The following is a 57,671-nucleotide window of genomic DNA, read 5'->3' on the forward strand; positions in this document are numbered from 1 at the left end:
GCTGTACATGATCGATCAGCACGCCGCGCAGGAGCGCATTTTTTACGAATACTTCCGCGTGAAAATCGGCGACGTGGACAAGGACGTGCAGCAGCTGCTCGTGCCGATTCTGCTTGAAGTGACCAAGGAGGAGGAAATCCTCATCAACGACCGGCAGAGCGATTTTGAAAACATCGGGATTTTCCTCGAGCCGTTCGGCGGCCAGACGTTCCGGGTGCACGCGCATCCGACCTGGTTCCCGGCCGGCGACGAAGAAAGCGTCATCCGCGAATGCATCGAAGAAGTGAAAAACAACAAACGCATCAGCGTGCATGAGCTCCGCGAGGAGGCGGCGATTCTGATGTCGTGCAAGGCGGCGATCAAGGCGAACCGCTACCTGGCGAAGGACGAAATCCAGGCGCTCGTCGACCGGCTGCGCACGTGCGAGAGCCCGTACACGTGCCCGCACGGCCGCCCGATCATCATTCACTTTTCCGACTACGACATGGAAAAAATGTTCAAGCGCATCATGTAGCTGCATAGAAAGGGAGAGAGCGCCGTGATTATCACCACCGCCAAAAAGTCGGACTCATTCGTCCGCGCGGAAGCCGAGGCAAAGGCGCGGGCGTGGAACGCGCCGTACGTACCGCGGGAGAAGCGATCGATCCAGCACTGGCAGCGGGAAACCGGGGAGGACATCTACATTGTGGCAGCGGGCGGCGATACGTACTATCCGGCGACGGAAGCCGCCGAGCCGCTCGCCTTTCATCCGTCGATGGCGTGGCTGCGCGGCCTGCAGGTGCACCGCGGGGGAAGCGACCCGCTGCTGGAGGCGGCAGACGTGCAGGAAGGTGATACGGTGCTTGATGCGACGCTCGGCTTCGGCGCCGACAGCATCATGCTTGCTCTCGGCGCGGGAGTAAGCGGAACGGTGCTCGGCATCGAAAAACAGCCGGTCGTGGCGTCGCTCGTCCGCAAAGGGCTCCGGCTTTCAGGAGACTATCCCGGCTGGTTTACGGACGCGATGCGGCGGATCACGGTCGTTCGGGGCGACAGCCTCCGCCTGCTGCGGCTGCTTCCCGACAGCTCCGTGGACGTCGTATACCTGGATCCGATGTTTGCGGAAGCGGTGGACACCAGCCCGGCGATCGACCGGCTGCGCCCGGTGGCGGCGACCGACCCGCTGACAGATAAATGGATTGAGGAGGCGCTTCGGGTGGCCCGTCGCAGGATAGTCGTCAAGGACCATGCGGACAGCCCGCATTTTAAGCAGTATCAGTTAACCCCGACCGGGCGGCGGAGCGCCGCGGTCCGGTACGGATGGAAGGAGGCATACACGTGAAGCAACCGGTACTCGCCGTTGTCGGCCCGACGGCGGTCGGCAAAACGCGGCTCGGCATCGAACTCGCCCATAAATACAACGGCGAAATCATCAGCGGCGATTCGATGCAGGTGTACGAAGGCCTGACCATCGGCACGGCCAAGCCGACGCTCGAGGAACGCCGCGAGGCCCCGCACCATCTCGTGGACATGCTGTCGCCGGACACGCCGTATTCGGCGGCGGACTTTAAGGCAAAGGCCGAGCCGATCATTGAACGGCTGCACGGGGAGGGCAAGCTGCCGATTATCGTCGGCGGCACCGGCATGTACATCCGGGCGCTCCTGCACGACTATTCGTTTTATGACGCGAAAAAGCAGGAGGACGTGCGCGAGAAGTGGGAGCTGTACGCGCACCAGTACGGAAGCGACGCGCTGCATGCGAACCTTGCGAGCCGCGACCCGGAGCGGGCGGCTGCGATTCATCCGAACAACGTGCGCAAGGTGGTGCGGGCACTCGAAATTCTCGAAACGTCGGAGGAAGGTCCAACTTTATCCAAAAAAATGCAAAAAAAGCATTCGCCCTACGCCTCATTCATGATAGGATTAACAATGAACCGTCCGTATTTGTATGAGCGGATCGAGCGCCGGGTCGACCGCATGATGGCTGACGGCCTCGAGCACGAAGCGCGCTGGCTGTACGAACGCTTCGGCGAGGAAGTACAGGCCGCCCAGGCGATCGGCTACAAGGAATGGTTCCCGTATTTCCGCGGGGACGAAAGCGTCGACTGGGTCGCCGAGCGGATGAAGCGCAACTCCAGGAGATACGCCAAGCGGCAGCTCACTTGGTTCCGCAACAAAGAGGACGCACACTGGTATGATATTACCGATCGCTCCCGGCCTTTTGCCGACGAAGCGTTTGCTTCGATTCTGCGGCAGTTCGAGCGCGAGCATCGCTAATACATAAATCACTTACTAAGCCCCGCAGTGGAAGGAGATTCAATCATGAAACAATCAGTCAATATCCAGGATCAGTTTTTGAACGTGGTACGCAAGGAAAAAATTCAGGTGACCGTCTTTCTGACGAACGGCTTTCAGCTGCGCGGCCTGATCAAAGCCTTTGACAACTTCACCGTCGTCCTCGACAGCGACGGCAAGCAGCAGCTCGTCTACAAGCACGCCATCAGCACCTTCGTCCCGCAGCGGACCGTCTCCCTGCAGACCGAAAGCGAGAGCGAGGAATAAAAAAAGAGCTTCCTAAAAAGGAAGCTCCCGAGATCGCCCGTTCCTGTGGAAGCAGGGGCGGGTGGTTTTTGTTAAATTTGGTTGTATGTTTCGCCAGTTGATTAAACATGATAGTAATAATAACAAAAAAGAGGTATGAAAATGAAGTACGATCTTGCGCGAGAAATGGCTAAGCATTATCAAAAGTTGTATATAATTGAAAATTATATTAGAGAAGAAAAACAGAAAAACCTTTATTTTCATGAGTATATTTCTTTATTGAACGAAATAGAGTTTAGTAAAGATTTTAAACAAAAATTATATAAATTAGTGAAAGTTAGAAATAAAATTTGCCATATGGAGATCTTGGATATAGAAGAAAAAAAACTACTGGATTTATGTTATAAAGAAATAACAAAAAAAGAACAAAAGTCTAATAAAACTTATACAATTTAGTCGATTCTGGGATTGTATTATAATCTTTCAAAAATCTTAAGCTCAGAAACTTCATTATATGGAGAAAGCGAAAAACGTATTGTTGAGCGTATCTGATCTATAGGATATCCACATGCCTCTAAAACATGACTAGGTTTACTAGAACTACAGGCCGAGCCAGTAGATAAAGCTATATCATTTGCAAGATTTTTTACTAGTACTTCATTATTTACACCTTTAAATTGAACACTCAGTAGACCCGGAATTTTATTAGAAATATCGTTATTAAAGATAATTTGTTCACCAAATTGAGTTGATAATATATTTTTAAGTTCATTTTCTAATTTTAGTAGATTATCAATATTATCCTTTAGTTTATTATTAGCTATTTCTGCAGCTTTTCCTAAGCCAACAATATTATGAACTGAATGCGTGCCACTTCTATAATCTTTTTCCTGACCTCCACCATGCAAAAGTGGAGTTAATTTAATTGGAAGGCCTAGAGCGTCTTTCCTAATAATTACAAATCCGCTTCCTTTTGGGCCATGTAGTTTGTGTGCGGAACCTGATAAAAAATTAATACCTGGTTCGAAATTTATATTTGTCTCTAACTTTCCTATAACTTGTGTTGCATCTGTATGGAAAAAAACATTATGACTATCACATATCTCTGCTATTTCACTAATCGGGTTCAGAGAACCAATCTCATTGTTTCCCCAAATGATGGATACAAGAAGTGGAGGATTTTTAGACAATATTTCTTTGAAATTCTGAATATCTATTCTTCCAAAACTATCTACATCTAAATAAGTAATTTCGAAACCTTTAGCTTCCAAATACTTACATGTTTCAAGTATAGCTGGGTGTTCAACTTTTGTAGTAATTATATGATTATTTTGTTCTTGATAAAAATCTGCTATTCCTTTTAAAATCATGTTATTACTTTCAGTAGCTCCACTAGTGAAGAAGACTTCATCTTTTTGACAGCCTATTAGTAAAGCCACCATTTCTCTTGAATACTCGATTGCTGAATGGGCATTTTCAGCTATAGAATAATATTTACTTGAAGGGTTTCCAAATTCTTCTGTTAAATAAGTAAGCATAGTATCTTTTACTTCAGGAAGGATATTAGTTGTTGAGCTATTATCTAAATAGAGCATATTATCATCCTTTTTCCATACTCAACATATTAATAATGAATTTTTCATAATTACCAGCATGTTTATATTCGCTTTCTAGAAGGTCTATTCCTCTTTCTAAGTGAGAGTTGAACAAATTAGGAAAAAATTCTTCATCACTGATTTCACGTTTAGCATGCTGAGTTAATAAGATCTTAAATACTTCATCGTATTCTCCAGTTAATGTATTTCTATTAAATTCGAGCCCATTAGCGTCTTGGGGATTAATTTCAGGAAGAGTAGGAAGTTTAACAGAGAGCGAAATTGCTAATCTACTTAAAATATTTGGATTAAGATTAGTAGTTGATTGAAGGTATTTTAGTTTCTCTTCTGTGTACTTAGAGGTACGTAGCCTAAAGTTCATGCTTTCAGCTCCGATTCTTTAAACTTAAAATATTCTTTATGAACATCAATATTTTGATTAGTAGTGTTGAACTCAAGAGTGTATTCATGTGATAAGTGGCTTTTCAATAAATTATAATGTTTTTCTTCAATCTCAGTATCAGTTGATAATATTAATACTTGTTCACCACTTAAAGGTATAAGTTCAGTTAATACGGTATACTTATGCGTTTTATCTAAACGACTTAGTAGAGTATCATATATAAAGGGTAAACGACTTCCAGAACATTTGAACATAGCCCAAATAATAGAAAGTAAAAGTATTTGTTTTTCTCCAGCAGACAGGTTTTCTTTAGCAAGAATATCATTGTTGTTATCGCGCAAAGTAACTTCGTAAGTTACATGGTCGATATGCAATGAAGATATATACTTTTGTTTACGCATCAATTTGTTTAGCATTCTAGTAGCTTCAAATTGCACCTGTTGTAATTTTTTCTGTTGTTGTATGCTTCTGAATTCCTTACTAATTTCAATAATGTCATTAGATAAAGAAAAAGTATTTTTTTTCTTATTAAATTGTGAAATTTCATGTTTTTTGTCAGAAATATTATTTTGATTCAAAGTTAGTTCATTTTGAGATTCTTCGAGTTCTTGCTCAAGTTGATGTACTTCTTGTTCAAGACCAATAATTTCCCGATTAGTATTTTCAATATCTTGTATAATTTTATTGAACTCTTCCGAAGAATTATCGTTTTTATTGATCTGATCTCTCAATTTTTTTGACTGTTCTAATTGGTTTTGGTTGGATTTAATTAAATTTAAATATTTTTGAAAATCTTCTTTTTGAAGTTGATTGCATAATGATTCAAGAAGGCTCCTTTGAGAAAAAGAAGCTTTTTGTATTAAGTCTACATTATTTGATTTGAATTCATCTAAAATAGCATTTCTAAATTGGTGATTGTTGATTTCAGTCTTTTCGAAGGGAAGAGTACTAATTATTTCTTCGGTAGTATTTAGGTCAAGTCTTTCAGATAACTGTAAATAAAACTCGTGAGTTTCTTCCTCAGAAATTTGTTGTTTGGCTTCGAATAATAAGTCTTTATTTAAATAAAAAGGAAGCAAGGTAGTAATAAAATCTTTTACTGTTTCAGAATTGTTTTTACGCTGGTTCTCAATTTCATTTACTTGATTAATTAAAGTATCTCTTTCTTTTTTGGCAAGGCCTCCGTTAAGATCAAAATCTTTTTTTAAACTCATCGAATGATGCTCAAAGTCGGCAAGTGATTTTTTTTTATTAGAAAGTGTTTCATTTAAATTCAGAATTGTATTCTTAATATTTTCTTCTTTTTGATATAAATCCATTAATTCTTTTTCTGTAGTGGAAATGCTCTTTTGGTCAATGTCTTTTTTTACATACTGTTTTAAATCGGATTCTAATTGTTCGAATAAATTAAGCCCGAACAACTCAATAGAAGCATTTTTAAGATAGTCAGACAATAAATCCTCGTTAATGACCTTAGATATTTCTTCTCCGTCAAAAAGACACAAATCAAATAGTTGGGGAGGCATAGTTTCTCTTAGTTTAGTTTGGTATAACTCTTTTTCAAATTCATTTAAGTGACGTTCATTTTTTATAATATCTAATTCTTCTTTTATTTTTCCATTGTTAACTTTCCAACTACGATATAATTGATAGTTATTTAATTCATAGTTTTCAATTTCATTATATTCAAGGATAATTCTAAACCGTTGTTCATTTTTGTTTCTTAGATCTTTGTTTAGAAAGCTCCATATTTTGTCATAGTAAGCTTGGTTTTCTGTTTTATAACCATAGTTGAAAGGTCCAAATAAACCAATTTTAATTGAATTAAGTAATGTGGTTTTTCCTGCGCCATTTTCCCCTCCTATTAATACTACATTCTTCTCTGAAGAATTTACCGAAAGATCGAATGTATGGATATTACGGTAAGGGCCTATATTTTCCAAAGTTACTTTATTTAACAACATAATATTTAACCTCTCAATTATAAATGTAGATAATCTTGGTTTAATGTTTTTTCTAGTTCGTTCATCAATCCATTTCTCATTTTAAAACCTGCATGTTTTTTTTCAGAAAGGATTAATTTTTTTAGAAGGTTAAAGTCAATATTTTTTTCTTGAGCTAACAATTCTAAATCCGATACTTGCTCATTGTCTAAAAGAGGACGATCATCTAATTCCCAGTCAAGTTCTCTACCCATAACTTTCCGGTAAATTTCGGGTAGTGCATCTTCAAAGTTTCCAGCCTCTAGCCAAAATCTTCTTATTACGCGTAGTTCTTCTTCGCGTATCAACTCGAAATTAGGATCTTCAGGATGACGTATATCTCTTTGAGTTATAAGCAGATTTTCGAGTATTTCCTTCCTTGCTTCCATTGTAAATGGCCCTAATCCCAGTTGTTCCAAATTTCCATCTTCATTCCTTACCAATAGCTTTAAATCTCCTGCACTTGCCAGATTTATTTGTTCTTCTTTTATATAGGTTTTCAAATTTTCTTTAGATACTATTGTGTATTCTTTTAAGTTAATTAAATCTTTTTTTCGGCTGCCTTTTTTCGGAATAACAACGTAATTTTCTCCGTTTATTTCTTCAATATGAACTTCTTTAAAGTACATTTGCCCGTTCATTCTATATTTCATTCTTCTTTCTCGATCGTCACGAATCTCAGCTAACCAATTACGAAATTCTAATAATGGACGCATCCAATCTTCGCCGCTTTCAATAAAACCATTTAAGGCTTTATCTTCATTAACGACTGTACACACCCAACAGCCAAAACGACTGTTCCCACAGGAACCAGCATTTTCTTTTACACTTGTATCTACGACTAAAGGGCATTCCCCGCTATTTGAGTCTTGATACAATTTGTTTAATTCATGATTATTATCTCCCCAAGGAGACTCAACAGTTAATAAATAATCCCAAACATCATCTACATTAAAATCACGTACGGGTGCATACACATAAGCGTTTGAAAGAGAAGAATGTCGCATCAAAGTTTTTCCTTCTACGCTGTGCGATTTCATAACGTTAGCCCTAGTAGCACTTTCGTTATCACGAACGCCTAAAACCATAATCACTTCACCAAATTTAGATACTTTATCTTTAATAAAAGTATTGGCTGGATCAATTTTTAAACGATCTGTACACCATCTAAATTTTTGATTAGGTAGAGGGTACCCTTTACCTATTATATTAGCCCAATAGGATTGCTCAGGTTCAGGTTTAACTTTATGCGTTTCTATAGGTAATCCTATCTGCAAAGCTTTATTTTGAATGTTTATTAAAGTAGTATTAATTGATTGAATAATTAGAGGCGTCTCTACTAATGTATCAGAGGATATAACATAAACTTTCTTGTGTAATTCTTCTTTTGGTAATTCTGAGAGGGCTTCAAATACTAGTTGAATGACGGTAGTTGAATCTTTACCCCCACTATAGCCAACTACCCATGGACGCTCATCTGATTTATAGACTTTTTTAATCTGTTCTTTAGATTCTTCAACTTTAGGAAATTGTTTATTTAATAAATTATTAATGGTTTGCATTATTTAATCTCGCTTTCCTTAAATTTATCCTCTAATTTAGTTTCATTTTCTGTTAAAGGAAGAAGTAATTTTTGTTTTATTAAATTTGCTGTAAGTTGAATAGTGTAGTTGTTTTTTTGAATTCTACCGTTTGCGTTAAAAGCTCTACCTTCCCAGTCTTTTGAGTTAGATCTATTCCAATCAATAGAAGATAAATTCTTTAAAATTTCTTTCCATCTATCAGGATAATAATCATAAACGTATTTTCCTACGATTCCTATAGCTTCAAGGAACAAGCCATGGCCAACAATATAATTCATTCTAAGTTCACGAGGATTAAGCTCTTTATTTAATACCATTTTCCATTCCAAAATAATGTCACATAAAAATGCCCAAAAATCTTTCAAGAACTTTTCTTCATCTTCAGTTATTATGTCACCTTTAGTTTTGTTAACTAGCCTCAAATTAGTATTAAAAATATGATTTAAAGCTACTATTTTCGGAGAATTTTTAGACAATGACACACGTTCGTGATCAGTATACCGAGCCAATAATGGATTGTGAGCCACAATTTCTTTAGTAATGATAGCCAATTTGTCGCGATGATCGTAAAGAATTCCAATAGAAGAAGTAGTATTGACCGCATGTCTATTAAGATCCGAGAAAATTTGCTGTGAATTTTTTAAACCAGAATCTTTGAAAAACACTACTGAAATCGTTTCATTACCTAATTCAGGTGCAATTTTTAACGCTTCTTCGATAGCAGCTCTTCGGTGTTGTCCATCGTTAATAAGAAATTTTGTGTCTAAAGATATAATTAGTTTGCCGATATTCTCGAACCCAGGTTCATGACTAAACGGTTGAAACTCTACCTGACCGTCTAATGAAGCAGTAAGTGAAGAGAAAACATAATTGTCTTGATTTTCGACTATATAATTAGTCATTTCAGGAATTCTATTTTTATTTAAAATCCTTTGAGCACGATGTTGTGGAGGGATTTCTTCTTCATCAAATAAAAATATTTTAGGAATTAAACGTAGGGGGGACATGACTACGAAATATTCTTCTCCAGCTTGTTGGCCTTTAAGCGCTGGAAAACTATAATTAAAACCAGTTTCCATATACAAACACCTCAATTACGTACGTAATATTTATCATCATTTTAACGAATAAATGTTCTGCTTACAACTATTTAAATAGTCAAAACAAAAATTTTTATTCTGAAAATACCAATCAAAAGTCCTGTGAAGAATACCTTTTATGTTAAAATAATTACAAACTAGTAAAAATATCACTATTAAAGAAGGTGATCTATTTGGAAAACATGTATGATTGTTTGATTCCTGAATTAAGTCGTTTAAAGCAATCTTCTTTAGAAGCTGTGGAAAACGTAGATAATTTTAATGCATTTAAAAAGTATATGCACATTGAAAGACCATTTGAAGAAAAATTAAAAACGATACTTAGAGATTTAAGAGGCGAGAAAAGACCTCAACTTGTGCTAGTTTGTGGCAGCGTCGGCGATGGAAAATCGCATTTAATTTCTTACTTAAAAGAAACAGAACCTGAACTGTTTGAAAATGTTGACATTCATAATGATGCCACTGAAAGTTTTTCTCCAAGTGAAACTTCAATTGATACATTAAATACCGAAATGAGAAGATTTAATGATATTTCGATACAAGAGGGTTTAGATTCTCAATATAATCATATGATAGTTGCCATTAATTTGGGGACTTTAAACAATTTTTTAAATTCTGATTACCATAAAAACTATAAAGCTCTTTATGAATTTGTTAATGAGAATAATATATTAGAAGAGGAAACCATAAGCGAGAAAAGTTTAGAAAATTGGCCATTTCATTTTATTAACCTAAGCGAGTACCATTTATTCGAATTGAAATCCGGAGGAGTTGATTCTTCCTTACAAAAAAACATGTTAAGTAGAATTACTAAGGAAGGTAATAATAATCCTTTTTACAGAACTTATGAATTAAACTGTCAGAATAAGTGTCCAGTAAAAGAAATATGCCCAGTTAAAAAAAATTACGAACTATTAAGTAGAGAAGACTCTCAAAATACTATTATAAAACAGTTAGCAGAACTTAATATTAAATATAAATCTATAATATCACCAAGAACTTACATGGATTTTATTTATCATATTATGGTAGATGAAAAGTTAGATTTTCCTAATAAAACAAAAATAATTGTTGACCGTCTTAAAAATTATAATCCTAAAGATTATCTGTATGCGTTATTGCCCAATCGTTTTTACGAATATGGAAAAGATACTGAAATTTTTAAAGATGTCAAGCACATTCAACCAGGAATAAAAAGAAATGAAAAGACTGATCGACTTTTAATTTCTTTCTTCAACACTGAAAATATAGATAAATTCTTTTATGAATATATAGATGAAGATTTAATTCAAAAATTAGATTTATCTTCTATCTTTAAGAGTGTAGAAGATGATTTGTTGAAAAAGGAATTGTATGTAAGTTTACTTAGAATAAATAAATTTTTTCCTAATTCTAGTTTAAAAGAAATTGATGATAAAGATTGGAATTACGAGACTTTTCTTAAATATTTATATGCTTGGAATAGAAATGACCAGCCGAATATTAGAAGTTTATATAAATCAATTGAACGTAGTATTTATTTATGGAACGGTGACGCGGGTGAAAATAAAATCAATTTATTTATTGGAGCTAATCAATGGAAATATAGTGTAATTCAATTTTTAACAGTTGACCCGGTAGTGAGAAACCAAGAATTAATTGACGATGAAACTCTTGAACAGTTTTCTACTCATATTAATCTTGTATTTGAAGTTGAAAATACTAAAAATCAATATTCGATTGATATTGATTACCATTTGTTCGACTTGATAATGAAAATTCAAGAAGGTTATCGCCCTAATGCTCAAGACAAAAATAACTTTGTAGGCTTCGTAGATTTTATTAATAGAATCATCAAAGATGGTTCGCAAAATAAAGTTCTGGAATTCAAAAATAAATCTAATAGTAAATCGGAAGTATATCAGCTTTCTTTAGATCAGTTTGGTTATTATTCATTTAAGGAGAATTCTTAATGAAAGTTGCATTCAACAGAAAAACTCTTGAGAAGGAGTTCGGCGTTAGTGAAGATGAAAATAAAAAAGTGAGAATTACTCACACTTCAGGAGGAAAGTTGTTGCCTTATACAGCTACCAATAAAAATATAATAAATGATTATAATGCTGTTGTAGGTGATCTTTCCCGAAACCTAAGTGGAAAAACTTACAAAGAATTTTATAAAGATGATTTGTTTGAAAAAGTTAAAATTAACGTTGAAGAAACTGACAAATTACCTCAGCTACATGATGTTATAAATGAAATGTTTTTTGATGAGAATCAAGAATTTGTTTTATCTCATCCTTTATTATTTAATTACTTAAAAAAAGGAAGTAATAACGAAAAAAAAGTCGCAGATTTCTTATCAGATGTTCTTTGTACTGAAAAAGTAAAAGAAGCCATAAAACAAGAGTACGAAAAAAAGCCCGATAACATACTATTATCTCTTCTCTATGATTCTTTGCCTTCTTTAGCTAAAAATAATAAAGAGAAGAAAAATCGTTATTTAACTTTCTTTCCAAGTATAGAAGAATATTTTGAAAAAGATTTATTGTTTTTAATAAAAAAAAATTTGTTGGTGGACCATTTCTTTCAATTAATAAATTATTATTATTTTTTCTATGTTACTCAATTGATTCTTGAGATTGATAGCATGTTTAATTATAAAAAAAAGAAAATTCAGCCAGTATATTTTAATGTAGAGTGGGAAACACGTTCTAAGAAAAGAGATAGTTACAAGCAAGGTTGGAAAATGATCACGGCTAAGCTCCCGGATTTGTTTGCACATATAAATTGTTTAACAATGATAAATCATATAGAAAGCGATCATGAAGCCTATTTTAGTTATAAGTCATTAAAGATTTTCATAGAGGAAGAACTAATTCAAGAGGAAAAAGAATATCTAAAACAGCAATTAGATACGTTAAATACAGATTATCAAAGCTATCTTAAAGATGTAGATTGGTCTGCAAAAAAACCAATTTATTTAAACGAAAACGAGGAGCCAGCTCTTAAAAGTGTTCGTGAACTTCATCATAGTATAGCTTATCAATTTAAAAATAGTAACAGAAACAAACCTTCTAAATTGTTTTTTCAAGGTTATGAAGATTTTTGTCAAAAATTTTTCTTAAAGAAAAGTGGCCCGCTAGGTTTTACTTTAAATTTAGATCAAGAAAATATAATTTTCTTAACCAAGCTTTGCATTAAATCAAATCAAAAAATATCTTTAAATGAATTATTCCATAGAATGGAAGAGCGCGGTGTTTATTTTGACCGTGAAACTAGACACCATGTAGTTCAATTTTACGATCGCTTAAATTTATTAGAAAAAAAGTCGGATAGTGGTGATGCTCAATATGTCAAATATATTTTATGAGTTTATGGCGGAGAAAATTATAGATTATTTAAACATAACTAACGTAAGACCAGGGGATAAATACCATGTTCAGTTTGAAAAAAAAGAAGAAGTAGAATCATTGTTACATGCTTTATGTGCGAAAGCAAAAAACAGAGGGTTGTACAATTCGTTTGAATGGATAGACTATAAAAGTTTTTCATTAACTTTCGAAAGCTGTGAGGTAATTGTTGCTGGGACAAATGAAGGTGTAACGAAAGATTTTTTAACGAAGCTTCGTAACATGGTTGGCACAAATGATGATAATTTTGCAAATAAATCTATCATTTTTATTCACAATACTACTTTAGACAGTATTGTGAGAGGATCAGTTGGCTTTCAAGATAATGGTATGCCTTTATCAATTGAATTGATTCACGAATATATAAAAATGGAATTAGAAAATTCTGATTTAAATCATGAGACAAAGACAGTATTAGAATTTAAATTAGAAAATAAAGAAAAAAAATACCAAACAAATGCAAATTCTTCTATTTTTGAATATGAAGATATATTATCTACTTTGGATCACAATTTAACAAAAAATGATTATATTACTCTAGGTTTGTTTTTCGATAATAGCATAAAAGAATCTGACCAAGCTGAGCATATAAAAAAGAGATTGAAAGACAATCAGAATTTTCATCAAATGATTGAAGAATCGTTTAATTACGGTAACCCAGAGTCAGACCTTGATAAAGAATTTGATGAACCGGGATTAGAAAAAATATTAAAAAATGATTGGAAAGATATCACATATCAGGAGATCAAAAAATCTCACGATAATGTTAATGATATAAGACCACCTGTCTATATTGAAAAAAATTTAAATGAAACAAATGAAGGCTTAGTTTTTTGGGATAGGCCTGAAGGAGATACTAAAGCTAAGTACAGGAAGCGTCATATTATTATTTTTAATGACTCAAACGAACCTAAAGTATCAATGGAATTTCAATTCGATAAATATTTAAAAAAAGAATTTCTAACCAATTCAATAAATAATTCGGCTGAGGTTTCTGGGAAAAGAATTTTAATGGAACATACTTATAAAAATAACGAACCTAATTTTTTGCGTTTTCAATATAAAGCGGATAGTGCGACTTATGATTTCAAAGTAGTTATATTGCCTTTTTCTGAGAATTTCCTCGCCAATATCAAAACGGAGTATGAGATAAATGTTAATAAAAAAGAAGGTAGTATAAAAATATTGTCTTCTAATGAAGATATTGTTTTAAATAAAGACGGAGAAAATGTAATTGAAGTCGATCCTGAAAAAGAAGATTATATCGAAGCTAGTATATCAGATGAAATTAAAATCAATGAAGCCAAAGAGTACGTTCAAAATCAAGGTGGGGAAATATCTTTATTAATAAAGATAGAAGATTTTAAATTACCATTAAATTTAGTTTCTGAGGTTCCAAGTCTTAAGAATATAGACGGGATTAATATATACAAGTTAAAACGTGAAAAAGAAAGAGATTTTCAATTTGTTTCAGAGAATAGAATTGTTTTTGGAACGCAAGAATTTAATATTCTTAATAAAGATTTACTGAAAAACCTTAAACTAGAATATCAATTTATTCAAGAATCTGCTTTAGCCATAGAAGTTAACAATCAAACTAATATTTCAAAAGAAATAAACGTGCCAAAAGATTTAAAAGAAGTATACAGTAACTATCTAAATTATTTTAAAAAGAGAAATACAATCCCTACTTTAGCTAATTGGACGAATGAACTTTTGGATTTAGCAGAAAAATATATTTCTGTATATAAATCTTTAATTATGGAGATAAATGATGGAGAAACTTTATCACCAATTCAGAAAGAATTACTTTATATTGGCTCAGTTACTGTCAATGATAGCATAAAGTTTTTAAAATACTCTCCTTTACACCCATTGAATGTGATGTATCAATATTCTTTAATAAATAAAATAGGAGAAGAAGAAATTTCTGCCCCAATATTAAAGCGTTTAGATTCAAAAAATTTAAATCCTTACATTTATTTTAATAATGAAATTTTTAAATCAGTAAAGCAATTTCATTCTCCTGAATGGAATTATTACCAACACTACAGAAACTCAAGACAAAACATTTCTACTAATTTTGTACCTAAATTAGTAAAAGACAAGTTAGTTGAATTTACGAAGCATTATAATTTTTTATTTTCCATTAATGAACAAGCCCCTATCAAATTAAATTTAGTTAACTTAGGTGACTGCAAAGAAGTTCTTCAAGGGCTGATAGAATACTACTTAACACAGATCAAACATGAAGTTTCTTTACAAGACCTTCTTCCTATTGATCTAATGATATATGGCCAAATAGATTCCATTAACGCATTTGAAGAATTATCTTTTTATTCTAAATTAGAAGATGTTGAAAGGGATTTCGATTTAAAACTCAAAAATTCAAAATACAGCGAAATAGAAGTTCTCAATGCTTTTCGCCAGAAAATTCACTTTTATAAAAAACCACTTAATATCGATAAATATGAATACGCACATATTACTTTCTACGAACTAGATCAAACAGTAGATGAAACTTCAGATCAAATGAATAAAATTGAAACAGGATTAACTCTAGAAGGTATGTTTTCATCTTTATCTTCCTCTTTTGTAGGAAATTCATACAGAAGTGGGTTCGGTACAAAGTTCATAAAAAATGCTAATGAACTTATTCAATTTTCAATTTTATTAAACAGCTTGTCTTTTGCTTCAGGAAAGCAAAATCCTTATGAATATGGAAAAACTATAGTAACTGCATTTTCAGGTGAAAATGAGAATAAATTAGAAAAAATTTATAATGCTTCTAATTGGGTAACTTTCGTAGAACCTAAATTTGATTTAAGTTTTTTAAATAAAAATGAAGATCAAAATTTGTTAGTACTACATTATAGTGATCAATATTCTCCTTCAAACGATTATGACGCAATAACAGTTACAAAAAAAACTAAAGAATTTCAAATGCTCATAGAAGAATTTTTAAGTGAACACATTTCAACAATTAGTAACGACATGACTAAAAATGTTATAAACCTTTTTAATAGCTTAAATGGTGATTGGCTTTTACAAATGATCGGTTCAAAAACAGAACACCCAAGAGAAAAAATGAGCATATTATCAGCTGTTAAATTCAGTTTAGCTTTTTTCGCACATAAAGATATTACTTGGATTCCTTTATCTTTGGAAGAAATATTAAGAGTTTCTGGAGCAGTTGGACTTTCTCAAAAAGATGGATTATTTTCAGCTAAAAACCTTGGAATAAGTGGGGCTCAAAGTGATGACATCTTGTTAGTAGGTATAGAACATGACTTAGAGAAACCAACAGTTCATTTTTATCCAATTGAAGTAAAAATTGGAAGGAACAGAAGTGATGTTTTAGAAAAAGCTGAAAAGCAAGTTAAAAAAACTAGTGAAACGATAAATGAATTTTTATATGAAGGTAATTTCAAAAGTGCTGTTTATCGTGACTTTCTCATTCATTTGACTTTAGTCAATGCTAAAAAAATGAAATTATATGATATTTGGCCCGAATATAATTGGGATAAATTACTTAATGAAGAGACAAGATCACATCTTTTGACAGACGATTATAAAATCTCATCTGCTAATCTTAAAAAGCATATAGGAGTAGGGGGAGTTATATCATTTGGAAAAGATATTATTTTCCGCAAATCAAATTTGAATGAAGATGATATTTTAAACGTTGAATTACCAGAAAAAGAATGCTACGAATTTTTAGTAGAAAATGAAAACGAACTTTATTCACAAATTCATTTTTCCAAAGGCGACATATCAGAAGATGATATTTTGGCAAATGTTTATAAAGATGAAAGTTCGAATATAAATGAAGATAAGTATTTTAAAAATGATAAAGAGAAATCATATAACGATGGTGGAAATAAATTAGTTGAACAAAAAAATAATAAAAACGAAGAAAAAAAACCAATGAATATATTATTTGGTGAATCATTAAACAATAGAAAATCTTTATATTGGTATCCTACTACTACAAGCAAAATTATGCATACTAATACTGGAATCATAGGAACTATGGGTACTGGAAAAACCCAATTTACGAAATCATTAGTGAAGCAAATTCACGACAATACTGATTTGAATGTCAATAAGACTCCTATAGGAATATTAATTTTTGATTATAAAGGTGATTACGTTAAAGAGGATTTTGTAAAAGCTACCAATGCTAAAATTTACGACCCTTATCATTTGCCCTTTAATCCTTTGACTTTGTATCAGGGAAACAGTTTTAAACCACTATTACCATTGCACACTGCCAACACTATAAAAGAAACAATAGCCAATTCTTTTAATCTAGGAGTAAAACAAAAGCAGTTTTTAAGTGATCTTATATTGGAAGCTTATGAATCTAGAGGTATAAATAAAGCTAATAAAAATACATGGAAAATAACTGCCCCTACACTTCACGATGTTTATAGAAAATTTAATGAGCATGAAGAGGCCAAAGAAGATAGTTTATATGCTGCTTTGAAACAAATAGATGATTTTGAGTTATTTTCTCCTTATAATGATGAAACTATATCTTTATTTGACATGATAGATGGCGTCACAGTAATTAATCTAGCCGGTTATGATCCTAGCATTCAAAACTTAATAGTAGGGATAACTTTAGATAGCTTTTATTCACAAATGTTAACCAAGGGGCATAGTGTCATCGATGGTGATTTTCGTGAAATAACTAAAATGATATTAGTAGATGAAGCCGATAATTTTCTAAGTAAAGATTTTCAGGCATTAAAAAAAATTATGAAGGAAGGACGCGAGTTCGGAGTTGGTACGATTTTATCTACACAATTTATGAGCCATTTCGCTACATCCGACAATGATTATTCTCAATATATATTAACTTGGATTGTTCATCGAGTTTCAGAACTTAAGAAAAAAGAAGTTCAAAGTGTTTTTAATACTGAAAGTCAAAAAGAGATTGAACAAATCTCTAATAAAATCAGAAGTCTAAATAAACATCAAAGTATCGTTACATCCGTGTCAGATAATAAATATGAATTAATGGAAGATAAAGCCTTCTGGCAGCTTGTTAATGAAAGTCTCACAAACAATAAAAGTTAGAGTTAATCGGTAAGTTTAAAATAAATTTTAAAGATAAGTGTAATTAATTATGACTAACAGGATCCCTTTTGTTGGGTGTTTTCGCCAAGCTAATCATGGCTAAATCATCGATTGGGATGCTGTTTTTGTTTTGAGTAAAATATATTGTTTATAAATCTATAAAGCAAAAGAACTACAAGTTGAAGCAAAGTTTGTGAGAAAAATGTAATTCCCAATATAGTAATGTTGTTTCTAAAGTATTGTTGAAAGAGTCGCATTTAAAATGGACAATATAGCCGGCTAAAAACATACAAAATCGTCGCCTTAAATTTCGACAAGCTTCATAATTAAATTGAATCCATACGGGAGGAGATTTAGTTCATGAAGCTGGAGGGAGAGCGACGAAAAGTGAAAGAATACCTGGAACGTGGGATGTCCCATACGGACATTGCACAGATGTTGGGGATGCATCGACATACGGTGAAATCTCTAAGTGAAAGAGAAAGAAATCATGTACAAAAACGCACGAAGAAAGGGTCAAAATTAGATCCCTATAAAGAGTACCTATTAAGGCGAGTACTTGAAGACCATGTATTTAATTGTGAAAAGCTTTATCAAGAAATTCGAAAACAGGGATATTCAGGCGGAAAAACGATCCTTAAAGAATTTGTACAGCCATATCGCAAGGCCTTTAAAGAAAGTCATACCAGACGGTATGAGACTGAACCAGGAGAGCAAATACAGGTGGACTGGAAAGAAGCTGGCCTTTATCAAGTTGATGGAGATATTATACCGTTAATGATATTTGTGGCTACTTTGTCTTATTCACGGATGAGTTATGTTTGTTTTGCGGAAAGGCAGGACCGAGAGCATCTGCTTCACTGTCTAGTTAATGCCTTCGAATACTTTGGAGGTGTTCCGGAAAAGGTTCTGTTCGACAATATGAAGACGATAATAAACCGAAGAAGTGGTTCTGAAGTTGAGTGGAATGAAAAGTTTTTAGACTTCGTCGATTATTATGGATTTACACCAAAGGTCCACCGACCTTATCGGCCTCAGACCAAAGGAAAAGTGGAACGGTTCATAGGGTATATGAATGGCTGGTTAGAGACGTCCTCAGTTCAATCATTACAGGAATTGAATCGTACACTAATGAGATGGGTCGAAGAAAGAGCGAATCAGCGTGTCCACTCTACAACAGAACGAAAGCCTGTGGAACTTTGGATGAAAGAATCTCTCGATTCTCTTCCAACAAGGTATGAAGTGAGTTATCTAACCTATCGAAAGATAGGAAAAGACGGCGTCATGAATTATCACGCTCGAAAAATTCTCATGAACTCCCCTTATGCGGGGCAGGAAGTTATGATTAAGGAAACGCTTGATGGAAAGATTACTGTTTATCATCGCGGGGAAGCCATTTTAACTTATACAAAGGATGATAAGATCCTTCCACTCTCCGAACAGATAAGAAAAAAGCAGCGTTCAAAGGCTGGCACCTTCCACGCTGCATCAGATATAGAGGTCGCTGTTCGCCCACTAAGCGTCTACGACCAAATTCTTCGAGAGGGAGAGTGAAAATGATGAATCAAGTTATTGATACATACTGTGATTCACTTAAATTATCCACCATTCAGTCAGAGTGGCGTACCCTCACGGAAGAAGCTTCTAAAGATAATATACCATATCACGTCTTTCTTGAGCGACTATTGGAATTGGAAAATCAAGCGCGAATAGAGCGAAGTAGACAAACTCTACTTAAGCTCTCTCGCTTACCTTTTAAGAAAACTTTAGATGCGTTTGACTTCCAACGTATTAGTGGTGTGTCCAGAAGGGACATCGAAGAATACATGAATCTCAGCTTTATCGAACAAAATCAGAATTTAATTTTCCTTGGGCCTCCTGGAGTTGGAAAGACACACCTTGCGGTTTCAATTGCCCTCGAGGCAATCAGTAAAGGATTGAAGACATATTTCATGACAGCACAGGAGCTCGTTACGTCACTAGAGACAGCAGATGCCCAAGGAAAATTGGATAAGAAAATGAGGGGGATCGCTAAGCCCTCCCTCCTGATTATCGATGAAATGGGATACTTAAATCTATCTGATAACGGAGGTCATTACTTATTTCAAGTGATCAGCCGTCGATATGAGAATAGCTCTATTATTCTAACGTCGAACAAGACGTTCAGCCAGTGGGGAGAAGTGTTGGGAGACGGGATTATTGCGACAGCAATATTGGATCGACTGCTTCACCATTCAAGAGTATTCTCAATTGACGGTCCAAGCTTCCGAATGAAAAACAAGTCTGCCGAATAAGGCGGCAGACTTGTATAATTTTAACCCGACGATTTTGTATATAATTAAACGTCCTTGACAATTGTACTCAGTGTCAAAATATTAGTTACCTAAAAAGGAATAATTTGATAAAATCAAATTAATAATATTTAAGTCTTAGGTGTAAGTACCTCCATTATTCTTTTCAATAAAATGCAATTTAAAACTTATAGAAATTAATCCCTTAGTAAGAAAAATATAGTGATCGAAAATAAATTTATGCTCAAAATGCATAATTTTATTTATAATTCTAGAAATTATGACAAACGTATGCTTTATAAATCAAAAGTTTCAAGACAATAGTTCTTAAGAATGGTTATTGATTCACTTTAATGTTAACAAACAATATATTACCAATATGGGTTGAGTCATAATATTATATTTTAATTCAAATAGGGGGAGTTAAAGTGTCTATAATAATACCCGAATTCCTATCTAGAAAGTTACTTCCTTGTAGACAGTCACCCGTAATAGACATGCTGAGCAATAAATATAACTGGAAGTCGTTTAATGCAATTACTGAAAATGAATTAAAAAAAGTTTATTCTGAAGATTTTGAATATTTTTGGCCTTTGATAAAAATTTTAGCATTTCATGGAGTGGGATTTTATGGGAAATTAAATCGTTTTAATTTTAATAATGAATCCAAAAATATAACTCTAATTCAATTAAAAACAAATGACGCACCATTAGATTTTGAGAACAGATATGCTTTTTTAAAGTTATATTTAGAGCCATATGGAATAAATAAAAAATCTGATTTAGATTTGATTCCTTTATCCAACTTAGTCAACGCGAATATAAAAGAGGAAATATTAAAAAAGTTATTAATAGAAGATGGTTTTTCTTTTATTTCTACTAACGATCTTAGCACTTCTTTAAAAGATCACAATTATTTAAATGAAACACTAAATAAGGTTAATGCTGAAGAAACCTTAGAATTTGTTTTTAATAATGAACTCTATTGTATAAATAAGAGGAAAGGTGATTATAGATTAGATGAAAATTATTTTCCAGCCTCTAAATTATTAGATAACTTAACTAAGAAATACAATTACAAATATGTTAAGGATTTACCTAAAAATATAGACTTTCTAACTAAGCTTCCTTATATAGGAGTGAAATCTGTAGAAAAATTTTTTTTGAACCCTTTATGCGAAAAGAAAAGTCTTATTGAAAATCGTAAAAAAATAGTGACTAAGATGATGATTAAAGAAATAGGAAAAGTTACTTACAAAAGTGAAACAATATATATACCAGAAAAAATTTATCAATATTCAATAAAAGACATGAAATTTAGCAGCGAAATTGTTAATTTATTAAATGAATTTGAAATTAAAACTTTAGGGGAACTACCTTCTGAACTTGATGATTTTTTTAATGTGCTAAAGTTAAAAAAGAAAGAGAAAGAAAATTTTTGGCTGAATATATTTCAAATCTTTTCCAGTGAGCAAGTTAAAAATATGTTTTTAACTTTTATATCTGATTTACAAAATAATAAGGCACCAGTATTTGTAAACGAAAGAGAAGCTGAAATATTAAAAATTCGTCTTGAAAATAATACACTCGAACGTATTGGAAATGAACTTGGAATCACAAGAGAAAGAGTACGTCAAATAACAAAAAAAACAGTGGATTTAATCTATAAACGATACAAAAAATTTTTTGACGAATTATATGTATATATTGATAAAGTTTCTTTTATTCATATTCAAGACGTTTTCCCTGAAATTAATTCTTACGATGCTCATTATATACTTGGATTATTTAAACTATTACCACTAGAGATATCGGTGGAAAAAAAATATATTAGTGCTTACGAACATTCTTTTTTAGTGAATTCTCTGGATGAATTTTATCATTCTATTACTATAGGGAAGGACGATTATCATGAATTTACTAAAGAAGATTTAGAATACTACGTTAAAAATTTTTTTAATATAAAACTTGAAGAAATTAAACTTGAAAACTGTATAAATGATTTAATAGAAAATGCATTTCTTGCATCAAATGATGGGGTTAATTACCAATACAAACACAAATTTACAAAAAGTCGTTTGTGTCAAATAGTTTTTAAAAAAGAATTTGCTGAAGGACTTAATGTTTACAAAGATTTTGAACTCTTCCGAGAAAGGTTAAACAACTATTATCCTGAAAAATTTAATGGAGATAATCAAAGAAGTATAATATCTAATCTTACTAGAGAAGACAATATAATAGTACTGTGGAGAATAGGTTTTTTTAAGCACATTTCAGCCATTAATCCAGATATTAATACAATCACTTTAAAGCCTATTAAAAAATGGTTGCGTTCTCAATTGACTAAAGATATAGAACAAATAAATACTAGTGCTGCTTTTAATTTTTTTCAAGAAGATCTTTTAAGTTTAGGTATCGATAATGAACACGCTTTATTCTCTTTGTTAAAAATTTATTATCCTAATTCTTTTGATTACTACCGTTCTCCTACAATAGCAATTTCAGGTTTTGGCCAAAGGTCTAAAAAGAAAGTAATTGAAAAATTTTTGGCACAAAAGAAAAAAGAAGTTAATAAAGAAGAGCTCACTCAATACTTCACTAAACAATTAGGTTGGACAGAAACTATGCTTGAACAAAATATTTCGGTTTCAAGCCTAATTATAAAAACAAATAACGGTTATATTCATTTAAATAGTTTAAAAATGAACGATGATTTGCTACAAAAAATATTAAAATATGCTGATATTAAAATGAAGCAATTGCAAAGAAGTTATTCAGTAGAAGCCTTATTCAACGAAAGAAAATCAACTTTTCTACAAATGGGTATTAAAGATAGCAGGATTTTGTACCATATAATGGAAAAATTTTTCTCTAAGCATTTTGTTTTTCACCGTTATCCATTGGTTAATCCGATGGGGGAGTATAAAATTGAACAACTTTCTTCTTCTGGTCAATTTGAAAAATATTTCATAGAACAGAATGATTGTTTGACAAGAGAAGAACTTTATAAGGAATTTGTAATAAATAGAGGTTGGAAGGAAAGTTCTTTTTATTCTGCCTTTTCCAAAAATAAAAATAGTATAGTACAAATTTTCCCCAGTGAGTATGCTCATATTGACTTAATAGGTTGGAATGCTGATAAACAAATTCAATTTGAAGAAGTTTTAGAGGCTTTTATTTTAAATTTTGATGCCCGTTTTATTCATATTGAAAAAGATATTTTGAATAATCAAAATTTAGTTAAAAAACTGCCAAGCCTCGACACAAGTTTTCATTGGTCATTTGAACTTATAGGAACTTTTGTTGAACTTTCTAGTAATTTTAAATTATTAGGGAAAAAGAAAGCCCTTCTTATTTCAACTATAAAAGCACATGGAATGGTTAAAGATGAACACGAGTTTATTTCTTACCTGATAAGAAATAAATTTAATGGATATGTGAAAATACCAGAACTTAGCAAGCTTCTTTATTCATTAGATTTATGCGGGCAAGTTATACCCGAGACTTTTATATCTGATAATAAAAAAGAACTTGATTATGTGAAAATTAATGACGAGCTAATTTTAAAAGAATTGGTGGGGGAAAATGAATTTCAAAAAATTAAATCTTAAAAATATATATGACAGTGCAAGTGAAGATATTTTTAACTCTCTATTTAATCCGTTATTGGATTCCGCTATAACTTATAAAAGGGGAGTGGGGTACTTTACTTCTTCTTGGTTAGAAATTTGTGCTGAGGGGCTATTATCCCTGGCTGAAAAAAATGGAAAAATTGTTCTAGTTACTTCTCCACACCTTGAAGAAAAGGATTGGCATGCATTTAAATTAGGAAGTAAGGCTAAGGAAAGCCAGTTATTATACGATACTTTAAACACACAAATTGAAGAAATGAAGCAATCTATGAAAAGTTCAAAATTAACACTCTTAGCGTGGTTAATTGCTGATAATATTTTAGATATTAAAATAGTAGTGCCTAAAAATAAACGTGGAAATTTTCATGACAAATTTGCTGTTTTTGAAGATAGTTTTGGAAACAAAGTAGCGGTTCACGGTTCATTGAATGACTCAAAGCAGGCTACCTTCAATGGAGAGAGTGTTTCTGTATTTCGATCATGGATAATTGGTCAAGAAGAATTTGTTGAAGAACATGAAAATAGATTTGATACTTCTTTTTTGAAATCGTCTTCATTTTACGACATCTACGAATTACCTGATGCAATAAAAGAAGATATATCCAAATTAAAATTTATTACTGAACGTCCTTACAAAAACCCTTTTGAAAATAAATCAACTAGTTATAGAATTCCTGAAAAGTTGTCTTTATATCATTTTCAAGAAGAAGCTATAGACAATTGGTTTAAAAATAATTGCAAGGGTTTATTTGAAATGGCCACTGGCACTGGCAAAACTATAACTTCATTGGCGGCAGCTATAAAGGTAGTTAACAAAGAAGAGCACTCCGCGGTATTAATTTCTGTGCCATTTATTCATTTAGTCGAGCAGTGGGCAGACGAAGTTAAACAATTCGGGTTTATACCCCTTTTATGTCATGGAAATTCTTCATTATGGAAATCTGAGTTGCGAGCAAAGATTTTAGATTTAAACAAAAATTTCAAAAAAAACCTCTGTATCATAACTACTCATACTACAGGTTCTTCCGAAAACTTCTTGAGTCTAATAAATAAAATAATACCTCCGATATTATATATTGCTGATGAAGCCCATTACTTGGGTTCTAAAAAGAATAGTAACCTACTAAATGAAAAATTTGAATATAGGTTAGGCCTCTCGGCTACCCCTGACCGTTGGTTTGATGATATAGGAAGTCAAAAGTTGAGAGGTTATTTTAAGACCTCAGTAATAAACTTTTCTATTGGTGAAGCAGTTGCTCAAAGATTTTTAACACCTTATCGTTTTTTCCCTTACCTAGTTACTCTTACTGAAAAAGAATTTGAAATTTATAACCAATTCACATCTAAAATTATAAATATACAAAATAATAAAGAATTAACATTAGATGAAAAAAACGAACAAAAACAAAAGTATTTAATAAAAAGATCCAGAATTGTTAGTAATGCTGAAAATAAACTGCTTTTATTTAAAAAGAGATTCAAGGAAAGAATTCAAAATGAAGGCTCAAAAAATATGTCACACATTTTAGTCTACTGCGCCCCGGGAAAAACAGGAGAAATTGTGAAGATCTTAGGAGAATTAGGTTTACGTTCTCATGAGTTTATTTATTCGGTGAATAATAAAAAAAGGGGAGAGTTATTAAATCAATTTGCTCGAGGAGATATTCAAATCTTAGTGGCCATAAAATGTCTTGATGAGGGAGTTAATATTCCAGCAACTAAAGAAGCTTACTTTTTATCTAGTACGACTAATCCAAGGGAATTTGTTCAAAGGAGAGGGCGTATATTAAGAAATTATCCAAGTAAAAAAGAAGCAATTATACATGATTTCTATGTGGGTCCTCCTGAAAGATTTATAGAAGAGGCCAATGCAGTAAGTTTGTTAAAAAGAGAAATGCCTAGGTTTGCTGAATTTGCGGATGATGCTCTTAATGAATTCGAAGCGAGAAGAGTGATAATGCCTATGTTAAACAAATACGGGTTGCGTCATCTCATAGATCTTAAACCTTGGGATACGTATAAACAAATGATTAAAGAGGAAGTGAAAAATTAAATGGAGGAAGCTAGGATTATAAAAGACAAAATTGCTAAAGAATTACAAAAATACGATCCAGAAGTACAAGAATTAATTAGTAAAGGATTAACGTATACAAATAGAGGTCAGTTGACTCGTGTAACAAACCGCTTATCAAGAGACATTGAAAATATGATAAAGGAGAAAAAATAAAATGAGGTTACATCAAATTAGTATGACAAATTTCAAACAGTATTATGGGAAACAAAGTATAGAATTTGCAGGAAGTGATGAAAAAGATTTTGAAAACGTAACAGTTATATTTGGAGAAAACGGTAGAGGTAAAACTACTCTTTATCGCTCGATTTTATTTGGTTTCTATGGAGATCTTTCCTTAGAACAAGATGATTATGAAAATAATAAAAACTCTACAATATATTTAGCAAATACAAAAGCTCTTGAAGAAGCTTCAAGAGAAAATAAAGGTATAGAAGTAAAAGTAAATATTTCTTTTTTCCATGAGCACGAATATTACGAGCTTGAAAGATATTTTCAAGCTATTAAAGATAAAAATGGATTCATTTATGAAGATTCGCCCAGCGTAAAACTAACTATAATTAAAAAAAATGGGAATGCAAATAACTTAAATGAGAATGAAGAAGAAGATATAAAAGAAATTATTAATAACATCCTTGATGAACGAGTGAAAAATTATTTTTTATTTGATGGAGAACGGATTGAATCTCTAACTAAAGCTTCAAAAAAACAAAGAGAAAACATTCAATTAGGAATTAAAAACTTACTTAAAATTGATGATTTATTTCTTTTAAAAGAAGCTTTTGAAGAAAACAAAAAAACAGTAACTAAAGACTTGAAGAAAATTTCTACAGGCGATATGTTAAAAAACATTAAAGACCGTGAAAACATTGCTATGAGAATAGACGAAGCAAAAGAAAACAAACAGCAACTACAAGAAGAAATAGCGACAGCATCTAAGGAAAAAGAAGATGTAGATGCGACATTAAAAGATTTGGATTCTCAAAAGCCTACCTTGGATAAAATCATTGAAACAGAAGAAAGATTAGAGAAATTAAATAGTGCCCTTGATGATTACCAGGAAGAATTAGTTAATATTACTCCAACAATTAGTGTGTTACTTGCTAAAGATTTGATTGGAGAATTAATTGTTGATCTAGAAGACAACAAAATAAAAGAAGATATTCCAGAAGACTTAAAAAATGCGTTAATCGAAACTCTGTTGAATGAATTTATTTGTATCTGTGGGAGAGAAATAAAAATTGATTCTAAAGAATATGAGAATTTAATTGAGTGGAAAAAAAGTTCTGAAGGACAAACAACTGAAAGAAATGTTATGAAGTTCTTCGGCGACTTGCGAAGTACCATTGAGCATATCAGGCATCATGAAAATACAATCTCTATACTTTTAAAAAACGTCTCAGATCTCGAAGAGCAAATTGATATTAATACCTACGAACTGGAACGTTACAAAAAACAAGTAGAAGAAGTTCCAGAAGATAAACAGAAACTTGATATTCAATATAGAGATAAATTAAGCGAAAAAATAGGTAAGTTAAAAGAAGAAAGTAAGTTTATTGAAGAGCGAATTACAGAACTAAATGATGAAGAGAAAAGATTAATAAAAAAATATAAGAGTCTTTCAGTAGAAGATGAGCTTCAAAAGCAATTAAAAGAAAAAGAAAAACTCATTGAGAAAAGCTCACAAGCTTTAATAGCTATCATTAATAATTTCATAGTTGAAGTTAAAAATGAACTAGAAGAAAGAGCTAATAATATATTTAAGAATTTAATTGACATTAGCGGATCTAAAAATCTTAAAAAAATCGTGGTAAATGATGACTATACATTGGATGTGTTGGATTGGAATGGGCGGCCATTTCTTGCAAATATATCTGCGGGACAGAGACAGATAATTTCTCTTTCCTTCATTACTGCACTTGCCGAAGTAGCTGGAGGAGAATCTATGCTTGAAATCCCTCTGTTTATGGATACTCCATTTGGACGTTTGTCACCTGAACATCGATATAATCTAGTGAAATATATTCCAGAAATAACGCCTCAATGGATATTATTAGTAACTGGTTCAGAATTTAGAAAAGAGGAGGAAGCAAAATTTTTAAAGCAAACAGGAAAGTGGGATAAATTCTACGTACTTGAATCTAAGTCAGAAGCAGAAACTAAAATTAAAGAAATGTTAGCAGAAGAATTTTTTGCTTTAAAAACAGAGGTATAGGAGTGAATAATCAATGAGCCAAGGGCATAGAGTATATGTCAGAAAAAAATACATTGATATTTATAGAGAATTAAGAGCACAAAAATCTTCTAGTCCTAGAATATTTAAAGACAATAAAGGATTATTTGTTCTAGCTACTACAATTGGTTTTAAAAGTGGTGAACAAAAAAGCTTTCAAAATAAAGAACAGTTAATGTGGTCGGATGCTTTAGACGATTATCAGCAAACTGTTATTAAAGCGATAGCAATAAAAAGCACAAATGAAAACAATTTAAATATTTTAAATAATCCTGAAGAGATGTATAGTATAGCTGAAAATTACGCGAATAAAGGTATGGATATATTAATTGAAGAGGTTTTCAAAGATTATATAAAAGAAAATGAAGACAATACCTTAACTATAGCTTATAACGAAAAGTCTCAATTACAAAGACAATTAGCACATTTTGTGGATAGCTTACAAAAAGAAAATAATCCTTTTAATTAAATAAGTACTATATTAAATTCAAGTAAGTTCCAATGAAATATCTTTTTGTGAAAAGCAAAAAATTGTTAGAATTCGTTTTCTTTATTTGCTTCATAAAGAACTTTGTAAAAATTATTTCTACAATAATATGTATGAAAGATTATAAAGTATAAATATTCTTGTGTTTCGAACAAAATTGTAAACATTCTTAGACTAAAAACATTTAAATTTTTATTTTCAATGGGAATAATTATATTTGAATAGAGGCGATGCAATGAGTGTCATAGCCAACACAGATCATAATTGGTATTTTGAATTAAGTAGTCAGCCGGTACCATATGAAGTGAATTTTTGGACGCCTACTCCATGGAATCCTAAAAGTTTAAAAGAAGGCGACTTGTTTCTCTTTCTGTTAAAAGCTCCTTATCGTAAGGTGTGTGGCTACGGGCGCTTTTCCTACTACGCCAATATGCAAGTATTAGAAGCATGGTATAGGTTTGGAAAAGGCAATGGTGTTAATTCGTTAAATGAATTAATGATGCGAGCCAACAAATACGTTAGTAAAAATACAAGCAAACGGATTGGTAAAGAGGATTATCAACACTATATTGGATGCATTGTATTAAAAAATGTCTATTTTTTTGATGAAAATTCATTGGTAGATTTGAAAGATTTAAAAATTGATTTCAGTAAAAATATTGTGAAATACAAGTACGTTGAAGAATCAGAATATATCTTGAAAACGTTAGAAGAAAGAAAAACCACTGAAATGTCTAGAAGGTTCGAACTTGTTAATGAAACAATGGCCGCCTATGAATTAAAAAAACAAAAAGTGAGAAACGAACAAAGTGCTTTTCGCCAACAATTGATGGAGATATATCGGCATCAGTGTTCTGTCACAAACGAGTCGACAAGAGAAGTGCTAGAAGCTGCCCATATCCAACCATATATCAATATGGATAGTAACAACATTCAAAATGGGATTGTACTTAGGGCAGATTTGCATCGATTATTTGATCATGGGCTATTTACAATAAATGAAGATTATTCAATCAAAACAAGTGAAATTCTACACTCTAATAATTACCGGATGCTTGAAAATAAAAAAATATATCTACCTGAAAGAACAGATTTAAGGCCATCTGAAGAAGCAATTGCTTATCATAAAGAAAATATATTTAGACCTTCATTGAGCATTTAAAAATTTTTAAATCTCTTATTTAATAATATTTTTTAATCCAATTATTAATAATCTGCCAACAGCTCGCTCTATATTACAGAGTAGGGCTGCTTTTTGTCAAGGACGTTTAATTATATACAAAATCGTCGGGTTAAAATTATACAAGTCTGCCGCCTTATTCGGCAGACTTGTTTTTCATTCGGAAGCTTGGACCGTCAATTGAGAATACTCTTGAATGGTGAAGCAGTCGATCCAATATTGCTGTCGCAATAATCCCGTCTCCCAACACTTCTCCCCACTGGCTGAACGTCTTGTTCGACGTTAGAATAATAGAGCTATTCTCATATCGACGGCTGATCACTTGAAATAAGTAATGACCTCCGTTATCAGATAGATTTAAGTATCCCATTTCATCGATAATCAGGAGGGAGGGCTTAGCGATCCCCCTCATTTTCTTATCCAATTTTCCTTGGGCATCTGCTGTCTCTAGTGACGTAACGAGCTCCTGTGCTGTCATGAAATATGTCTTCAATCCTTTACTGATTGCCTCGAGGGCAATTGAAACCGCAAGGTGTGTCTTTCCAACTCCAGGAGGCCCAAGGAAAATTAAATTCTGATTTTGTTCGATAAAGCTGAGATTCATGTATTCTTCGATGTCCCTTCTGGACACACCACTAATACGTTGGAAGTCAAACGCATCTAAAGTTTTCTTAAAAGGTAAGCGAGAGAGCTTAAGTAGAGTTTGTCTACTTCGCTCTATTCGCGCTTGATTTTCCAATTCCAATAGTCGCTCAAGAAAGACGTGATATGGTATATTATCTTTAGAAGCTTCTTCCGTGAGGGTACGCCACTCTGACTGAATGGTGGATAATTTAAGTGAATCACAGTATGTATCAATAACTTGATTCATCATTTTCACTCTCCCTCTCGAAGAATTTGGTCGTAGACGCTTAGTGGGCGAACAGCGACCTCTATATCTGATGCAGCGTGGAAGGTGCCAGCCTTTGAACGCTGCTTTTTTCTTATCTGTTCGGAGAGTGGAAGGATCTTATCATCCTTTGTATAAGTTAAAATGGCTTCCCCGCGATGATAAACAGTAATCTTTCCATCAAGCGTTTCCTTAATCATAACTTCCTGCCCCGCATAAGGGGAGTTCATGAGAATTTTTCGAGCGTGATAATTCATGACGCCGTCTTTTCCTATCTTTCGATAGGTTAGATAACTCACTTCATACCTTGTTGGAAGAGAATCGAGAGATTCTTTCATCCAAAGTTCCACAGGCTTTCGTTCTGTTGTAGAGTGGACACGCTGATTCGCTCTTTCTTCGACCCATCTCATTAGTGTACGATTCAATTCCTGTAATGATTGAACTGAGGACGTCTCTAACCAGCCATTCATATACCCTATGAACCGTTCCACTTTTCCTTTGGTCTGAGGCCGATAAGGTCGGTGGACCTTTGGTGTAAATCCATAATAATCGACGAAGTCTAAAAACTTTTCATTCCACTCAACTTCAGAACCACTTCTTCGGTTTATTATCGTCTTCATATTGTCGAACAGAACCTTTTCCGGAACACCTCCAAAGTATTCGAAGGCATTAACTAGACAGTGAAGCAGATGCTCTCGGTCCTGCCTTTCCGCAAAACAAACATAACTCATCCGTGAATAAGACAAAGTAGCCACAAATATCATTAACGGTATAATATCTCCATCAACTTGATAAAGGCCAGCTTCTTTCCAGTCCACCTGTATTTGCTCTCCTGGTTCAGTCTCATACCGTCTGGTATGACTTTCTTTAAAGGCCTTGCGATATGGCTGTACAAATTCTTTAAGGATCGTTTTTCCGCCTGAATATCCCTGTTTTCGAATTTCTTGATAAAGCTTTTCACAATTAAATACATGGTCTTCAAGTACTCGCCTTAATAGGTACTCTTTATAGGGATCTAATTTTGACCCTTTCTTCGTGCGTTTTTGTACATGATTTCTTTCTCTTTCACTTAGAGATTTCACCGTATGTCGATGCATCCCCAACATCTGTGCAATGTCCGTATGGGACATCCCACGTTCCAGGTATTCTTTCACTTTTCGTCGCTCTCCCTCCAGCTTCATGAACTAAATCTCCTCCCGTATGGATTCAATTTAATTATGAAGCTTGTCGAAATTTAAGGCGACGATTTTGTATGTTTTTAGCCGGCTATATTGTCCATTTTAAATGCGACTCTTTCAACTTTTTTGCTTAGTTCGCTAATTAATTTATAAACTACCAAATATATTTTAATACATATATTTGATTTCAATTTAATCATTTACATATAAGTAAATAAACATCTTAAACTCAAAACAAAGTATCATTTTGCAAATTCCTATTCTACAAATTTGGAACGTAGAAAGCCCTTACATAGTTGCGGTGGTTGTATTATAGTAACGGTATTCACTAGTGATGAGCAAATACATTTTGCAATTTGAAACAGAGAGGCGGGAGGTGAATCATCATCGTCCTGGATCAGCGCCGGACGGCGATATTAAATTATGTGCTGCAGGCGGACACGATTGTGGAAATGGACCGGTTAACGAAGCAGTTCGGCATCTCACAGCGCACCATCTATTACGACCTTCAGCAGATTGACGACTGGCTCGAGGAAAACAGGCTGACACGCACCCAGCGGCTCTACGGCAGGGGCATCTACCTGGACCCGGAAACGAAGCGAAAGCTACAGGATGTTACTCACATCGACAATGACTGGGACTACCGGTTTGACCAGCGGGAGCGCATCTACCTGATCGTGCTGCATCTCCTGGTGGCGAAAGCAAACGTTCGGACGAACACGCTGCTTGACTGGATCAACGTGAGCCGCGGCTCGCTGTTCCGCGACATGAAAAAAGCCGCAGAATGGCTGGAGCCAAAACGCATCCGCATTAAAAACGAAAAGCACACCGGCTATTATCTTGAAGGGAGCCGGGAGGACAAGCAGCAGCTGTTAAACACGATCATTAAAGATATCTTCTCGGAGCGCTTCTCCGAGCGGATGGAAGAAAAAGCGCAGCAGATGCTCTCGCCGGAGGCGCTGCCCCAGGAGGATCAGCTGTATGACCTGATCGAACGCGAAATTCGGCGTGTCGAGGCAATGCTTGAAGTACAGTACAGTAACGACAGCGTCCGCTCTCTAGTGCTGCAGCTGCTCCTCTCCGCGCAGCAGTCCGGAAGCGCCCCGGCTGTCGATATCGACGAGGAGGAAAAGGAAATCATCCGGCAGACGAAGGCGTACCAGGCGGCCCGGGAAATCCAGCGCAGCCTGCGGGAAAGCGGGCTGGTCGTCCTAGCGGAAGAAGATGTTTATTATTTCGCCATGCACCTGCTCGGCTCCCGGGTTCAGCGGGAAACAGCCCAGCAGTCCAAAACGGAGGAAGAACATCAGCTGCGTATGATTATCACGAAAATAGTCAACGACTTTCAGGTGGTCGGCTGCCTCGTGTTTGACGAACGAAGGCAGCTTGAGGACAACCTGCTGGCGCATTTAAAGCCCGCCTATTACCGGATGAAGTACGACATGCCGATTGCAAACGACTACGTGGCGGAGGTGCAGAGGGACTATCCCGAGATCCTGCATCTGACCCGGCGGTCGATCACCCATCTGGAGTCCTACCTGGGCAAGCCCGTACCCGAAGAGGAAGCCGCCTACATTGCGATGCATTTCGGGGGCTGGCTGCACCGGGACGGCGTTCAGACGAACAAAAAGTATACCGCCGTTGTCATCTGCGAAAACGGGATCGCGGCGTCCGCGCTGCTGCGTTCGCAGCTCGAAGCACTGCTTCCGGAGCTGATGGTGGAGGACATACTGTCCCGGCAGGAATATGAGGCAATGGACCGGCACGTGGACATTATCTTTACCACGATTCCCGTACCGGAAACCGATACACCGGTGATTCTGCTCCCGCCGTTTTTAACCAATGAGGAGCGGGACGCCGTGCACGCCAGATTAAAAGAGGTGTTCGCCGAAAGCAGCCCCGGTGCTTTTGAAGAAGAGGCGCTGCTGGATGTGATCAGCCAGCACGCGACCATCCATGAACGCGAGCAGCTGGCCGACAAGCTCCGGCATTTCTTAAGGGGCGATATTTCAAAGGTAAAGGAGACAACCAAACCCATGCTAGAAGAACTGCTCAACGAAGACACGATCCTAATGGAAGAATTCGCGGCGGATTGGCAGGACTCGATCCGCAAGGCTTCCACTCCGCTTACCGATAACGAGAGCGTGAACGCCTCCTACATCGAGGCGATGATCCAAAACATTGAAGAGCTCGGCCCGTATGTGGTCATTGCGCCGGACATTGCGATTCCGCATGCGCGCCCCGAATCAGGCGTCAACAGGCTCGGCATGAGCCTGCTGCACCTGCAGCAGCCGGTCCAGTTTTCGGAGGAGGCCAAGCACCAGGCGTCGGTCGTGATTGTGCTCGCAGCAATTGATAACGAAACGCATTTAAAGGCGCTGTCGCAGCTGACCGAGCTGCTGTCGGAGCCGGAGGCAAAGGAAAAGCTGTTAAACGCATCATCCAAGGAAGAGATCATGCAGCTGGTCAAAACGTATTCAACCCAATAACAACGAGGAGTGAGAGAAATGAAAAAGATTTTAGTCGTATGCGGTAACGGACTGGGAAGCTCGATGATGGTGGAAATGAACGTAAACAGCATTTTAAAGGAAATGAACGAGGAGGCGGACGTCTCCCATACGGATCTGACGACCGCCAAAACGGAAAGCGCCGATCTGTACATTGGCTCCGCCGACATTCTCGGCAACCTCGACGACGGCACGCGCAACATTGCGCTTCTGAATAACCTGCTCGACAAGCAAGAGCTGCGGGACGCCCTGGAAAAAAATCTGTAAAGCATCAGGCAAGTTAGAGGGGGAGGTTGAGTGATGGTAGACTTATTGATGAATGACTTGTTGGGTACACCGGAAATTCTGGTCGGACTGTTTGCCTTTATCGGCCTGTTGATTCAACGGAAGGCAGCGTCGGACGTCGTGTCCGGGACGCTCAAAACAATACTCGGCTTTGTGATTTTAGGAGCAGGGGCAGCAGTGATTACCGGGTCGCTCGACCAGTTCAGCGCCATGTTCAACCAGGCGTTTAACGTCGACGGGGTCATTCCGAACAACGAGGCAATCGTCGCGGTTGCCCAGGACGCGTTTGGGGCGGAAACGGCCATGATTATGCTGTTTGGTATGATCGTCAACATTATTTTGGCAAGAATTACGCCGTTTAGCTACATTTTCCTGACCGGGCATCATATTATGTTTATGGCGTGCATGATCGCGGTTATTTTGACGACCGGCGGCATGACGGGCGTGCCGATGGTAGCGCTTGGCTCCATCATCCTAGGGTCGCTCATGGTACTGCTTCCGGCCATGTTGCAGCCGTACACGCGTGAAATTACGCAGTCCGACGACATTGCGGTCGGCCACTTCGGCTCCTTTGGTTATTTTGTTTCCGGCTTTCTTGCAAAGCGGATCGGCGACAAAAGCAAAAGCACCGAAGACATCAAGGTGCCAAAGTCGCTCGGGTTCCTGCGTGACACTACCGTATCCGTGTCGCTGACGATGGTTATCCTGTTTGTAGTGGTTGCGTTGTTCACAGGGCCGGCGTTTATTGAGTCAGAGGTGAGCGAAGGCCAGAACTTCCTGATCTTCGCGCTCATGCAGGGCCTTACCTTTGCAGCCGGGGTTTACATCATTCTCGCCGGGGTGCGGATGCTGCTCGGTGAAATCGTACCGGCATTTAAGGGTATTGCGGATAAAATTGTACCGAACGCGAAACCGGCGCTCGATGCCCCGGCTGTCTTCCCATTTGCAAACAACGCGGTTATTATCGGCTTCTTGTTCAGCTTTATCGCGGGCCTCGGCAGCATGTTCATCCTGCCGCTGCTCGGCCTGGCCGTTATCGTGCCGGGGCTTGTGCCTCACTTCTTTACCGGAGCGGCTGCCGGCGTCTTCGGCAACGCCACCGGCGGAAGAGTGGGAGCGATTGTCGGCGCCGTTGCGAACGGTGTCATGATCAGCTTCCTGCCGGCACTGCTTCTGCCGCTGCTCGGCGATCTTGGCTTCCAGAACACTACGTTTGGCGATGCTGACTTCGGCGTCATCGGCCTTGCACTTGGCAACCTGATCATGCTCGTCCAGTCCCAGTGGTTGTACTCGCTGATTATCCTCGCGATACTCGCAGGCATCTTCCTGCTCAGCTGGAACCGCAACAAGGGTAAGAAAAACGAAGAAGAAAAAGCGGCTTAATTTAAGTGAAAACGGAGACTCCGGCGCAGCAAGCGTCGGGGTTTTTGTATGTTCAAATTTAATCTAATGAACTTGTGTCATTTAGCTTTTTTAAAACCTCATGGCCAAGCTCCCGTGTGTTCTTCTTTCTTCCTGCTGAGGTATGCAGCTCCACGCCTAAGTTTAATTCCTGATTTATCTGACGAAGAACGGGCTTAGCTATTTCTTTTTCCTGCAGATTGGCATTGTATACGATAATTGTTCCACTGTCGTACTGCTGGATAAGGTATTTGGTGCCTCCTGAAGTGACCGTTACCTCCTGTCGCAGACTCCCGGGTTCAGCGGGATTTCTGGAGCGTTTGGCTGTAGCTTTCTGGCTGTCCAGGATATGACGGATAAACGCTTTTAACGTATGACGGACGTATTCTGAAATAGGTTCGATTTCGCCCCGTGCCTCTTTTTCCAGCATTAACCGAATGAGTGAAACAATCGAGAATCCTTCGTTTCCGGTCCAGGTGCACCAGGCTTTGCGGTGGGGAGCGATGTCTTCTTCCCGTAATGCCGCGTAAGCTTCTTGGAGCGGACCTCGAGAAGCTTCCGGGGTTAAGTAGATCATTGTCACCGCTGTTTCGTTTTGATCTTCAAGATCTTCGCGAACCGCAAAGTATTCGCGCCGGAACTGATCCTTCGTCGCTGCCTGCGGCCGGATTTTATTTTCGATTAATACCCGGTATATTTCTGTTGATTCGGACTGAGAACCTGCAGCGGGATTAGCTAAATAAAATCGCAGATCCAAATCGATGAATAACTTTCGTTCGTCCAGCTGATAGGGGCTTTCAAAAATAACTTCCGTTCCAGATAGAGAAGGCTGCTGCAGTATGTACGCAAACTGTCCATTTAAAGCCTCTGTCTCGTTCAAAGCTTCAAGAAAGCTCTGAAGAAAAACATCACCTAAACCGTGAGGCTCATTTGGCGACAATAAGTATCCAAGCATAGCGCTCATATTCTCTTCATTTAATTTTCCGTTTCCCATGCTTAAGGCTTGAAAGATGTTCAAAGTGGCACCCCTTTTCTTAACTATTCAAATATATAACCGTGAACTGCTTTTATTCATGCAATTATGAAAAATACTCCCTTCCAAGCAAATAGATGATGTAGTACACCGGCTTACTTAAAAGGGAGCATATCAGTATGCGCTTAGTTTTTCCGCTCATTTACGACCGCTTCCGAACCATCGGCACCCATTTCATGTGCGTCCCGATCCGCCATATCCACTCCAGCGGGCCGTAGTAAAAGTATTTCAGCCATAGCGGGCTGGCGAGCACCTGGGCGGCAAACACGAGTATGCCGATGAATAACGCGAACACGTAGCCCGGCGGGTCCCAAACCCCCATGCCGTTAAAAAAAGTCCGGCCGCTCTCCCGGAACAGGCTTACGAAAATGACTGACTGAAGCAGGTAATGAGTGAACGTCAATTTCCCGACGGCGGTAAACGGGATAAGAAACATGGAAATGCTTCTTTGACTCGTGCCGGTGAGCAGCAGCCCGAGGCCTACCCCTAAGCTCACCAAAAATGCGTACACATCGTCGAGATGAGCGACCAGCGGATTGGCGGCTCCGGCGTACAGAGCGGCTTTTCCAAGAAGGCCTACAAGGAGAAAGAGAACGGCGAGCCGCCATTTACGGTCGCGATCGTCCAAGGCTCTTGAAAAGATGCCGCTTCGGTACGCGTACATTCCAAAAAAGAAATAGCCGAGATGATCGATCATCGTCGACCATTCAATCAGCAGGTATTCCACGCCGGTCGGATACGTTTGATTCGTCGGCAGGGCGTCCTTCATCCACTGCTCCGGGTTCATCTGAAAAGAGGTATAGCCATTCAAAAGGTCGATGCCGGTGGAATAGCCGAGCCAGAACAGAAACGCTAGTCCCAGCAGCCAGCTGGCTGGCAGCCGGAGACAGGTGAGCAGCACAAGTCCTGCGGAAGCGTACATAAGCAGAATGTCACCCGCCCATATAAAGTAGCCGTGCAGCCCTCCGACGAAAAACAGGATCACGAGCCGCCGGACAAGGGTAGGGTAGGGATTTGTGCCCTTCGCGTGCAGCCGGCTGTAAATAAGTACGAGGCTGATGCCAAACATCATCGCAAACAGCGGCCGGGCGCTGTCCTCGAATACGATGGCGACGGTCGTATGAATAGAGCTGCCCAGCCAGGTTGGGTTGGCCGGGTCCGCTAACGCCAGCCCGAAGATATTGACGATAAAAATCGCAAACAGGGCGAAGCCGCGTATTTGATCGAGTATGTCTATGCGTGGGCCCTGAGTGCTGCCCTGGGGAGTTGTCATAACAAAACCTACTTTCTGCAAAGGGAACTTATACTGGGATGCTGATCTAAGATAGGGCAAAGAACCCTCATAGAGGATATACGAAACTCAGGCAGAAAATAAAGGGTCGGAAGTCGGGCAGGCTTTATTCACTCCAGGCGGCCTTGGGTTACCTCATCCGCAGAACCGGGCCCTTGCTTAACCGAAAAGACTGTTCTTCTCCTTCACGTTAATTGCTGCTTCCCCGTTCGGAATCTCGCATTGAAGCAGCAGGGATTTAGACGCCTGCTTTTCCTCGATGCTTTCCACAGCATAGGCTGTCCAGAGTGCCCTGGATTTCGAAAGTTCCAAAAGGGCGTAGCCGTGGGAGGTACTGTCGAATAATTCAATCCACGGATTTTCAATTTTGATGGCATTCTGCAGTTCTTTAAACAGAAACTCTGTCGGAATGATGCGTTTGCTTAACGCGTCCGGCAGAAAGGTGCGAAAGATCTCGAGCGTCGCGTTTTGAGGCAGGGGGCTCGTGTGGTCGAACAGGTTATTCAGGTTTTTCTGCACCATTTCGTGCAGGTTGCTCGACGTCACAGACCCCACCATCAACTCCACGCCGTACTTATGACCGTCCCGGCTGTAGTCCTCCTGCAGATAAGACGCTTCAAAGCTATGAAAATCGCCTGTCAGCGCAAGGAAATTCTGGATGCCTTCATTCATGACTGTCCGGGCGATAGCCTGCCGTTCATGTGCAAAACCGTCCCAGGCGTCAAGGTTAATGTACCTGCCCAAAAATTTCAGCTGGGTGAGCTGCACCTGGTTGGCCCAAATGTTCCATAAGCTGCTGGAATTTTTCAATTCACCGAGAAACCAATCCTTCTGCTCCCTGCCGAGCATGGACCGGTCGGGGCTGTGAATGTTTTCGCAGCCATCGGTGAAATAGCGCTCCAGCTCCTGTTCGCCGCAGGGATGAGCATCCCGGCAGGCGCGCTCGTCCGTAATATACAGCGTAGCAAGGTCGCCAATAGTCATCGACCGGTACAGCTTCAGGGCATTACTGGATGACGGTCGGGACGGCACATATACCCTCGAAGGCATATATTCCAGCCAGGCGCTGTTCGCCGAATGGCGCCGCTTTAAATCAGGCTCCAGGCTGTCATCCGGAGCCACCGCCGGGGCGTAGGCATCGTTGGCAAATTCATGGTCGTCCCAGGTGGCCACCATGGCATGATTTTCATGCAGCTTTTGCAGATCGGGGTCTGTACGGTACACGTTGTACAGGTGGCGGTAATCCTCCAGGGTGAACGCTTTGTCTTCACCGCTTGGAAGGGTGATCTGCCTTGCTTCCAAGCCGGTTTGGTATGAGGCCTCTCCGGCGGCTTCGTAGATGTAATCCCCCAGGTGCAAAAAGAAATCCATCTGCTCGTCCGCCAGGTGGGCGAGTGCATTGAAATAGCCACTCGTGTAATCCTGGCAGGACACATAGCCGATGGTGGCTGCGGGGCAGTCACTGCCCTCCGGCGGAAGCGTACGGCATCTGCCAACGTTGCTCGCCAGGCCGCTCCTGGTGATAAAACGGTAATAGTAGGTCTCCTTAGGGTGCAGCAGTCCATCCAAATCCATGCGGACCACATGGTCATGGTCCTTCCATACTGGGGAAAATCCGCTTAATTCCACGAAAGAAAAATCCGGATGGGTGCTTACCTGAAACATCACAGCCTTTCCCTGGTCGATGAGGTCCGCGAAAGAAGAGTTGTTTTTGGCGTGCGGCTTGTCCGGCCACTCGAAGCCTTCTCCGCCGATCTCGGTATCGAAGGCGCCTGCCTCTAACGAAGGATCTACTCTAGTCCAAAGCATCATTCCAGACGAGGTGGGGTCGCCGGAAGCGACCGATTGGGGAACCCCTTTTCCCGCCGGCTGGGTGGCGCAATACGCTTTCGTTTCTATATCGGATGAACCATCAACCACCTTGAAGGCCGAGCCGGTAAGAAAGCACTTGGGGAAAGGAGCCCTGTTTTCGTCGTCCCTGACTGAATCATTAAAATACAATATGGTGCCTCCTAGATTGTTTCGTTTTTACTGGCGGTTTGAATTGATGAAAAATCGCCTTTCTTTAACAAATATATACCTTTTTTATCATTAACAGAAATGATTGTGATAAAACCTGAAGGGCGGTGAAATCAGGTATAAATGAAGGAGCCGGAAGTCCGGCAGGCCGTATTTACTCCGAAGCACTGCTCTGCCAGTCTGCTTCCCGCCTCGGATCTCTGGCCCCGGACAGCTCCCCGGTCTCCTGGTCCAGGGCCAACGCCTGAATCGACCCGAAGTAGAGCGGCGTCGGCTGTTCACGAATATCCTCGTACCCAATCGCAAGCAGCTCCTCGCGCTGCTCCGTTTCAGGGAGCTCTTCCATCACAAGTTCGTCACCATCCAGATGAAAGCGCGGGGCTTCGACAGCTTCCTCGAGGCTGGCATCGTTCTCTGCCCAGTCGGCAATCACCTGCGTGAGCATAATCGGAATCCGTTCGCCGCCCGGGCTGCCGATGCCAAGCACCGGCCCGTCGTCATTGGCCACAAGCATCGGAGACGACCACGTCACCGAGCGCCGTCCCGGCTCCGGTTCATTGACGCTGCCTTCGCCAATGTCGAACCGGTCCATCTGGTTGTTCAGAAAATAGCCGTCGGCATACTCTCCGGAGCCCCAGAAGTTGGTGAGCGTATTGGTCATCGACACAAACGTCCCATCCTCGTCCACGACCGTAATATGGGTCGTGTTGGGGTCTCCTGTGTAGGTGGAGGCTTCCTCTTCGGAGATCACGCTGTCATCGGAAATTTCCGCAGCCAGCTCCGCGTTACGTGCCGGGTCCGTCAGTTCATCTACCGGCACATCGACAAAATTCGGATCGCCGTAGTCCGTTTCAATAAACTGGGAGGCGAGTCTCCAGGACATGGCGGTGTCGTGGATAAAGTCCGTGCTTTCCCGTCCTGCTTCCATGCTGTCACGCTCCTCAAGCATCTGCAGCATCTGAATGACGCTGATGCCGGGGAGCGGCGGGGCAGCACCAATAATGTCATAGCCTGCGTATGTCCCCACAGACGGATCGTTCTGACTGACCTCAAACGCTTCAAGCGAAGCGGCGTCGATACCTTCAATTTGAGACGCGAGCGACTGTCCGGCCTCTCCTTCATACAAAGTGTCACTTCCATTATCACGGATATCGCGCAGGGTATCGGCGAGTTCGTCCTGTTCCACAGTAGCGCCGGCTTCGAGGGGATCGCCGTCCGGATAGAAATGGCTCAGTTCACTCACAGGAAGCCTGCTTTCTCCCGATTCGAGCTGCTCCGCCAGCAGCCCGGAGACCTCCGAGCTGTCGGCGAGCGTGACCGCAGGATCAAGCAGCTCCTCCCATTCCGCCGTGCCGTAGTCAGCGTGGAATTTGTTCATGCCGGCGGTAAAACCGGGCACGCCGATGTCGGAGGAGGGGATGCCACTCTCGGGCACGACTTCACGGTAATCATACGCCTGCGGGGCTTCACCCTGCTCCTGGATCAGCACCGACCCGCCTCCGCCGATCCCGGAAGCAAACGGCTCGACCACCGAGACCGCGTAAGCGGCGGCGACAGCGGCATCGGCTGCGTTTCCGCCATTATCGAGCACCTCCATGCCGGCTTCGACCGCCTCCGTATGCCCGGCGCTCACCCCGTAGTCGGAGGGCTCGTCCGGTGCCTCGGCAACGTTCTCCGTTTCTTCGTTTTCCTCGGGAGCATTCTCCTCCGGGGGTGCGCTTTCATTTTCACTCTCTTCCTCTGACGAACATCCGCCGATCACAAATAAGGACAGAACGGCTGCGGCAGGGACGAAGCGGCGGACGTGATCGAAAGAGGGGGAGAGGACTTTTTTCCGGACAGCTGTCACCCTTCTGGTCTCCATGCATCATTCTCCTTTCCCGGTTCCTGCTTGATGCTGCTTTGGTTAGGCAGCCTCCTGTCGTGCAGGCACGAAATAAGTACAAATAAACCTTGAGTTCGGACAGTTGCTGTCGGTGCTTACAAGGAGTGAAAGGGTGCAGGAGCTGGTGGGAGACGGAAATGAAATATGTATATGAGCAGTCTAGGTTTGAAAACACTCCTCTAATTGTAATATTAATCCTATACCCCCAAAATGGCTGTATCAAAAGCCGGGAATGCCGGAGCAGCAAATGCTTTAATAACAGGAGGTATTTAAACAAAGGTACTGAATTAAACACGATTTTTCTATATTCATTACTTATCAAATAAGGTATAAAAATACTCCCTTTCAAACAATACAGATTTTCATCTGTTTGATTAAAAGGGAGTACCAATCAGTATTTCTAGTTCCTTAAGTATTTATAATCGTTTCTTGCTGCATCCCCCATAGATTTTAGAGTGTTGTCAGGGGAACAAGAAAAGATTAATTTTTAAGGTCTGTAGTTACGGAGCGATTGTTTAATATAGCTAATAAAATGGTGGATTAGTAAAGTAGAGAAATTCTTTTGTTGTTTGAAGAATACTTAATTTAAGCATGTAAATCTTCGCCACCTTCATTAATAATAGTTGTTAATACTTTATTTATTTCTACATATCTCAAGCCATTTATATAGTGATAGATTTTAGTAACCCCGTCACTAAATATAACTTCTTCTTGATGCCATTCTGATAACTCTCGTTCAACAAATTTTTGAAGATCTTCGAATGGCAGGGGCTTTAAACGTTCACAATACCGTTTAATAAAATGGTCGGTAAAAACATATTCGTAATCTGTAATAAACAAAATAAATCCCTCCTATATTTTCCTCCTTTCTTGTATTTTGACAACACTCTATTAGTTCATTATAACTATTTATTTTGAAAATTCAAGTTATTTAATGATATAATTGTCGCTAGTAGTCATATAGGATCAGTGTTTTTAAGAACAAAAAGCATAAAACGCTGGGATTGAATGTGTAAGTATCTATGCAGTGGAAGGAGTTTCTTATGAAAAGGCGTTATGATTCAAAAGACAAATTAATAGAACCAAATTTATTCCGTTTTGCGACCAGTGAATTAAGTCAGGATGCATTTATATGCTGGCTTTTTGAACATATAAACTTGAAAGAGCCTTCTTTGGAAAAAGAAATTGCGGAAGAATTATTGCATACTATATTTAAAAAATTTCAGTTTTATTCTCCAGAATATATAAGCGAAAATTTAATGCAAAGCAAGTTACAAGCAATTGAAACTCAGTGGAGCGATATAGATGTGCTTTTAGAGTTTGAGTGTGAAAATATTCCTGAACAAAAACTGATGGTTTTGATTGAAGATAAAACAGACAGTGGAGAAAGCCGTAAAAATCAAGTGGAGTATTATTATCATAAAGTTGGAGAACATTACGAGGATGCATTGATTGTTCCAGTTATATTAAAAACAGGGTACGTTCCTCAGGAAGAGCGAAAAAAATTAGATGAAAGAAGTATTGTGTTAATTAATACGGAGGACATGTACAATATTTTTCAATCAAAACACATTCATCTGAAAGAAAATCCAGTTATTTATTATTGGTGGCAAAACTTTTTGGAGCGCTACTATAAACCAATCCAAAGAGCTGAAGATTTCCCCCTAGATTCAAGCACTACTCTCGAGGGTATTCAAACATTTATTAATGATAATGAAGAAGATTATTCTGAACAACGTATTTTTGAAAGACTAATACAATATCTTTTTGCTAAGTTGAATAAACAATTTTCCACGAAGCTTTTTACTATTCAAGGCAAGGGTCATATTGATTTGCATTATGAGGTTACAACTGATGAGTGGAAAGATGAAGAAAAAAATATACAGGTTACAATCGTATTCGTATGGGATAAAAATAGTTTCAAGTTGGCTGCCAGAATAGTTCCTTATCAATATAAGCCCTATAAGAAATTGAAAGATAAGGACAGAGAAGACTACGAAAAAGTTAAGAAAACATTAAAAAATACTATCCGTAAAAAAGAATTTGAAAACTGGTCTATAACGAACTACAAATGGCAATTCGCAAAGATGAAAGATATTGAATATTGCCGGTTTAATACTTTGGGAGATTCGGTAGTAACGGAAATAGAAAGGTTAGCAGAACTGGTGGATGAAGAAATATTAAGCTGAAAAATACTTTATTCCATACGAAATAAAGACCCTTGCAGGCTGTCTGCAAGGGTCTCCTTTGATTTCAACTAAATACGAGTCGGGAACGGTGAAATAAATCATTTGCCCTTTATCTAATAACGATAAATGTCTCCATCGTCCGGCACCAAAACGTTTGCCGAAACGCCTCTGTCTTCAGCGAATGTCTTTAATTCTTCCTTCGATAACGTCCAGTGGTTCACTGCTTCCATGTGCACGGCAATGATTTTCGCGTCGGGAGTGGCCTGCTGCAATTCGTACACGTCTTCTTTTCCCATCACAAGCGAACCCCCCTCGGCGAACTGGTTGTCTCCGGCATTGACCACGATGATGTCCGGCTGGTGGAGGTTTACCGCTTCCTGGACGCCCTCGTACCAGACGGTGTCACCGGCCACATATAACGTTTGCTCTGATTCGTGGCTGAACACGACGCCGCACACCGGTCCAGCAATTTTAAGAATGTCGCCGCGGCCGTGCTCGCCCTTCGTTTTGCTTAAGGCTATCCCTTCGAAAACGGTGTCCTCGTGCAGTACCTCGACGTTCTGAAAGCCGTCGCTCCGGATGGCTTCTGCTTCGTCTGCATTTTGGGTGAAAAGTGGAAGGTCTTTAGGCAAAGCTTCCTTTGCCGCTTCGTCCCAGTGGTCCTGGTGCGTGTGCGTAACAATAATGGCATCAATGCCTGCGGTGATTTCCTGCAGCGAAACCGGCAGTTTGGCGACCGGATTGTTCTGGTCTCCGTCCGGTGCGTGAGGCGCCGGGTTCGGCAGTGGCGGGTAGGCGCCTTTTTCCCCTAAATATGGATCGACTAAAAACTTTTTGCCCGCGTATTCCACAATAAGCGTAGCGTTCCGGATTGGCTGGATATTCATTCGGTAAAACTCCTTCTAAATAATAGTATAAATGATTGTAATATATTTTACCGTTTGTTGCACTTAAGCCCCAGCGGAAGCTGCATAAAGTATAGGTCATAGTTATAAAATTGCTGCCCGGCACTTGGCTTGTACAGGTAATCTATGAAGAAAATGGTATATTGAATAAGGAAGTTGGTAGATAACCGGAAAAAGGTCCAATTGCGTGGAGGTTATTATGCTATCAGGATTTTTTATTAACATCACTATACTCGTCTCGTTTATTTTTTTATTCCACCGTATATTTTATCAGGTTCCGCTGCGGGAGTCTTCGTCGCTCGGCCAAAAGCTATTTGCCGGAGTTTTCAGCGGGGTGCTCGGGCTGATTTTACTCGCTTACAGCATTCCGTTAAGCGACACGACCATCATTGACTTACGGATGGTGCCCATTACGTTAATGGCTATTTTTGGGGGATGGATTCCGACCGTGATAGGGGGGCTCATGATCGTGACAGGGCGGCTGGCTATCGGTGTCAGCATGTCTTCAGTCGCTGCGATTATCCTGATTATTGTGACCATCTTCTCCTGCCTGCTGGTACATAAGCTTGTAAAAAATGTGTGGGTGCAGGCGGCATGGATGGTCCTCATCACCAACGGATACATCGCTGTTACGCTGGCCATCCTTCTGCCACCCGGACAGTGGCTGCCCGCCTCCGGTATGTACCTGCTGGCCTCGGTAGTCGGCACGTCTGTGGCCGTCTATATGTTTACCCACCTGACCCAGGTGAATGAGCTGTTCCGGCGCTACCAGGATCAGGCTTACCGGGATGGTCTGACCAGTTTGTACAACAAACGGGCGTTTCAGGAAATGATCCAGCAGACCGAAGCGGAATACACCGACAGCCCCCGGTCGCTGTCGCTTTTGGTTCTTGATATCGATCATTTTAAATCAATCAATGATACGTACGGCCATTCGGAAGGAGACGCGGTCTTAACCCAGCTTAGTGAAATCCTCGAAGCGTCCATTCGCTCGAACGATGTGGCGTTTCGCGTTGGCGGGGAAGAATTCAGCATTTTACTGCATGACTGCACGAGCGCCCAGGCATTAATCATTGCTGAACGAATTCGGTTAAATGTGGAGGAAGCCTCTTTTCAGCTTCATCAAGTTCCGGATGCCCTGAATGTTACCGTTTCTGTCGGAGTTTCCACCTACCCGGAAACAGAATCACAGATCCAGCACCTGTATGATGCGTCCGACGAAGCTTTGTACCAGGCGAAAAGACAGGGGCGGAATCGTGTCTGTTTTGCAGAAGCTCCTGCTTAAGCCAGAGAATCCAAAAAACATCACCTGCCAATCGGCGGGTGATGTTTTATTACGTGCATGAAAGGGGCTTACGTTACGGCCTCGGTCAGCCGGAGCGTACGCGAGGTGGAGTCGTGCACCATTTCCAGCAGCTCCGGGTTGTCCTCGAGCGAGCGGCCGTAGGACGGGATGATTTCCTTGAGTTTTGGCTCCCAGGCCTCCAGATGGTCGGGGAAGCACTTGTTTAATACTTCAAGCATGATCGATACGGACACGGATGCGCCCGGTGATTCACCGAGCAGGGCCGCCATCGTTCGATCCTGGGCATGAATCAGCTTGGTACCGAATTGCAGGGCGCCCCGGCCGCCCTCTTCAGTATCCTCGATCAGCTGTACACGCTGGCCGGCCACAAGAAGATTCCAGTCGTCATTGGAGGCATTCGGCACAAAGTTGCGCAGTTCTTTGATCCGGTCTTCCTTGGACTGGGTCAGCTGTTGGGCGAGGTATTTAAGCAGCGGCGTATTTTTGGCGCCGGCTGCAAGCAGGGTCAGCACGTTCGACGGTTTAACCGACCCGAATAGATCCAGCGGGGATCCCTGTTTTAAAAACTTAGGTGTAAACCCGGCGAACGGGCCGTACAGCAGCGTGTCCCTGCCTTCGATGTGGCGGCGGTCCAGGTGCGGTACCGTCATCGGAGGCGTGCCGGCCGGCTCTTTGCCGTACACCTTGGAGTGGTGCTTTTGGACGACCTCTGGATTGTCACAGACGAGAAATTCGCCGCTGATCGGGAAGCCGCCAATGTGCCTGCTTTCAGGGATGCCCGTTTTCTGCAGCAGCGGCAGGGCGCCGCCGCCGGCACCGATAAAGGCGAAGGAAGCGGTATGCTCCTCGAGTGATTCCTGATTCAGGTTCTTTACGGTTACTTCCCACGTGCCGTCGCTTCGCTGGGCGACATTTTCCACAGAGTGGTTGTAGCGGATGTCTACATTATCTTGTTTTTCCAAATTGGCAAGCATCTGGCGGGTCAATTCCCCGAAATTAATATCGGTGCCGTGGTCGACCTTCGTGGCCGCTATCGGTTCGTCAGAGTCGCGCCCTTCCATCATCAACGGAATCCACTCTTTGATCCGCTCCGGATCTTCGGAAAATTCCATGCCTTCAAACTGGGGATGGCCATCCAGCGCGTCAAACCGTTTGCGCAGAAATTCCACATGCTCCTCGCCGTAGACAAAGCTAATATGAGGGAGGGGACGGATAAATTCCTCGGGGCTTTGAAGATCTCCCTGCTCCACCAGGTGCGCCCAGAGCTGCCTCGAGATCTGGAATTGTTCATTAATTTCTACCGCCCGGCTGGTCTTGAGAGAGCCGTCCGGCTGCTCGGGAGTGTAATTCAGCTCACAGAGAGCCGCATGTCCGGTGCCGGCGTTGTTCCATTCATTTGAGCTTTCCTGTCCGGCGGAGTCGAGCTTTTCGAAAATCGTAATGCGCCACTCGGGTTCCAGCTTTTTGAGTAATGTCGCAAGCGTGGCACTAACGATGCCGGCGCCGATCAAAATTACATCGCTCGTAGTGTTAGTTTGTTGCATCGGGTGTTCCTCCTTTGAAATGAAAAGTGGGTCCATTTTTGAAAGCGGTTGCGTTAAGTAGTATGATCATCTGATGACTCTTTACATATCATAACATACTCGCTGCTGAAAAACGAGACAGAGGATGAGGCGGGCGCCTTAGTTTGACTGAAGCAATGCAGGGAATAAAGGGAAAGAGCGGGCATGATAGTATTCAAATAAACAACGGAAGAATTCATAGAATTTTACTGGAGGGATCATGATGAAAATTTTAATTACAGGAGCGACCGACGGCATCGGGATGGAAACGGCGAGAATGCTGATGGACGAGGGCCACGAGGTGCTGCTTCACGGCCGCAGCGCGGAAAAGCTGGAAAATGTGGCAGAAGAGCTCGGCAACGCCCAGGCGGATCAGTATGTGGCGGACCTGTCCCAGCTGGCTGAGGTAAGAAGCCTGGCTCTCGGAGTCACGAACAAGCACAGTCATCTCGATGTGCTCATCAATAACGCCGGGGTCTATAACGCGACAGAAGCTGCCACCGCAGACGGCCTGGATATCCGCTTTGCAGTGAATACGTTCGCCCCGTACATTCTGGCGAACGAGCTGCTGCCGCTGATGGACGAGTCGGGGCGCGTCGTAAACCTCTCTTCTGCGGCGCAGAAGCCTGTAGATTCGGAGGCACTTTCAGGAAACAAACATCTCCAGGACGGGGAAGCCTATGCCCAGAGCAAGCTCGCCCTCACAATGTGGACGATGGAGCTCGCTCCGCGCGTAGACCCCGTAATGGTGGCGGTGAATCCGGGTTCCCTGCTCGGAAGTAAAATGGTGAAACGGGCATTCGGCGTCGAAGGCAGCGATATTACCATCGGGGCAAATATCCTGTACCAGGCGGCGCTGTCGGATACGTTTGCGGACGCCTCCGGCAAATACTATGACAATGACGCCGGCGATTTCGGTGACCCGCATCCGGATGCCAGTGACAGCGAAAAACGCCAGGCGCTTGTGAAACAGATGGATGACATAATAGAGCAGACAGGTAGTTTATAAAGACTGTGCCAAGATTACTACCGTAAATTCGATAGTAAAGCAAGGCTCTGTACAAGAGCGTTGCTTTATTTATGTATGTGGATTCTAAAAATGATGCTGGCATTAAAGCAATACATATGTTAAATTTACCTAACGTTAGGTAGGAAAAGAGATGAAAAAGGTGATGATTTGATGGAAACACGCGACCGCATAATCCAAGCAAGTCTGGAGCTGTTTACAGAGCGGGGCTATGAAGGCGCGACGCTTGCAGCGATTGCCAAACAGATAGGCATGCAGAAGCCTTCGCTGTATGCGCATTTTACAAACAAAGAGGCGCTTTTTTTGGCCACGGTGAAAACAGCTGTGCTTGAATACAACCAGATTGTACGCAGCGAGTTAGAGGCTCTGGGAGCAGAAACGGCGGAGACCCAGCTGAAAACGTTACTGTACCGGCTCGCTGAAGTGTATTACGACGAATACACGATCAGCCAGTTTTATTACCGGTTTTTATTTTTTCCTCCTCCAGCGCTCGCTTCGAAAATGCAGCAGATGGTGGAATACCACGGCAGTGCTGCGGATCAGCATATTGAATCCGTTATTCGGCAGGGAAAGGACGAGGGGGCCATTGATGCGTCGCTTGCGAGTGATCTTATTACGGAAAGCTACTTATGCCTGCTGAGCGGCATTGACTTTGACACGCGTTATTACGATTTTAATAAAGAACAAATCCGCACCCACGTTGATCGGATATGGCAAATCTTCTGGCGGGGGATTAAGGCTTCCGGATGATAAATAAAAGCAGCAGAAATTTACAGGAGGGCACAGATGGCTGATTCATGGACTTCATTATTAAAAAATAAAACGTTTGTGCTCGTATGGCTCTCAGGGATGACGGTGATGCTTGGCTTTTCCATTTTCTTTTTGTCCGTTTCCTGGTTTGTCGTCGATGAAATGCAGCAGCCGGCCATTCTCGGGGTTGTTATGATGACGATCGCCATTCCGCGGGTGGCCATGATGATTTATGGCGGGGTGCTTGCGGATAAAATCCAGAAGTCGCGCATCATGTTTACGACGAATGCGATGCAGGTGGCGGTGATGGTTGTCCTGGTGGTGCTCGTGCAGCAGGATGCCCTGCAGACGACTTCATTGATTATTCTGGCGTTTATCTTTGGCTTCCTGGATGCGTTCTTTTTCCCGGCAGCGTCGGCCATGATTCCGAGTATTGTGCCGGTGCATCAATTACAGCAGGCGAACTCCTGGTATCAGGGCTCCACGGAGCTGATGTTTATTATCGGCCCGGTGGGGGCAGGGCTGTTATTAACCTTCGGCGGCTTTGCCTTTTCGTTTTCCGCAGCGGCTGGATTGATCGCGCTGTCGACCATTCTGATTTATCCGCCGTTTTTAAAGGACCCGATTCCGGAAGCGAGGAGCGGGCGTCATACCGCCTGGATGGATCTGAAGGAGGGCCTCGCTTACGTGCGGCAGTCAGGCATCCACCGTGCCGGCACGATGGTGATTATTACGATTAATTTATTGATGATCGGACCGCTTCTGATCAGCATTCCGATGCTCATCAGCGCGCTCGGAGGCGCTCCGTGGCAGTTAAGCTTATTAGAGGGAGGATTTTCGACTGGCACCTTTCTGTTGAGCGTGCTGCTCGTTACGTGGTCGTTGAAGCAGCGAAGAGGAAGCTGGGTGCTGGGGGCCATGGGGGCAAGCTTTATTCTCCTGCTTGTATTCAGCCAGGTGGAGGCGCTCCCTGTGCTTGTCGCTGTGATTACGCTCATGGGAGGCGCGGGGATGCTCGTGTACCTGCCGACGATTACCATGATTCAGGAAAAAACCGACAACAACAAGCTCGGCCGGGTGATGAGCCTGGTGAACTTTGCAGCCAGCGGGTTTGAGCCTATAGCCTTTGCGCTTATTTCATTTCTAGTGGCAGCATCCATCCCGATCCAGACGGTACTGATGTACACCGCCGTGACCGGGCTTTTGTTAACCGGACTGCTGCTATGGCGCAGTCCGGAGTTCCGGCAGACCGATTAAAAGCGCCAGTGGAATATTGCTTAAGCCTTCCGCTCCGGCAGGAGTCCGGAGGGCTTTTTCATTAGAGTTATATAGACTTGAAAGGCATTTCTTTAAGGAAAAACGGGAAGAGACCACTATTGGCCATACATATACCACTATACTTTAAGGAGGGTGAAAAGCATGAGGGTATTATACGCAGGTATGGAAAATGAACTACTTGTACTCACACAGAGCGGCGAGGGATGGCAAACGAAGACGAAGCTTAAAGGGACCCAGCCGGTCCGGGTGGCGGTGGACCCTTCTGATAATTCCATTGTTTATTGTGCCACTTATGGGCATGGATTATGGAAAAGCGAGGACGCCGGAGAAAGCTGGCAGGCGATAGGAAAGCCGCAATTGTATTTTGAACCAGCGGGTGCCGACGGTATTCCTTCACCGTACATCACGTTTGTCGGCACACATCCGATAAAAAAGGGGGAGTGGGGACATATTGTGTATGCCGGCACCGAGCCTTCGGCGGTTTATTACTCGGAAGATGGAGGAAAGCACTGGCATGAATGGACGGCTATCCAGCATATGGCTTCCAAACCGGAGTGGCAGTTCCCGCCACGTCCCCACACGCATCATGTCCGCTGGATAACTCCAAGCTATGCGGCTCCGGATCGTATAGCGGTCTCCATTGAGTACGGAGCTGTGCTTTTTTCAACGGATCACGGGAGCACCTGGCAGGACCGGCCGGAGCATAGCCCGAGAGATGTGCATACCCTTCTGGCTCACCCGTCCGCTCCCGGTCGTTTGTATGCAGCCTGCGGGGATGGGTTTATGAACGCTTCATTTTCGTATGCAGAAAGCGATGACGACGGCGCCCATTGGCATTACAAGAGTGAAGGACTGGAGAAACATCCATACCTTTATAACATGGTGCTGAACGCAGCAGACGCGGACGACCGTCTCGTTTCCGCCTCTAAAGGCCCGCGTGAAGCCCACTCGTCCGATGCCGCCAGTTCCGCCATTTACCGTAAGCAGGGAGAAGCACCTTTCCGTGAAATATCCCGGGGGCTTCCGGCAGGGTCTTTCGCCCATGTCTTAACCCAGGATCCGGAGGATACCAGCATTTTTTACGCGCTCAATAACCATGGCATCTTTTTCCTCCGTACAGACGAAGATATATGGAAGCCGGTCGATATTGCCTGGAAGGACGAGTATAAGCACCAGCACCCGTCGTGCTTTGTGGCAGGGTTCCGGTAAGAGAATTAGAAAATTTTTAAGTTTGTTTCAAAATAGCAGTGATTGAAGGATCGGTATGTTTTACCTGGAAACCAAGCGGGTAAATATGATTTATAACGCAAAAAACCAAAACAGCTTTTACTGTTTTAACAATTAAATGGTCGGCGGAAATGAATGGATATATAAGCCAGTACATGAGCCGGAAAAAGGAACCCCGTTTCTTTTTCCGGCTTTTTTTATTGAAAGCATAGTAAAGAGATAAGGCCCATGCAGTCTGTGACAAACAGGCTGGAGACAGGTCATACGGGAAAATCCATACTTTATCGGTTTTTATCAGAATGCGTTAAAAATAAAAAGACCAAAGAAAGAGAGGAAGAATAAAATGGAAATAGCTGCAGTGATTTTATACGGCGTATTCGCCACGCTTCTATTGATTAATCCAGCACAGATGAACAAAACTAAAAGCCAACAGCCGAAATAAACATTAAAATTCGCGTGGAACCATCAGGGCTCGTATTGCTCTGGTGGTTTTTTATTTTTATCATGCACAACGGGAAAAAGCTGTTTTTATACAGGCAGCTTTCTTCTATTGGGGGAGAAACAAGGCCCGGGGAGTAAAGAGACTGATGCCGGGCCACAAAACAGGAGTATCGATGGAGAGTAACAAAAGCCTTCTTACCTCTCGTTTGATACCGGCTGGAAAAGGAAAAATTCAATGATACAGAGTGGCTGCTTCGGAGCCCGGGCCCATAAGCAGTCAAAAATCTGGCAGTTTTCACGTTTTACTATAATTTGATAAGGAATGATGCCGTATCGCTGTATCTTTTATTTATTCGACTGTTTTGACAGCCGTAAGTATGTTTCCTTTTTTCCCCCTGGATATGGAAAAAGCTCCTTCTTCTGAAAAAAAGTCCGAATGGTCCTATAAGGGTGAAACGGGGCCGGAGCACTGGGGGAGCCTGGACGCTGATTATACTACGTGCACCGAGGGAGAAAGCCAATCGCCCGTAAACCTTCGGGAAGCAGAAACAAAACGGGGCAGTGCTGATGTACAAATGAATTATGAGCCAACCAATTTCACCATTAACAACGACGGGCATACCATATTGGCAGAACCTGAAAACGCCAATAATACATTAACTTATGATGGGGAGGAGTACACACTTTCCCAATTTCATTTCCATGCGCCAAGTGAACATCAACTCAATGGAGATTACGAAGATATGGAGCTTCATCTTGTACACGAAAGTTCCGAAGGTGAAATTGTCGTGAGCGCATTTATGCTTGAGGAAGGAGGCGGTACAACTTTCCCTTCGTCATTTTGGGACAAGATGCCGTCAAGCGAAACAGAAGCCCCGGCTTCTTCCGAGAACCGCCTCGATCTGGAAGAACTGCTGCCATTCTCCGAAACGAACTTTCAGTATGAAGGGTCATTAACGACCCCGCCGTGTACAGAAGGAGTGAACTGGATCGTTTACGGGGAGCCGGTCTCTGTTTCAAGTGATCAATTGAAGGAGTTTCAGCAAATTTATGACGACAACCACCGTCCGGTCCAGCCGCTTAACGGAAGAGAAGTAATGGAAAATTAATATAATCACCGGCGCGGACCGCCCCGTTCATCCCATTTTTAACTCAAAATGGGATGTTTTTTAGTCTGAAACTCATGGACGCATAGAAAAGCATATTAAGTCGATCGTTGTAACGTTCGTGAAAATTTGGATGCGGCGATCGTAGATTTATTTTTAATGTTAATTTGACATATCGCTTCGCCCAGGGGCACAATTGCAGCAAAAGCATCTTCTCTCCCAAATTCTTTTCTTTTCGAACCCGATTTGGCATTTCATTTTTTTAAATATGTATATATAATACAAATAATTCATTCTTTTTTGAAAAATTAGTACATACTTCCCGGACTATTTAGTGAGCGGCACAGGCAATATTTACGAAGGGACAGGGAGGAAGATACTGTGACGTATATATTTGATCATTCAATGACGTTAAAGGATTTCTATAATCAAAACGCCCAGTTGTTCGAACAAATGCTGATTGAAGAAGCCGCCACGGTAAAGAAGGATGTCCGCGATATATTGCAGCAGGGTAATATTGACCTGGTGGTCAACGCCCATCAGTTTGTTTCTCTGGCTCTAGAAGGAAAGGAAGAAGAACTGAAAGCGTTCGCTGAACAGGAGGGCATCGTTTGGGCTGCGCAGGATATTGAATTATCCTTTAGGCTGGAATGGGTGCATGCCCTGCGCCGAACGATTTGGCTGTTTATTGAAGCCTACCAGACGCGTGCCGGGGAAAAACACTTTCATGATTTTTTCCAATGGGAACGAAAAGTAAACAACCAGATAGACGCTTTTTTACATACTTTTTTGAAAAGCTATTCCACCTACAAAGAAACTCTTATCCAAAACCAGGAGCAGTTAGTTGACTATCTGTCGACACCGATCATCCCGCTCGGGCGCTCCATCTGTATTTTACCACTGATAGGCCCAATAGACGGGCGGCGCCTTGAATTGCTGCAGGAAAATGCCCTGAGGAATGTAGCGGAGCAGAAAATTCGAGTGTTAATCATTGATCTGTCCGGGGCAGAGCCTATGGAAAAGCAGAAGCTACAGGATTTTATAAGAATCATTGAAGGGGTTTCATTAATGGGAAGTGAAACAGTATTAACCGGAATTTCGAGAGAGATGGCCATGGAGCCCGCTTTGTTCCAGGAGGTTGGCGGCTCCCACATTAAAACCCTCGGCACCCTGCAAAGAGCCATACGTGAATATTTCGTATGGAAGGATTAGCCTGGAGTTATGCCAAAGCGTGCTTGAACAAGAAAAAGAGCACTTTTAAAAAAAATGGAGGCAAAGATGAACCGCTGCGTTATTCGGTAAGGGCGGCTTTGTTTCATTAGACAAAATCATAATAGCTGTTAACAATTGAGGGACTATCTCAAAAAAAGGTAGTCTTTTTTATCTATATTAGAGCGATAGGATAAAAATTAAAAAGAGCCGAAAGTTCGCAGAAAAATAGAAAGCAAGAAGAGTTTGTACACAGGCCCAACGGGGTATCATCATTTATGGCGCACTCTTCTTAGCCGTTCGTTTGGCATTGCTGGGCAATACCAGAAAACGAAAGAATAGAAGACGTCTGATTTCAGACAAAAGCTCGAAAATACACAAGGAGGAATCAAGCATGAAGCCGCAGGTACAAGAATACACCAACGAAGACAACATTGAGCAGGACGTACAGAAGCTCACGGATAACGGTATCAGCCGTAACGATATTTACGTCATGAGCCACGATGATGACCGCACCGACCGGATTGCGGATAAGGCAGACACCAATGAGCCGACCGATAAGGAATTCGGCGTTGATTCCGAAAACCGTTTCTCGAAAAAGGGAGACGAGCTGCGCTTTAAACTTCAGGAGCTAGGATTTACGGAGCAGGAAGCCGAAGATCTAGAGGACGATCTGGATGAGGGCAAAGTATTGCTGATGGTTCAGGACGACAAGAACCTGAGTGAACTGCTGAAATAGTATTAGACAAAACAGCTGGAGGCCATCGGCTTTCCGGCTTTGTCTGTACATATATAAAGACGCTTCCGCGCGGGAGCGTCTTTGTTTTATCTTTTGCCTGCCAGGCGTAAAAAACAAGCGGCAGGCGCTGCGATGTTGCTATTGCCTAAGTTTAACTTTTTACATGCGAATGGCAATGCTGTTTTACTGACCATATTACTCTATTTGATATAATGGAAGAAAAATACAGATAAAAGGAAAGAAGGAAGTACCATGAAAAAACCGAAAATCATTCTCTCATTCGTAGGACTGGTACTCAGCACAGGGCTCATCGGATGCAGCGACGGGCAATCTTCGTCTGAAAGTGCCGGGGCCCAGGAAGCGTCTATGAATAGTGACAGCCAGGAAGAAGATAATGCCGATAATTCGGCTGATCATGAAGGAGAGACGAAATCCCAAGACGAACCGAAATCGTCCGAAACCTCATCAGAACAGTCCCCTGAAGGTGTCCGGCAGGAATTGGTAATGGAAGAAGACCAGATCTTTCTGCCGTCCAGTTTCCCCGGCCAATCAATTGAAAATGTGCTGGTTTCTGTAGCTTCCAACAATGACCAAACCTACAGCGTGCAATACCAGACCAGCGAGGGAGAGGCATTGGCGCATGTTACAGGGTCCCGGTTTGCCAGTAAGCAGGAAGCGGTAGCGGAGCTGGAGTCTTTTCAAAACGGGAAAAAGGTGGGACCGTTCGAGCAGGGAGGAGAAGATCTTGGCTATGGAATTACCGGATACGGGGAAGGGGCAACAGGAAGCCAGTACTTCAGCTGGGAGGAAGGGAATTGGCTTTTAAGCCTCTCCTCTGCGACTGAAGACGAAATTGATCACCCGGCTGTCGCCCGGGAAATCGTAGAATATCTTGAGAGCCACACCCTCCCGGCTCCAGGTGAATTAGGCGTAGTGGATATCCATTATGAACGGGGAAGCGAAGAAGTTAACGCCGATATTCGCTGGCAGGACGGCAGCATGGTGTATGAATTAAGAACCGGGCGTGATCCGTTGGAAGCAATGCAGATGGCGACGTCCATGGAAGAATAGATGATTGCCTCGAAGACAGGAAATATAATAGTTGGAGGAAACCGGGTTAAGGGACGGTCTTTGGTAAAAAAGGTTATATAAAAAGAAAAGTGGGAATGGAAAAATACTATCTTTACAGGAACCTGAACCAACGCTCCCACAAAAAGGTCGCGCCCCCTTCATAAGTATACAGAAAATAATGAAAACCATGATCACTTGAAGGATGAGGAGGAAAATTATGGCCCATTATCAACGGATTTTAGTAGGAATTGATGCTGTCGAGATACCAACCTACACTGTGTTCGACGAGGCAAAGACAATGGCGGCCGAACACGGTGCCACATTAATCATCGCTTTTGTATTCGACCAAAAGAGATATGCGACGCTCCAGCGTATGGACCCTAAAGGCATCGAACGGTTGCGGACGAAAGCCGCCCTGTATCTCGAAGCCTGTCAGCAGGCCGCATGGGCGTATGGAATTGAGAACGTTGAAACGGTGATGGATTCAGGGGCCCCGAAGAAACGATTAGCGGTCGATTTAGCCAAACGCTACCAGGCAGATGCTATTATTATAGGCGAAAGCGGCGGTAACCGGTTCGAACGCCTGATATTTGGTCACACGTCTAAGGCCATCCGCCGAAAAGCAAACTGCGATGTGCATGTGGTGCAAAACAGCTGAGAGCAACTGCTTAGGTATGCGGCTAAAGGGAAGCTCATAAGCCCTTTACTGTTTCCATGCACGCAGTAAGTTTAGGGATGGTTTTGCTGAAAACCAGCAGGCCTCCGCCTTTTTCTATATTATTCGGATAAATAAAGACGCTCCCGCATGGAAGCGTCTTTGTT

Annotated in this window: 44 protein-coding genes (1 of these 44 running past the window's edge); 30 read left to right on the plus strand and 14 right to left on the minus strand. The window is 40.5% G+C overall.

Annotation, left to right across the window (positions count from 1 at the left end; translation table 11 throughout):
• The 5 genes from mutL to B5066_RS12475 form a co-directional block, all read left to right on the plus strand.
• Positions 1–514, plus strand: partial view of a DNA mismatch repair endonuclease MutL gene (gene mutL, locus B5066_RS12455; protein WP_079476227.1) — the final stretch only. It extends 1,361 nt beyond the left edge of the window; the window shows 514 of its 1,875 coding nt (coding positions 1,362–1,875); its start codon lies off the left edge, out of view; its stop codon occupies positions 512–514.
• A 24-nt stretch (positions 515–538) separates the two neighbouring features.
• Positions 539–1,321 (plus strand): class I SAM-dependent methyltransferase, encoded by a 783-nt coding sequence (locus tag B5066_RS12460; protein WP_079476228.1) that lies wholly within the window; start codon positions 539–541, stop codon positions 1,319–1,321.
• A complete protein-coding gene (gene miaA, locus B5066_RS12465) occupies positions 1,318–2,256 on the plus strand; it encodes a tRNA (adenosine(37)-N6)-dimethylallyltransferase MiaA (protein WP_143745432.1) in 939 nt (312 codons plus the stop codon). The genes B5066_RS12460 and miaA overlap by 4 nt, the downstream gene beginning before the upstream one ends.
• Positions 2,257–2,301: 45 nt before the next feature.
• Entirely contained in the window at positions 2,302–2,541 is a 240-nt protein-coding gene (gene hfq / locus B5066_RS12470; protein WP_022792841.1) for an RNA chaperone Hfq, read from the plus strand.
• A 141-nt stretch (positions 2,542–2,682) separates the two neighbouring features.
• Entirely contained in the window at positions 2,683–2,976 is a 294-nt protein-coding gene (locus tag B5066_RS12475; protein WP_079476230.1) for a hypothetical protein, read from the plus strand.
• 17 nt (positions 2,977–2,993) lie between these two features.
• Here the strand turns inward: B5066_RS12475 and B5066_RS12480 are convergent, their stop codons facing one another.
• Genes B5066_RS12480 through dndB form a run of 5 tightly spaced genes read right to left on the minus strand, consistent with a single transcriptional unit; the run spans position 2,994 to position 9,162 of the window.
• On the minus strand, positions 2,994–4,115 hold the full coding sequence (locus B5066_RS12480) for a cysteine desulfurase family protein (RefSeq protein ID WP_079476231.1): 1,122 nt from the start codon (positions 4,113–4,115) through the stop codon (positions 2,994–2,996).
• 4 nt (positions 4,116–4,119) lie between these two features.
• Positions 4,120–4,497 carry a DNA sulfur modification protein DndE gene (dndE, locus tag B5066_RS12485; protein ID WP_079476232.1) on the minus strand — a complete coding sequence of 126 codons (378 nt, stop codon included), beginning with the start codon at positions 4,495–4,497 and terminating at the stop codon, positions 4,120–4,122.
• Positions 4,494–6,482 (minus strand): DNA sulfur modification protein DndD, encoded by a 1,989-nt coding sequence (gene dndD / locus B5066_RS12490; RefSeq protein WP_079476233.1) that lies wholly within the window; start codon positions 6,480–6,482, stop codon positions 4,494–4,496. The genes dndE and dndD overlap by 4 nt, the downstream gene beginning before the upstream one ends.
• 17 nt (positions 6,483–6,499) lie before the next feature.
• The gene (gene dndC / locus B5066_RS12495; RefSeq protein WP_079476234.1) at positions 6,500–8,062 is read right to left on the minus strand and encodes a DNA phosphorothioation system sulfurtransferase DndC; all 1,563 of its coding nucleotides are present in this window, start codon (positions 8,060–8,062) and stop codon (positions 6,500–6,502) included.
• Positions 8,062–9,162 (minus strand): DNA sulfur modification protein DndB, encoded by a 1,101-nt coding sequence (gene dndB, locus B5066_RS12500; protein ID WP_079476235.1) that lies wholly within the window; start codon positions 9,160–9,162, stop codon positions 8,062–8,064. Before dndB ends, dndC begins: the two co-directional genes overlap by 1 nt.
• 203 nt (positions 9,163–9,365) lie before the next feature.
• Between dndB and dptF the strand changes: the two genes are divergently transcribed.
• From dptF to B5066_RS12550, 11 genes are all read left to right on the plus strand, one after another.
• Positions 9,366–11,135 (plus strand): DNA phosphorothioation-dependent restriction protein DptF, encoded by a 1,770-nt coding sequence (dptF, locus tag B5066_RS12505; protein ID WP_244897387.1) that lies wholly within the window; start codon positions 9,366–9,368, stop codon positions 11,133–11,135.
• Entirely contained in the window at positions 11,135–12,532 is a 1,398-nt protein-coding gene (gene dptG, locus B5066_RS12510) for a DNA phosphorothioation-dependent restriction protein DptG (protein WP_079476237.1), read from the plus strand. Before dptF ends, dptG begins: the two co-directional genes overlap by 1 nt.
• Positions 12,513–17,657, plus strand: coding sequence for a DNA phosphorothioation-dependent restriction protein DptH (gene dptH, locus B5066_RS12515; RefSeq protein ID WP_179124101.1), 5,145 nt, complete (start codon positions 12,513–12,515; stop codon positions 17,655–17,657). The genes dptG and dptH overlap by 20 nt, the downstream gene beginning before the upstream one ends.
• Positions 17,658–18,017: 360 nt before the next feature.
• On the plus strand, positions 18,018–19,211 hold the full coding sequence (gene istA, locus B5066_RS12520; protein WP_079476239.1) for an IS21 family transposase: 1,194 nt from the start codon (positions 18,018–18,020) through the stop codon (positions 19,209–19,211).
• Between the two features lie 2 nt (positions 19,212–19,213).
• Entirely contained in the window at positions 19,214–19,951 is a 738-nt protein-coding gene (gene istB, locus B5066_RS12525) for an IS21-like element helper ATPase IstB (protein WP_244897368.1), read from the plus strand.
• A 425-nt stretch (positions 19,952–20,376) separates the two neighbouring features.
• Complete coding sequence (locus tag B5066_RS12530) at positions 20,377–23,559, plus strand: sigma factor-like helix-turn-helix DNA-binding protein (RefSeq protein ID WP_079476240.1); 3,183 nt, start codon at positions 20,377–20,379, stop codon at positions 23,557–23,559.
• The gene (locus B5066_RS12535; protein WP_079476241.1) at positions 23,534–25,633 is read left to right on the plus strand and encodes a DEAD/DEAH box helicase family protein; all 2,100 of its coding nucleotides are present in this window, start codon (positions 23,534–23,536) and stop codon (positions 25,631–25,633) included. Before B5066_RS12530 ends, B5066_RS12535 begins: the two co-directional genes overlap by 26 nt.
• The gene (locus B5066_RS16780; RefSeq protein ID WP_179124102.1) at positions 25,634–25,807 is read left to right on the plus strand and encodes a hypothetical protein; all 174 of its coding nucleotides are present in this window, start codon (positions 25,634–25,636) and stop codon (positions 25,805–25,807) included.
• A 1-nt stretch (position 25,808) separates the two neighbouring features.
• Entirely contained in the window at positions 25,809–27,866 is a 2,058-nt protein-coding gene (locus B5066_RS12540) for an AAA family ATPase (RefSeq protein ID WP_079476242.1), read from the plus strand.
• A 13-nt stretch (positions 27,867–27,879) separates the two neighbouring features.
• Entirely contained in the window at positions 27,880–28,353 is a 474-nt protein-coding gene (locus tag B5066_RS12545) for a hypothetical protein (RefSeq protein ID WP_079476243.1), read from the plus strand.
• A 253-nt stretch (positions 28,354–28,606) separates the two neighbouring features.
• Positions 28,607–29,533, plus strand: a complete 927-nt coding sequence (locus tag B5066_RS12550; RefSeq protein ID WP_079476244.1) for an HNH endonuclease — start codon at positions 28,607–28,609, stop codon at positions 29,531–29,533.
• A gap of 154 nt (positions 29,534–29,687) precedes the next feature.
• Here B5066_RS12550 and istB (B5066_RS12555) read toward each other — a convergent pair whose 3' ends face one another.
• Entirely contained in the window at positions 29,688–30,425 is a 738-nt protein-coding gene (gene istB / locus B5066_RS12555) for an IS21-like element helper ATPase IstB (protein ID WP_244897368.1), read from the minus strand.
• Positions 30,426–30,427: 2 nt separating this feature from the next.
• Complete coding sequence (gene istA, locus B5066_RS12560) at positions 30,428–31,621, minus strand: IS21 family transposase (protein WP_079476239.1); 1,194 nt, start codon at positions 31,619–31,621, stop codon at positions 30,428–30,430.
• 449 nt (positions 31,622–32,070) lie between these two features.
• Between istA (B5066_RS12560) and B5066_RS12565 the strand changes: the two genes are divergently transcribed.
• Genes B5066_RS12565 through B5066_RS12575 form a run of 3 tightly spaced genes read left to right on the plus strand, consistent with a single transcriptional unit; the run spans position 32,071 to position 35,793 of the window.
• Complete coding sequence (locus B5066_RS12565) at positions 32,071–34,107, plus strand: BglG family transcription antiterminator (protein WP_244897388.1); 2,037 nt, start codon at positions 32,071–32,073, stop codon at positions 34,105–34,107.
• An 18-nt stretch (positions 34,108–34,125) separates the two neighbouring features.
• Positions 34,126–34,392, plus strand: coding sequence for a PTS sugar transporter subunit IIB (locus B5066_RS12570; RefSeq protein ID WP_079476246.1), 267 nt, complete (start codon positions 34,126–34,128; stop codon positions 34,390–34,392).
• Between the two features lie 33 nt (positions 34,393–34,425).
• Entirely contained in the window at positions 34,426–35,793 is a 1,368-nt protein-coding gene (locus tag B5066_RS12575; protein WP_079476247.1) for a PTS ascorbate transporter subunit IIC, read from the plus strand.
• A gap of 58 nt (positions 35,794–35,851) precedes the next feature.
• On the opposite strand, the gene B5066_RS12580 is transcribed toward B5066_RS12575, so the two are convergent.
• The 5 genes from B5066_RS12580 to B5066_RS12600 all read right to left on the minus strand — a co-directional run bounded on the left by B5066_RS12580 (position 35,852) and on the right by B5066_RS12600 (position 42,879).
• Entirely contained in the window at positions 35,852–36,829 is a 978-nt protein-coding gene (locus tag B5066_RS12580; RefSeq protein ID WP_079476248.1) for a PD-(D/E)XK nuclease family protein, read from the minus strand.
• Between the two features lie 157 nt (positions 36,830–36,986).
• Positions 36,987–38,117 (minus strand): DUF418 domain-containing protein, encoded by a 1,131-nt coding sequence (locus tag B5066_RS12585; RefSeq protein ID WP_079476249.1) that lies wholly within the window; start codon positions 38,115–38,117, stop codon positions 36,987–36,989.
• A 177-nt stretch (positions 38,118–38,294) separates the two neighbouring features.
• Complete coding sequence (locus tag B5066_RS12590) at positions 38,295–40,136, minus strand: alkaline phosphatase D family protein (RefSeq protein WP_079476250.1); 1,842 nt, start codon at positions 40,134–40,136, stop codon at positions 38,295–38,297.
• Positions 40,137–40,308: 172 nt separating this feature from the next.
• Complete coding sequence (locus tag B5066_RS12595; protein ID WP_079476251.1) at positions 40,309–42,018, minus strand: gamma-glutamyltransferase family protein; 1,710 nt, start codon at positions 42,016–42,018, stop codon at positions 40,309–40,311.
• A gap of 606 nt (positions 42,019–42,624) precedes the next feature.
• On the minus strand, positions 42,625–42,879 hold the full coding sequence (locus tag B5066_RS12600) for a hypothetical protein (protein WP_079476252.1): 255 nt from the start codon (positions 42,877–42,879) through the stop codon (positions 42,625–42,627).
• A 203-nt stretch (positions 42,880–43,082) separates the two neighbouring features.
• Here B5066_RS12600 and B5066_RS12605 point away from each other — a divergent pair, with 203 nt between their 5' ends.
• On the plus strand, positions 43,083–44,228 hold the full coding sequence (locus B5066_RS12605; protein ID WP_079476253.1) for a PD-(D/E)XK nuclease family protein: 1,146 nt from the start codon (positions 43,083–43,085) through the stop codon (positions 44,226–44,228).
• Positions 44,229–44,341: 113 nt separating this feature from the next.
• On the opposite strand, the gene B5066_RS12610 is transcribed toward B5066_RS12605, so the two are convergent.
• Positions 44,342–45,115, minus strand: coding sequence for an MBL fold metallo-hydrolase (locus B5066_RS12610; protein ID WP_079476254.1), 774 nt, complete (start codon positions 45,113–45,115; stop codon positions 44,342–44,344).
• A 217-nt stretch (positions 45,116–45,332) separates the two neighbouring features.
• Between B5066_RS12610 and B5066_RS12615 the strand changes: the two genes are divergently transcribed.
• The gene (locus B5066_RS12615) at positions 45,333–46,418 is read left to right on the plus strand and encodes a GGDEF domain-containing protein (protein WP_079476255.1); all 1,086 of its coding nucleotides are present in this window, start codon (positions 45,333–45,335) and stop codon (positions 46,416–46,418) included.
• Positions 46,419–46,486: 68 nt separating this feature from the next.
• Here the strand turns inward: B5066_RS12615 and mqo are convergent, their stop codons facing one another.
• Entirely contained in the window at positions 46,487–48,019 is a 1,533-nt protein-coding gene (gene mqo / locus B5066_RS12620; RefSeq protein WP_079476256.1) for a malate dehydrogenase (quinone), read from the minus strand.
• Between the two features lie 205 nt (positions 48,020–48,224).
• Between mqo and B5066_RS12625 the strand changes: the two genes are divergently transcribed.
• The 9 genes from B5066_RS12625 (at position 48,225) to B5066_RS12665 (ending at position 57,507) form a co-directional block, all read left to right on the plus strand.
• Positions 48,225–49,010, plus strand: a complete 786-nt coding sequence (locus B5066_RS12625; RefSeq protein WP_218669543.1) for an SDR family NAD(P)-dependent oxidoreductase — start codon at positions 48,225–48,227, stop codon at positions 49,008–49,010.
• A gap of 171 nt (positions 49,011–49,181) precedes the next feature.
• A complete protein-coding gene (locus B5066_RS12630) occupies positions 49,182–49,778 on the plus strand; it encodes a TetR/AcrR family transcriptional regulator (protein ID WP_079476258.1) in 597 nt (198 codons plus the stop codon).
• Between the two features lie 36 nt (positions 49,779–49,814).
• Entirely contained in the window at positions 49,815–51,035 is a 1,221-nt protein-coding gene (locus B5066_RS12635; protein WP_079476259.1) for an MFS transporter, read from the plus strand.
• Between the two features lie 162 nt (positions 51,036–51,197).
• Positions 51,198–52,265 carry a WD40/YVTN/BNR-like repeat-containing protein gene (locus B5066_RS12640; RefSeq protein ID WP_079476260.1) on the plus strand — a complete coding sequence of 356 codons (1,068 nt, stop codon included), beginning with the start codon at positions 51,198–51,200 and terminating at the stop codon, positions 52,263–52,265.
• Between the two features lie 836 nt (positions 52,266–53,101).
• Complete coding sequence (locus B5066_RS12645; protein ID WP_079476261.1) at positions 53,102–53,833, plus strand: carbonic anhydrase; 732 nt, start codon at positions 53,102–53,104, stop codon at positions 53,831–53,833.
• Between the two features lie 378 nt (positions 53,834–54,211).
• Entirely contained in the window at positions 54,212–55,042 is an 831-nt protein-coding gene (locus B5066_RS12650; protein ID WP_079476262.1) for an STAS domain-containing protein, read from the plus strand.
• A gap of 391 nt (positions 55,043–55,433) precedes the next feature.
• Positions 55,434–55,778: a YflT domain-containing protein gene (locus B5066_RS12655; RefSeq protein WP_079476263.1), complete on the plus strand. Its 345-nt coding sequence runs from the start codon at positions 55,434–55,436 to the stop codon at positions 55,776–55,778.
• A 252-nt stretch (positions 55,779–56,030) separates the two neighbouring features.
• Positions 56,031–56,849, plus strand: coding sequence for a hypothetical protein (locus tag B5066_RS12660; protein WP_079476264.1), 819 nt, complete (start codon positions 56,031–56,033; stop codon positions 56,847–56,849).
• A 217-nt stretch (positions 56,850–57,066) separates the two neighbouring features.
• Positions 57,067–57,507: a universal stress protein gene (locus tag B5066_RS12665; protein WP_158219116.1), complete on the plus strand. Its 441-nt coding sequence runs from the start codon at positions 57,067–57,069 to the stop codon at positions 57,505–57,507.
• Positions 57,508–57,671 lie beyond the last annotated feature (164 nt).

Origin of the sequence: Marinococcus halophilus (assembly GCF_900166605.1) — a bacterium.
Lineage (GTDB): Bacteria > Bacillota > Bacilli > Bacillales > Marinococcaceae > Marinococcus > Marinococcus halophilus.

Coding starts and splice junctions, on each gene's coding strand:
- hfq (WP_022792841.1), top strand. CDS start 2,302: ATGAAACAATCAGTCAATATCCAGGATCAGTTTTTGAACGTGGTACGC.
- B5066_RS12475 (WP_079476230.1), top strand. CDS start 2,683: ATGAAGTACGATCTTGCGCGAGAAATGGCTAAGCATTATCAAAAGTTG.
- B5066_RS12480 (WP_079476231.1), bottom strand. CDS start 4,115: ATGCTCTATTTAGATAATAGCTCAACAACTAATATCCTTCCTGAAGTA.
- dndE (WP_079476232.1), bottom strand. CDS start 4,497: ATGAACTTTAGGCTACGTACCTCTAAGTACACAGAAGAGAAACTAAAA.
- dndD (WP_079476233.1), bottom strand. CDS start 6,482: ATGTTGTTAAATAAAGTAACTTTGGAAAATATAGGCCCTTACCGTAAT.
- dndC (WP_079476234.1), bottom strand. CDS start 8,062: ATGCAAACCATTAATAATTTATTAAATAAACAATTTCCTAAAGTTGAA.
- dndB (WP_079476235.1), bottom strand. CDS start 9,162: ATGGAAACTGGTTTTAATTATAGTTTTCCAGCGCTTAAAGGCCAACAA.
- dptF (WP_244897387.1), top strand. CDS start 9,366: ATGTATGATTGTTTGATTCCTGAATTAAGTCGTTTAAAGCAATCTTCT.
- dptG (WP_079476237.1), top strand. CDS start 11,135: ATGAAAGTTGCATTCAACAGAAAAACTCTTGAGAAGGAGTTCGGCGTT.
- dptH (WP_179124101.1), top strand. CDS start 12,513: ATGTCAAATATATTTTATGAGTTTATGGCGGAGAAAATTATAGATTAT.
- istA (WP_079476239.1), top strand. CDS start 18,018: ATGAAGCTGGAGGGAGAGCGACGAAAAGTGAAAGAATACCTGGAACGT.
- istB (WP_244897368.1), top strand. CDS start 19,214: ATGATGAATCAAGTTATTGATACATACTGTGATTCACTTAAATTATCC.
- B5066_RS12535 (WP_079476241.1), top strand. CDS start 23,534: ATGAATTTCAAAAAATTAAATCTTAAAAATATATATGACAGTGCAAGT.
- B5066_RS16780 (WP_179124102.1), top strand. CDS start 25,634: ATGGAGGAAGCTAGGATTATAAAAGACAAAATTGCTAAAGAATTACAA.
- B5066_RS12540 (WP_079476242.1), top strand. CDS start 25,809: ATGAGGTTACATCAAATTAGTATGACAAATTTCAAACAGTATTATGGG.
- B5066_RS12545 (WP_079476243.1), top strand. CDS start 27,880: ATGAGCCAAGGGCATAGAGTATATGTCAGAAAAAAATACATTGATATT.
- B5066_RS12550 (WP_079476244.1), top strand. CDS start 28,607: ATGAGTGTCATAGCCAACACAGATCATAATTGGTATTTTGAATTAAGT.
- istB (WP_244897368.1), bottom strand. CDS start 30,425: ATGATGAATCAAGTTATTGATACATACTGTGATTCACTTAAATTATCC.
- istA (WP_079476239.1), bottom strand. CDS start 31,621: ATGAAGCTGGAGGGAGAGCGACGAAAAGTGAAAGAATACCTGGAACGT.
- B5066_RS12565 (WP_244897388.1), top strand. CDS start 32,071: ATGGACCGGTTAACGAAGCAGTTCGGCATCTCACAGCGCACCATCTAT.
- B5066_RS12570 (WP_079476246.1), top strand. CDS start 34,126: ATGAAAAAGATTTTAGTCGTATGCGGTAACGGACTGGGAAGCTCGATG.
- B5066_RS12575 (WP_079476247.1), top strand. CDS start 34,426: ATGGTAGACTTATTGATGAATGACTTGTTGGGTACACCGGAAATTCTG.
- B5066_RS12585 (WP_079476249.1), bottom strand. CDS start 38,117: ATGACAACTCCCCAGGGCAGCACTCAGGGCCCACGCATAGACATACTC.
- B5066_RS12595 (WP_079476251.1), bottom strand. CDS start 42,018: ATGGAGACCAGAAGGGTGACAGCTGTCCGGAAAAAAGTCCTCTCCCCC.
- B5066_RS12605 (WP_079476253.1), top strand. CDS start 43,083: ATGAAAAGGCGTTATGATTCAAAAGACAAATTAATAGAACCAAATTTA.
- B5066_RS12610 (WP_079476254.1), bottom strand. CDS start 45,115: ATGAATATCCAGCCAATCCGGAACGCTACGCTTATTGTGGAATACGCG.
- B5066_RS12615 (WP_079476255.1), top strand. CDS start 45,333: ATGCTATCAGGATTTTTTATTAACATCACTATACTCGTCTCGTTTATT.
- mqo (WP_079476256.1), bottom strand. CDS start 48,019: ATGGACCCACTTTTCATTTCAAAGGAGGAACACCCGATGCAACAAACT.
- B5066_RS12625 (WP_218669543.1), top strand. CDS start 48,225: ATGAAAATTTTAATTACAGGAGCGACCGACGGCATCGGGATGGAAACG.
- B5066_RS12630 (WP_079476258.1), top strand. CDS start 49,182: ATGGAAACACGCGACCGCATAATCCAAGCAAGTCTGGAGCTGTTTACA.
- B5066_RS12635 (WP_079476259.1), top strand. CDS start 49,815: ATGGCTGATTCATGGACTTCATTATTAAAAAATAAAACGTTTGTGCTC.
- B5066_RS12640 (WP_079476260.1), top strand. CDS start 51,198: ATGAGGGTATTATACGCAGGTATGGAAAATGAACTACTTGTACTCACA.
- B5066_RS12645 (WP_079476261.1), top strand. CDS start 53,102: ATGTTTCCTTTTTTCCCCCTGGATATGGAAAAAGCTCCTTCTTCTGAA.
- B5066_RS12655 (WP_079476263.1), top strand. CDS start 55,434: ATGAAGCCGCAGGTACAAGAATACACCAACGAAGACAACATTGAGCAG.
- B5066_RS12660 (WP_079476264.1), top strand. CDS start 56,031: ATGAAAAAACCGAAAATCATTCTCTCATTCGTAGGACTGGTACTCAGC.
- B5066_RS12665 (WP_158219116.1), top strand. CDS start 57,067: ATGGCCCATTATCAACGGATTTTAGTAGGAATTGATGCTGTCGAGATA.